This window comes from Aeromonas sp. Y318-3 (assembly GCF_027706185.1).
GTDB lineage: Bacteria > Pseudomonadota > Gammaproteobacteria > Enterobacterales > Aeromonadaceae > Aeromonas > Aeromonas veronii.
The window spans coordinates 139,842-197,512 of the sequence record NZ_JAPDCN010000002.1 but is presented as its reverse complement, the minus strand read 5'-3'; the positions used below and the strand labels follow the sequence as shown (position 1 = coordinate 197,512).

General features: G+C 59.5%; 49 protein-coding genes (2 of these 49 cut by a window edge). 27 read left to right on the top strand and 22 right to left on the bottom strand.

Translation table 11 applies throughout. The features are described from left to right. Nucleotides 1-465, top strand: partial view of a DMT family transporter gene (locus OKB77_RS03415; protein ID WP_201951613.1) — the 3' portion only. It extends 417 nt beyond the left edge of the window; the window shows 465 of its 882 coding nt (coding positions 418-882); its start codon lies beyond the left edge, outside the window; its stop codon occupies nucleotides 463-465. 86 nt (nucleotides 466-551) lie between these two features. On the opposite strand, the gene pgm is transcribed toward OKB77_RS03415, so the two are convergent. Both pgm and seqA read right to left on the bottom strand, forming a co-directional pair. Next, complete coding sequence (gene pgm / locus OKB77_RS03410; protein ID WP_042080241.1) at nucleotides 552-2,201, bottom strand: phosphoglucomutase (alpha-D-glucose-1,6-bisphosphate-dependent); 1,650 nt, start codon at nucleotides 2,199-2,201, stop codon at nucleotides 552-554. A 58-nt stretch (nucleotides 2,202-2,259) separates the two neighbouring features. Beyond that, complete coding sequence (gene seqA / locus OKB77_RS03405) at nucleotides 2,260-2,769, bottom strand: replication initiation negative regulator SeqA (RefSeq protein ID WP_201936787.1); 510 nt, start codon at nucleotides 2,767-2,769, stop codon at nucleotides 2,260-2,262. Nucleotides 2,770-3,043: 274 nt separating this feature from the next. Between seqA and OKB77_RS03400 the strand changes: the two genes are divergently transcribed. From OKB77_RS03400 to fldA, 4 genes are read left to right on the top strand one after another with little or no spacing between them, the layout of a single operon-like run. After that, nucleotides 3,044-3,826: an alpha/beta fold hydrolase gene (locus OKB77_RS03400; RefSeq protein WP_234922453.1), complete on the top strand. Its 783-nt coding sequence runs from the start codon at nucleotides 3,044-3,046 to the stop codon at nucleotides 3,824-3,826. Between the two features lie 55 nt (nucleotides 3,827-3,881). Beyond that, nucleotides 3,882-4,103 (top strand): DUF2788 domain-containing protein, encoded by a 222-nt coding sequence (locus OKB77_RS03395; protein ID WP_005334296.1) that lies wholly within the window; start codon nucleotides 3,882-3,884, stop codon nucleotides 4,101-4,103. Nucleotides 4,104-4,123: 20 nt separating this feature from the next. Then, entirely contained in the window at nucleotides 4,124-4,420 is a 297-nt protein-coding gene (gene ybfE / locus OKB77_RS03390; RefSeq protein ID WP_005334297.1) for a LexA regulated protein, read from the top strand. A gap of 39 nt (nucleotides 4,421-4,459) precedes the next feature. Next, the gene (fldA, locus tag OKB77_RS03385) at nucleotides 4,460-4,984 is read left to right on the top strand and encodes a flavodoxin FldA (protein ID WP_201951617.1); all 525 of its coding nucleotides are present in this window, start codon (nucleotides 4,460-4,462) and stop codon (nucleotides 4,982-4,984) included. A 90-nt stretch (nucleotides 4,985-5,074) separates the two neighbouring features. Here fldA and OKB77_RS03380 read toward each other — a convergent pair whose 3' ends face one another. Continuing rightward, complete coding sequence (locus OKB77_RS03380; RefSeq protein WP_162516375.1) at nucleotides 5,075-5,548, bottom strand: DUF4442 domain-containing protein; 474 nt, start codon at nucleotides 5,546-5,548, stop codon at nucleotides 5,075-5,077. A gap of 241 nt (nucleotides 5,549-5,789) precedes the next feature. On the opposite strand from OKB77_RS03380, the gene fur reads away from it, so the two are divergent. After that, nucleotides 5,790-6,218, top strand: coding sequence for a ferric iron uptake transcriptional regulator (gene fur / locus OKB77_RS03375; protein ID WP_005334301.1), 429 nt, complete (start codon nucleotides 5,790-5,792; stop codon nucleotides 6,216-6,218). Nucleotides 6,219-6,334: 116 nt separating this feature from the next. Here the strand turns inward: fur and glnS are convergent, their stop codons facing one another. From glnS to nagE, 3 genes are all read right to left on the bottom strand, one after another. After that, a complete protein-coding gene (gene glnS, locus OKB77_RS03370; protein WP_201951620.1) occupies nucleotides 6,335-7,996 on the bottom strand; it encodes a glutamine--tRNA ligase in 1,662 nt (553 codons plus the stop codon). A 355-nt stretch (nucleotides 7,997-8,351) separates the two neighbouring features. Further along, on the bottom strand, nucleotides 8,352-11,015 hold the full coding sequence (locus tag OKB77_RS03365) for a beta-N-acetylhexosaminidase (protein ID WP_201951624.1): 2,664 nt from the start codon (nucleotides 11,013-11,015) through the stop codon (nucleotides 8,352-8,354). A gap of 120 nt (nucleotides 11,016-11,135) precedes the next feature. Beyond that, nucleotides 11,136-12,614: an N-acetylglucosamine-specific PTS transporter subunit IIBC gene (gene nagE, locus OKB77_RS03360; RefSeq protein ID WP_021231106.1), complete on the bottom strand. Its 1,479-nt coding sequence runs from the start codon at nucleotides 12,612-12,614 to the stop codon at nucleotides 11,136-11,138. A 273-nt stretch (nucleotides 12,615-12,887) separates the two neighbouring features. On the opposite strand from nagE, the gene nagB reads away from it, so the two are divergent. The 3 genes from nagB to nagC are packed head-to-tail and all read left to right on the top strand — an operon-like array spanning nucleotide 12,888 to nucleotide 16,062. Further along, nucleotides 12,888-13,688: a glucosamine-6-phosphate deaminase gene (gene nagB / locus OKB77_RS03355; protein ID WP_005334308.1), complete on the top strand. Its 801-nt coding sequence runs from the start codon at nucleotides 12,888-12,890 to the stop codon at nucleotides 13,686-13,688. Between the two features lie 9 nt (nucleotides 13,689-13,697). Further along, nucleotides 13,698-14,843, top strand: a complete 1,146-nt coding sequence (nagA, locus tag OKB77_RS03350; protein WP_201951626.1) for an N-acetylglucosamine-6-phosphate deacetylase — start codon at nucleotides 13,698-13,700, stop codon at nucleotides 14,841-14,843. Between the two features lie 4 nt (nucleotides 14,844-14,847). Beyond that, the gene (nagC, locus tag OKB77_RS03345; RefSeq protein WP_005334312.1) at nucleotides 14,848-16,062 is read left to right on the top strand and encodes a DNA-binding transcriptional regulator NagC; all 1,215 of its coding nucleotides are present in this window, start codon (nucleotides 14,848-14,850) and stop codon (nucleotides 16,060-16,062) included. A 71-nt stretch (nucleotides 16,063-16,133) separates the two neighbouring features. Here nagC and OKB77_RS03340 read toward each other — a convergent pair whose 3' ends face one another. After that, nucleotides 16,134-17,750 (bottom strand): phosphoethanolamine transferase, encoded by a 1,617-nt coding sequence (locus OKB77_RS03340; protein WP_270816927.1) that lies wholly within the window; start codon nucleotides 17,748-17,750, stop codon nucleotides 16,134-16,136. A 230-nt stretch (nucleotides 17,751-17,980) separates the two neighbouring features. Here OKB77_RS03340 and OKB77_RS03335 point away from each other — a divergent pair, with 230 nt between their 5' ends. The 9 genes from OKB77_RS03335 (at nucleotide 17,981) to OKB77_RS03295 (ending at nucleotide 28,924) form a co-directional block, all read left to right on the top strand. Further along, complete coding sequence (locus OKB77_RS03335) at nucleotides 17,981-19,216, top strand: HD-GYP domain-containing protein (protein ID WP_201951632.1); 1,236 nt, start codon at nucleotides 17,981-17,983, stop codon at nucleotides 19,214-19,216. Nucleotides 19,217-19,568: 352 nt separating this feature from the next. Further along, nucleotides 19,569-21,239 carry a sensor histidine kinase gene (locus OKB77_RS03330; RefSeq protein ID WP_201951635.1) on the top strand — a complete coding sequence of 557 codons (1,671 nt, stop codon included), beginning with the start codon at nucleotides 19,569-19,571 and terminating at the stop codon, nucleotides 21,237-21,239. After that, nucleotides 21,236-21,940: a two-component system response regulator BtsR gene (gene btsR, locus OKB77_RS03325; protein ID WP_201951649.1), complete on the top strand. Its 705-nt coding sequence runs from the start codon at nucleotides 21,236-21,238 to the stop codon at nucleotides 21,938-21,940. Before OKB77_RS03330 ends, btsR begins: the two co-directional genes overlap by 4 nt. 140 nt (nucleotides 21,941-22,080) lie before the next feature. Beyond that, complete coding sequence (locus tag OKB77_RS03320) at nucleotides 22,081-23,502, top strand: carbon starvation CstA family protein (RefSeq protein WP_158109636.1); 1,422 nt, start codon at nucleotides 22,081-22,083, stop codon at nucleotides 23,500-23,502. 222 nt (nucleotides 23,503-23,724) lie between these two features. After that, nucleotides 23,725-24,063: a DUF3302 domain-containing protein gene (locus tag OKB77_RS03315; protein ID WP_005337862.1), complete on the top strand. Its 339-nt coding sequence runs from the start codon at nucleotides 23,725-23,727 to the stop codon at nucleotides 24,061-24,063. Nucleotides 24,064-24,066: 3 nt separating this feature from the next. After that, nucleotides 24,067-25,104 (top strand): HlyD family secretion protein, encoded by a 1,038-nt coding sequence (locus tag OKB77_RS03310; RefSeq protein ID WP_042055557.1) that lies wholly within the window; start codon nucleotides 24,067-24,069, stop codon nucleotides 25,102-25,104. Nucleotides 25,105-25,219: 115 nt separating this feature from the next. Further along, entirely contained in the window at nucleotides 25,220-26,980 is a 1,761-nt protein-coding gene (locus tag OKB77_RS03305; protein ID WP_100646328.1) for a DEAD/DEAH box helicase, read from the top strand. Between the two features lie 113 nt (nucleotides 26,981-27,093). Continuing rightward, the gene (dacB, locus tag OKB77_RS03300; protein WP_005350510.1) at nucleotides 27,094-28,533 is read left to right on the top strand and encodes a D-alanyl-D-alanine carboxypeptidase/D-alanyl-D-alanine endopeptidase; all 1,440 of its coding nucleotides are present in this window, start codon (nucleotides 27,094-27,096) and stop codon (nucleotides 28,531-28,533) included. A 94-nt stretch (nucleotides 28,534-28,627) separates the two neighbouring features. Beyond that, entirely contained in the window at nucleotides 28,628-28,924 is a 297-nt protein-coding gene (locus tag OKB77_RS03295; RefSeq protein WP_223849348.1) for a GrxA family glutaredoxin, read from the top strand. A 126-nt stretch (nucleotides 28,925-29,050) separates the two neighbouring features. Here the strand turns inward: OKB77_RS03295 and OKB77_RS03290 are convergent, their stop codons facing one another. Further along, the gene (locus OKB77_RS03290; protein WP_005337873.1) at nucleotides 29,051-29,896 is read right to left on the bottom strand and encodes an endonuclease/exonuclease/phosphatase family protein; all 846 of its coding nucleotides are present in this window, start codon (nucleotides 29,894-29,896) and stop codon (nucleotides 29,051-29,053) included. Nucleotides 29,897-30,003: 107 nt separating this feature from the next. Between OKB77_RS03290 and OKB77_RS03285 the strand changes: the two genes are divergently transcribed. Beyond that, a complete protein-coding gene (locus tag OKB77_RS03285; RefSeq protein WP_005344394.1) occupies nucleotides 30,004-30,228 on the top strand; it encodes a hypothetical protein in 225 nt (74 codons plus the stop codon). Here OKB77_RS03285 and yciA read toward each other — a convergent pair whose 3' ends face one another. The 6 genes from yciA to OKB77_RS03255 form a co-directional block, all read right to left on the bottom strand. Further along, nucleotides 30,229-30,633 carry an acyl-CoA thioester hydrolase YciA gene (gene yciA / locus OKB77_RS03280; RefSeq protein ID WP_033113469.1) on the bottom strand — a complete coding sequence of 135 codons (405 nt, stop codon included), beginning with the start codon at nucleotides 30,631-30,633 and terminating at the stop codon, nucleotides 30,229-30,231. Between the two features lie 59 nt (nucleotides 30,634-30,692). Continuing rightward, nucleotides 30,693-31,511 carry an NAD-dependent epimerase/dehydratase family protein gene (locus tag OKB77_RS03275; protein WP_201951652.1) on the bottom strand — a complete coding sequence of 273 codons (819 nt, stop codon included), beginning with the start codon at nucleotides 31,509-31,511 and terminating at the stop codon, nucleotides 30,693-30,695. Nucleotides 31,512-31,650: 139 nt separating this feature from the next. Next, a complete protein-coding gene (locus OKB77_RS03270) occupies nucleotides 31,651-32,577 on the bottom strand; it encodes a toll/interleukin-1 receptor domain-containing protein (protein ID WP_201951653.1) in 927 nt (308 codons plus the stop codon). Nucleotides 32,578-32,836: 259 nt separating this feature from the next. Next, a complete protein-coding gene (nifJ, locus tag OKB77_RS03265; RefSeq protein WP_201951656.1) occupies nucleotides 32,837-36,412 on the bottom strand; it encodes a pyruvate:ferredoxin (flavodoxin) oxidoreductase in 3,576 nt (1,191 codons plus the stop codon). Beyond that, entirely contained in the window at nucleotides 36,409-38,055 is a 1,647-nt protein-coding gene (locus tag OKB77_RS03260) for an NAD(P)-binding protein (protein ID WP_201951658.1), read from the bottom strand. The genes nifJ and OKB77_RS03260 overlap by 4 nt, the downstream gene beginning before the upstream one ends. Before the next feature lie 176 nt (nucleotides 38,056-38,231). Beyond that, nucleotides 38,232-38,984: a substrate-binding periplasmic protein gene (locus OKB77_RS03255; RefSeq protein WP_201951661.1), complete on the bottom strand. Its 753-nt coding sequence runs from the start codon at nucleotides 38,982-38,984 to the stop codon at nucleotides 38,232-38,234. 77 nt (nucleotides 38,985-39,061) lie between these two features. Here OKB77_RS03255 and OKB77_RS03250 point away from each other — a divergent pair, with 77 nt between their 5' ends. After that, nucleotides 39,062-40,912, top strand: coding sequence for an MOSC N-terminal beta barrel domain-containing protein (locus tag OKB77_RS03250; protein WP_270816926.1), 1,851 nt, complete (start codon nucleotides 39,062-39,064; stop codon nucleotides 40,910-40,912). Nucleotides 40,913-41,138: 226 nt separating this feature from the next. Beyond that, on the top strand, nucleotides 41,139-42,851 hold the full coding sequence (locus OKB77_RS03245; RefSeq protein ID WP_021231121.1) for a methyl-accepting chemotaxis protein: 1,713 nt from the start codon (nucleotides 41,139-41,141) through the stop codon (nucleotides 42,849-42,851). Between the two features lie 76 nt (nucleotides 42,852-42,927). On the opposite strand, the gene htpX is transcribed toward OKB77_RS03245, so the two are convergent. The 5 genes from htpX to bioB form a co-directional block, all read right to left on the bottom strand. Beyond that, nucleotides 42,928-43,800 (bottom strand): protease HtpX, encoded by an 873-nt coding sequence (gene htpX / locus OKB77_RS03240; RefSeq protein WP_005337890.1) that lies wholly within the window; start codon nucleotides 43,798-43,800, stop codon nucleotides 42,928-42,930. Nucleotides 43,801-43,913: 113 nt separating this feature from the next. After that, nucleotides 43,914-44,591 carry a dethiobiotin synthase gene (gene bioD, locus OKB77_RS03235; RefSeq protein ID WP_005337893.1) on the bottom strand — a complete coding sequence of 226 codons (678 nt, stop codon included), beginning with the start codon at nucleotides 44,589-44,591 and terminating at the stop codon, nucleotides 43,914-43,916. Nucleotides 44,592-44,651: 60 nt separating this feature from the next. After that, the gene (gene bioC / locus OKB77_RS03230; RefSeq protein WP_201951667.1) at nucleotides 44,652-45,467 is read right to left on the bottom strand and encodes a malonyl-ACP O-methyltransferase BioC; all 816 of its coding nucleotides are present in this window, start codon (nucleotides 45,465-45,467) and stop codon (nucleotides 44,652-44,654) included. Then, nucleotides 45,460-46,656: an 8-amino-7-oxononanoate synthase gene (gene bioF, locus OKB77_RS03225; protein ID WP_201951670.1), complete on the bottom strand. Its 1,197-nt coding sequence runs from the start codon at nucleotides 46,654-46,656 to the stop codon at nucleotides 45,460-45,462. Before bioF ends, bioC begins: the two co-directional genes overlap by 8 nt. Continuing rightward, nucleotides 46,653-47,741, bottom strand: coding sequence for a biotin synthase BioB (bioB, locus tag OKB77_RS03220; protein ID WP_005344369.1), 1,089 nt, complete (start codon nucleotides 47,739-47,741; stop codon nucleotides 46,653-46,655). Before bioB ends, bioF begins: the two co-directional genes overlap by 4 nt. A 193-nt stretch (nucleotides 47,742-47,934) precedes the next feature. Here bioB and bioA point away from each other — a divergent pair, with 193 nt between their 5' ends. Both bioA and OKB77_RS03210 read left to right on the top strand, forming a co-directional pair. After that, on the top strand, nucleotides 47,935-49,209 hold the full coding sequence (bioA, locus tag OKB77_RS03215) for an adenosylmethionine--8-amino-7-oxononanoate transaminase (protein ID WP_201951674.1): 1,275 nt from the start codon (nucleotides 47,935-47,937) through the stop codon (nucleotides 49,207-49,209). 177 nt (nucleotides 49,210-49,386) lie between these two features. Beyond that, nucleotides 49,387-50,199 (top strand): HAMP domain-containing protein, encoded by an 813-nt coding sequence (locus OKB77_RS03210; protein WP_005350472.1) that lies wholly within the window; start codon nucleotides 49,387-49,389, stop codon nucleotides 50,197-50,199. A 9-nt stretch (nucleotides 50,200-50,208) separates the two neighbouring features. On the opposite strand, the gene OKB77_RS03205 is transcribed toward OKB77_RS03210, so the two are convergent. Then, nucleotides 50,209-50,553: a hypothetical protein gene (locus OKB77_RS03205; protein WP_139441191.1), complete on the bottom strand. Its 345-nt coding sequence runs from the start codon at nucleotides 50,551-50,553 to the stop codon at nucleotides 50,209-50,211. A gap of 200 nt (nucleotides 50,554-50,753) precedes the next feature. On the opposite strand from OKB77_RS03205, the gene asnS reads away from it, so the two are divergent. From asnS to OKB77_RS03185, 4 genes are all read left to right on the top strand, one after another. Next, the gene (gene asnS, locus OKB77_RS03200) at nucleotides 50,754-52,154 is read left to right on the top strand and encodes an asparagine--tRNA ligase (protein WP_005337914.1); all 1,401 of its coding nucleotides are present in this window, start codon (nucleotides 50,754-50,756) and stop codon (nucleotides 52,152-52,154) included. 110 nt (nucleotides 52,155-52,264) lie between these two features. Beyond that, on the top strand, nucleotides 52,265-53,020 hold the full coding sequence (locus OKB77_RS03195; RefSeq protein WP_201951676.1) for a substrate-binding periplasmic protein: 756 nt from the start codon (nucleotides 52,265-52,267) through the stop codon (nucleotides 53,018-53,020). 374 nt (nucleotides 53,021-53,394) lie between these two features. Further along, nucleotides 53,395-54,738, top strand: a complete 1,344-nt coding sequence (locus OKB77_RS03190) for an anaerobic C4-dicarboxylate transporter (RefSeq protein ID WP_005337916.1) — start codon at nucleotides 53,395-53,397, stop codon at nucleotides 54,736-54,738. A 173-nt stretch (nucleotides 54,739-54,911) separates the two neighbouring features. Further along, the gene (locus OKB77_RS03185) at nucleotides 54,912-55,568 is read left to right on the top strand and encodes an adenine nucleotide alpha hydrolase (protein WP_201951679.1); all 657 of its coding nucleotides are present in this window, start codon (nucleotides 54,912-54,914) and stop codon (nucleotides 55,566-55,568) included. A 141-nt stretch (nucleotides 55,569-55,709) separates the two neighbouring features. Here OKB77_RS03185 and OKB77_RS03180 read toward each other — a convergent pair whose 3' ends face one another. Continuing rightward, on the bottom strand, nucleotides 55,710-56,849 hold the full coding sequence (locus tag OKB77_RS03180) for a M20 family metallopeptidase (protein ID WP_201951681.1): 1,140 nt from the start codon (nucleotides 56,847-56,849) through the stop codon (nucleotides 55,710-55,712). Nucleotides 56,850-56,983: 134 nt separating this feature from the next. Next, a protein-coding gene (gene dcuC, locus OKB77_RS03175) for a C4-dicarboxylate transporter DcuC (RefSeq protein WP_201951695.1) crosses the window boundary here: on the bottom strand, nucleotides 56,984-57,671 show its 3' end. It continues 689 nt past the right edge of the window; the window shows 688 of its 1,377 coding nt (coding positions 690-1,377); its start codon lies off the right edge, out of view; it ends in the stop codon at nucleotides 56,984-56,986.

Below are 57,671 nucleotides of genomic sequence, written 5' to 3'. Positions count from 1 at the left end.
GCATGCGCCATGCTGGCCACAGTGCTGATCGGCCAATCCAGCCGCTGGATGCGCCACTGGCCGGTAAACGATCTGCTGGCGCTGACCGCCTGGCAATTGCTGCTTGGGGGCTTGATGCTGATCCCGCTCGCCTGGTGGCCAGCTGGCCCAATGCCGTTACCGGATCCGGCCAGTGCGCCGGGATTGCTCTGGTTGATCCTGCTCAACACAGCGCTGGGCTACTGGGTCTGGTTGTGGGGATTAAAGCACCACGGCCCGGAGGTGATGGGCATGCTGGCCCTCACCAATCCCATGATGGCTGTGTCGCTTGGGGTATTGATGGTGGGTGAAACTCTGGATGTCAGCCAGTGGATCGGCATCGGGGTGATCCTGCTCTCCCTGTTCCTGATGAAGCTGCCAGCACGCCCCTTCTTCAAACGTTGGCAAGCCCGCCGGGCGAGTACAGGGATCTGTAACGAGGCGTAAACACCAGACCACCTCAACCCGCGCATAAACAAGAGGAGCCATTGCGGCTCCTCTTTTTAGTCAGCGGTCAGTGACTTGAAGGTGGCTTATACACCTGCCTTGGCCAGTGCCGCGGAGACGATCTGCTGGGCCTCTTGCTGGATGAGGTCGAGGTGCGCGTCGCCCTTGAAACTCTCCATGTAGATCTTGTAGATGGACTCGGTGCCGGAGGGGCGCGCCGCGAACCAGCCGTTCTCGGTCACCACCTTGAGACCGCCAATGGCGGCATCGTTGCCCGGCGCCTTGGTCAACTTGGCGATGATGGGCTCACCGGCCAGGGTTGAGGCTTCCACCAGTGCCGGATCCAGCTTGGAGAGCACCGCTTTCTGGGCACTGTTGGCCGGTGCGTCGATACGACGATAGCTGGAGCGGCCAAACTTGGCTTCCAGTGCGTCGTAGTGGGCCTGCGGATCCTTGCCGGTCACCGCCAGAATTTCCGCCGCCAGCAGCGCCAGAATGAAACCGTCCTTGTCGGTGGTCCAGACGGTGCCATCTTTGCGCAGGAAGGAGGCGCCCGCGCTCTCCTCGCCGCCAAAGCCGAACTCGCCGCTGTAGAGGCCATCCACGAACCACTTGAAGCCGACCGGCACCTCTTTCAGGGTGCGGCCAATCTCGCCGGCAACCCGGTCGATCATCGAGGAGGAGACCAGCGTCTTGCCGACGGCCGCATCCGCAGACCAGCCGGTACGATGGGTAAACAGATACTGGATCGCCACCGCCAGATAGTGGTTCGGGTTCATCAGGCCTGACTTGGTGACGATGCCGTGACGGTCGTAGTCAGGGTCATTGCCAAGGGCGATGTCGAACTTGTCCTTGAGCGCGATCAGGCTCGCCATGGCGAACGGGCTGGAGCAGTCCATCCGGATCTTGCCGTCTTTATCCAGGGTCATGAAGGAGAAGGTCGGGTCGACCTTGTAGTTCACCACCTCGATATTCAGGCCGTAGGTCTTGGCGATGACGTCCCAGTAGGCGACACCGGAGCCGCCCAGCGGATCGACACCGATCTTGATGCCCGCGTTCTTGATGGCATCCATGTCCAGCACGTTCTTCAGATCATCCACATAGGGGGTGACATAGTCGTGCTCGACCACGAACGGGCTCTTGAGCGCTTCGGCGAACGGCATCCGTTTCACGCCAGCCAGACCCGCTTCCAGAATCGCGTTGGCACGGTCCTCCACCCACTTGGTGATCTCCCCTTCGGCAGGGCCACCATGGGGCGGGTTGTATTTGAAGCCACCATCTTCCGGCGGATTGTGGGACGGAGTGATCACCACGCCGTCGGCGCGCGCGGCAGGCTTGCCCGCGTTATGGCGCAGGATGGCATGAGAGATGACCGGGGTCGGGGTAAAACCGAGGCCAGCCTGAATGCGGGTTTCAACACCGTTGGCGGCCAGCACTTCGACGGCGCTGGCAAAGGCGGATTCGGAGAGGGCGTGGGTATCCATACCGACAAACAGCGGGCCTGTGATGCCGGCCTGCTGGCGATACTCCACCAGTGCCTGGGTCACCGCCAGAATATGGGATTCGGTAAAGGCGTTGTGCAGGGCGCTGCCACGGTGGCCGGAGGTACCGAAGGCCACCCGCTGCTCGGGGCGGCTCATGTCCGGCTTGTTGAGGTAGTAGGCGCTGACCAGACGGGGGATGTTGGTCAGATCGCTTAAACGGGCCGGTTGACCGGCGTGGGAATGCTGAGCCATGGCGTTTTCCTTGCGTAATGGCGGCCTTGCCGGGCAAGGCCTGAGTCTTGAAGAATCGTTAAATGGCGCCACACACCTGCGCGATCACCTCTTCGCCATAGCCCATGCTGGCCATCAGCTGGGCCACCATATTCTGCTTGCGGCTGGTGTTGGTGTTGGTGATCACCCAGAACGGGGTATCCGGTACCGGCTTGGGCTTGGTAGTGCTGCCACTGGCACGCAGAGCCTCGGGATCCTGCGAGAAATAGACGCGCTTGCGCCCCTTGATTTCGGTGGCCTGGGTAAAGCCTTCCGGGTTATCCCGGTAGAGGGTACTCAGCACCAGCATGAAGCGGTTGATGGACTTCTCTTCCTTTTGCAGCTCACCAGAATCGAGCAGGGCTTGCAGCCCTTGTTGGGTGGCTACCGTACTGGGCTGCGCGACGGCAACGGGCTCGGCAACCGGCACACCTTGGTGAGCAGGCTGTTCCAGCAGACGGCGCAGGATATCGGAGGCACTCTCACCAATGTGCCGGGTCTGGCTGGCGATATAGAAGTAGAGATCGTCATCAAGCTCGATGGTTTTCATAGGGATGCGCTGGACTCGTCGAAATTCGGATGCGGCGATTATACATAGGCAAACCCGACAGCCCAAGCAAGGGGCTGGCAGATGTACATGAATCTCATCGAGAATACGGCATAATAGCGGGCCAAGTGTGTGATCAGCCGCACTGATAGCCGATCCGGACGGGATTTTTTAGAAAAAAAACCACATAAAATCCCAATCCATTGGACGAAATCCTTTTCTTTCCAGTGCGTTAAATAAAACAGCGATACGCACCCACGACCGACAAGGTGTCATTTTGCAACAAAACAGCATATTGAACTTCAAGGAGCAGGGTCAGGGCCCGGCGGTCATTCTGATCCACGGCCTGTTTGGCAGCCTCGACAACCTCGGCCTGCTGGCCCGAACCCTCTGCGAACAATACCGGGTCATCAGCGTTGATCTGCGCAACCACGGCGCCTCCTTTCATAGCAGTGAGATGAGCTATCCGGCGCAAGCTGGCGACATCCTGACCCTGATGGATCGGCTGAATATTGCCGAAGCCACCCTGATTGGCCACTCGATGGGTGGCAAGGTAGGGATGCAGCTCGCCAAGCTGGCGCCCGCGCGGGTGACCAAGCTGGTGGTGGCCGACATGGCCCCGGTCGCCTATCCCCACTCCCGCCACCAGAATGTCTTTGCTGGACTCAACGCCACACTGCGCACGCCGCCGCAAAACCGCAGTGAAGCGGAAGCCATGCTGGCGCAGCATATCGAGCTCGCCGGGGTGCGCCAGTTTCTGCTCAAATCCTTCGCCAGAGGCGAGCATGGCTGGGGTTGGCGCTTCAATGTGCCCGCCCTTGAGCAAAACTACGCCAACATCATGGGCTGGCCAGAGGATGAGCATCGCTTCGAGGGGCCTGTGCTCTTTATCAAAGGGGGGGATTCTGACTATATGCAGCCCCAATACAGCGAGACGGCACTGGCCCAATTCCCGGCGGCAAAGGTGCGTGTCATCGCGGGTACCGGCCACTGGTTGCATGCGGAAAAACCGGCTCTGTTCAACAAATTGGTTGTGGATTTCCTGTCGACAGGCGGTTAACAGTTTCAAATCCTTTGTGATATAGTGCGCCCGTCATAAGGAGTGTGCGCAATCCATGCTAAGTGAACATATCGACCTGATCGAAAGTTTGGGCCTCAAGTTATTCTTTGTGGCCATTTTCATATTGATTGGCCTGGCCATTCAGGACGTGCTCAAGCGCGGCAACGTGCCCCGTTTCGGTCGTTTTATCGTCTGGTTGGTACTGTTTCTGGGTTGTGCGGGTTTTGTCGCCAAGGGGCTGATCGAACTGGGCTGGGAAGGCTCAGGACTCGGCTAACTTATTTTCATCTGTGATGTATGGCCAAACAGCAAACTGATCGAACAACACTGGATCTGTTCGCAAATGAGAAGCGCCCCGGCAGGCCAAAGACCAATCCACTCCCCCGCGAGACCCAGCTCAAGATCAACAAGCGTAACCAGCTTAAGCGCGATCGGGAAAATGGGCTGAAGCGGGTAGAGTTAAAGGTGGAGGCCGAGTTGCTGGAGCGCCTGAACCAACTTGCGTTACAACAGAACATCAGCCGAGCCGAGCTGATCCAATCTATCCTGAAACAACAGATTGAGTCCGCCTTTGCGGTGGACATTGCAGTCTGAGCGTTGAGCATTAACACCAAATACGGGTAACTAAACACTATGGCAAGTGTAGGTCTGTTTTTTGGCAGCGATACCGGTAACACCGAAGCTGTCGCCAAGATGATCCAGAAAGAGCTGGGCAAAAACCTGATTGAAGTCCGTGACATCGCCAAGAGCAGCAAGGCCGACATCGAGAGCTTTGATCTGCTGATGTTCGGCATCCCGACTTGGTACTACGGCGAAGCCCAGGCCGACTGGGACGACTTCTTCCCCGATCTGGGCGAAATCGACTTCACCAACAAGCTGGTCGCCATCTTCGGTTGCGGTGATCAGGAAGACTATTCCGAGTACTTCCTCGACGCTATGGGCACCCTGCGTGACATCGTCGAAGCCAAAGGCGCCATCATCATCGGTCACTGGCCGACTGCAGGCTACGAGTTTGAAGCCTCAAAGGCACTGGTCGATGACAAGCACTTTGTCGGTCTGGGTATCGATGAAGATCGCCAGCCGGAGCTGACCGCCGAGCGCGTCAAGAGCTGGTGCAAGCAGCTGCACGAAGAGATGTGCCTGGGCGAGCTGGAGTAATCCGCCTCCCCTCATACCTCTGACAACAAGGGCCCCGACGGGGCCCTTGTTGTATCTGCTTGTTGCGATGCCTTCCTTTATTCTTCCCTGTTATTCACCTCTGTGCTCCGGTTTGGCTCGCACATAGAGGGTGCGCTTGACCTGCGCAACCAGTTCGCCGCTCTTGTCCTGTACCGTGACCTCGAATTCGGGGAAGTGCTTGTTGCCACCTTCAGTCGCCGCCACGATTTCGGCCAGCTTGCCCTCGCTCAGGTTGAACTCGGCCACCAGCTTGCCCTTGCCCGGCTTGATATAGTTGATGCTGCCCGCCTTGTCCCAGACGTAGTAGCGATTCTTGAAGTAGCCCATCAGCATCAGCGGATAGATGGGGTCCGTCATGGCAAACATGCTGCCGCCAAACTGGGTGCGGTTGGCGTTCTTGTTCCACCAGCGGGATTTCAGGGTAACCCGGCAGTAGCGAAAGTCATCGCTCAGGGTCTCTATCTTGATACCGGCGCCCCAGAAAGGGGGCCAGGCGTTGAGTGCGCGGCGCACCCAGGCCGCATTGTCAAAAAGCCAATCCATGGATCTCATCCGACCAGAATATGAAAGTTACATCTTATCAACATCTGCCATGCCAGCAAGTCGGACGACACGATTGATTATTTCAATCCAACCGGCCATTTATGGCTAAACCCCTTGAATTGCTGGGTTTATTTTTAGGGAGGCTACGACCTATAATGACAGGCCAAGCGAGTTCAAGGTTGCCATTCCTGCGGCAGTCCATCAGAATAACCCCACCTTCGAGAATGCGAATAAGTAGAATATGGCAGACAACAACCAAGCGTTAAAAAAGGCCGGGCTCAAGATCACCTTGCCCCGGGTCAAAATCCTGGAAATCCTGCAACAGCCGGATTGCCAGCACACCAGCGCCGAAGATCTCTATAAACGACTAATCGACCTGGGTGAAGAGATTGGTCTCGCTACCGTCTATCGCGTTCTCAACCAGTTTGATGATGCCGGTATCGTTACCCGTCACCACTTCGAAGGTGGCAAGTCGGTATTCGAGCTGGCCACTCAGGAGCACCACGACCACCTGGTTTGCCTCGACTGCGGCAAGGTGATCGAGTTCTCCGACGAGGTGATCGAACAACGTCAGCGCGAGATCGCCAAGAAATTCAATATCCGTCTCACCAATCACAGCCTCTACCTCTACGGTCACTGTGCTACCGGTGAGTGCAAGCACGACGAATAAGTCGCCCGCGACTTGCAGATAACGGACAATAAAAAAGCCAGCATCAGCTGGCTTTTTTATTGTCCGGCGCAGGCCGCTGGCAGCACACAGGGCAGGGTCTCCCCTGCCCCATCGGCTTAGCCTTCTACCTTGCCCCAGGAGTCGCGCAGGGCAACGGTGCGGTTGAACACCAGATGCTCCGGGCTGGAGAGCTTGTTGTCGGCGCAGAAGTAACCTTCACGCTCGAACTGGTAAGCCTGCTCCGGCTTGGCGTTCTTCAGGGAAGCCTCGACACGGGCCCCCTCGATGATCACCAGGGATTCCGGGTTCAGCGCGGCTTCGAAGTCATCCTCGGCACCCGGGTTCGGCACCTTGAACAGCCGGTCGTAGAGACGCACTTCGGCTGGCAGGGAGTGAGTGGCGCTGACCCAGTGGATCACCCCTTTCACCTTGCGGCCATCGGCCGGATCCTTGCCCAGGGTCTCGGGGTCGTAGGAGCAGTAGATGCAGGTGACTTTGCCATCGGCATCTTTCTCGATACGCTCGGCCTTGATCACATAGGCATTGCGCAGACGCACTTCCTTGCCCAGCACCAGACGCTTGAACTGCTTGTTCGCCTCTTCTTTGAAGTCCGCTTCATCAATGAAGATCTCGCGGGTGAAGTTCAGCTCGCGGGTACCCATCTCGGTATTGCTCGGGTGGGCCGGGGCCGTCAGCACTTCGTCGGCAGCCAGGTTCTCGATAACCACTTTCACCGGATGCAGCACGGCCATGGCGCGCGGAGCATGCTCGTTGAGGTCTTCGCGGATGCAGGCTTCCAGCATGCTCATCTCGACGATGTTGTCCTGCTTGGTGACGCCGATGCGCTTGCAGAACTCGCGGATGGAAGCCGGGGTGTAACCACGACGACGCAGACCGGAGACGGTCAGCATGCGCGGGTCGTCCCAACCATCAACGTGCTTCTCGGTCACCAGCAGGTTCAGCTTGCGCTTGGACATGACGGTGTATTCGAGGTTCAGACGAGAGAACTCGTACTGACGGGGGTGGCAGTCGATGGTGATGTTGTCCAGCACCCAGTCGTACAGACGACGGTTGTCCTGGAACTCCAGGGTGCAGATGGAGTGGGTGATCCCTTCCAGCGCGTCCGAGATGCAGTGAGTGAAGTCATACATCGGGTAGATGCACCACTTGTCACCGGTCTGGTGGTGGTGGGCAAACTTGATACGGTAGATAACCGGATCACGCATCACCATGAAGGGAGATGCCATGTCGATCTTGGCGCGCAGGCAGGCGGTGCCTTCGGCGAACTCGCCGTTCTTCATCTTGGCAAACAGCGCCAAGTTTTCTTCCACGCTGCGATCGCGGAACGGGCTGTTCTTGCCAGCTTCAGTCAGGGTGCCACGGTACTCACGCATCTGCTCAGGCGTCAGCTCGTCCACATAGGCCAGACCCTTTTCAATCAGCTCGATGGCGTAGCCGTGCAGCTTGTCGAAATAGTCGGAGGAGTAGCAGATCTCGCCGTTCCACTGGAAGCCGAGCCACTGTACGTCCTGCTTGATGGACTCTACGTACTCGATATCTTCCTTCACCGGGTTGGTGTCATCGAAACGCAGGTTGCACTGGCCCTGATAGTCGCGGGCGATGCCGAAGTTCAGGCAGATGGATTTGGCGTGGCCGATATGGAGATAACCGTTCGGCTCGGGCGGAAAACGGGTATGCACGCTGCTGTGCTTACCGCTGGCCAGATCTTCATCAATGATCTGACGAATAAAGTTAGTTGGGCTGTTCGCCTGACTCATGGCTCACCTCAAAAAAGCGTCACTGGCGGAAGTTGTGCCGGCTGGCACCCTCATCCCCCCGCCGTCAAGCCGGGTATGATCCCTTATTACGGGCGCTGTCTCAACCTGAATTTGGCACTTCCGGGCCATTTCCCGGCCATTGCACCGCTAAAAACGGCGTGGCTTGGCACATTGCCCCCCAAATACATAAAAAAGCCCCGCACTAGGCGGGGCTGAAAGTGATGAAAAACACAAAACAGACAATTACACACAACAAAGGCTCACACGCACAGTCAACCTTTCCCAAACCCGATGCGCCATCGCCCTTGGGAAAGGCGGGTCTTGCGACCCACCTCATGTTAACGGTTGACTGCTATCAGTTCAGTTCGGTGACGCGGCTGGTGCGCTTGCCATCGAAGCTGATGGTACGCAGGTAGACCTTGCCATTCACGCTCGGCTTGGCCGCGGCGTCATAGGCACTCCAGTTGGTACCGTCCAGGCTGTACTGGATGGGCAGACCCGGCAGATCCACGTTCGCTTCCAGCACACCGTTCACTACCTTGGCACCCGGTACGGAGAGGCGGTATTCAACACCGGCCTGATCCAGTTTCGGCAGCACGCGCTGACCCAGTACGTTGGCAAACTGGTTCCACTCTTTGTTGAGGGTGGCCTTGTTGACGAACTTGGTCTCGCCGGAGAACTCGCGACCCTTCACATAGTTCAGCTCGAAGCCACCTTTGTGCCAGGCACGCTCGGCCACGGAGAAGATACGCGGGTAGACCATGTACTCATACTGAGCATCGGTACGCACGGTTTCACTCCACTGCTGACCGGAGATCCCCTTGAACTTGACCGGATCCTGGTCACCTTTGGCCACGAAGGCGTTGCCATCGCGGTCAACCGAGGTCTCGGCGTTCTGCGGCAGGTTTTCCGGGGCGAAGGCAAACACCTTGCGAGTGTCGTTGAAACGAGTTGCCCAGTAGTAGCCACGCTCAGCCGGGTGTACTTCGTTCGGGAAGTCGAAGTAGAGGTAATCCGGGTTGGACAGCACCACTTGGTAACCCTTGTGGGCCCACTTCATCGCTTCGTTGAAGCCACCCCAGTAGAGGGTTTCCCAGAAGTTGACACGGGTGTTGTCGGTGGCGAAGTCCTTGGCACCGCTGGCATACTTCAGACCGTCTTCCCACGCCTGCAGGGTAGAGAAACCGCGGTCTTTGACCATCTGGCCCACTTCCTTGGCGAAGTAAACCGGCAGCTCGCCCACTTCCTTGATCTTGCCTTCGTCGATCATCTTCTGGCACATCGGGGACTTGCCAAACGGCTTGTCCTGCTTGCTGGAGTCGACGTTGCCTTTCCAGGCGACCAGCTCTTCTTTCTTGGTGACGGCCGGATCCTGATAGCCACCGCCCTGCATGATGTTCTTCGCCTCATCACCACCGTAGTGCCATGCGGTCAGCGGCTGACCGGCGGCCTGGTGCATCTGGGCAACTTCATCCATTACCTTGGCCACGAAGGTGGCAGCACCCGGCTGGCAAGGGTTGATGAAGGACATCTTGTCGTAGAACTGGACCGAGGTGACGTTGGAGGTGTCAGCCGGGTCAGTCAGACGGAACTGGTTGGCCTCCGCTTCTTTGCCTTCCGCCATCAGACGCTTATAGCGCGCTTCCATGGAGACCACGGCAGCACGGGCGTGGGCCGGCATGTTGATCTCGGGGATCACGGTCACACCGCGGGCCTTGGCATAACGCACCAGATCCACGTAGTCAGACTTGCTGTAGAAACCGGAACCCTGGTTGTCGCTGGTCGGGCCGGAACCCAGTTGCGGCATCAGGCACTTGGTTTCGGACTCGTCGTGGCAACGCTGGCTACCGACCTGAGTCAGCTCCGGCAGACCCGGGATCTCCAGACGCCAGCCTTCATCGTTGGTCAGGCCAAGGTGCAGCACGTTGAGCTTCATGGCAGACATCTGGTCAACCAGCTTCTTCATGGTATCCAGACTGCGGAAGTGACGGGCCACGTCGGTCTGCATGCCACGGTATTCAAAGCGCGGCGCATCCTCGACGGTCATCGGGCTCACCAGCTTGTCATCAACACCCAGCAGGGAGATCAGGGATTGTGCACCCCAGAATGCCCCGTCGATGTCGCGACCCTGGATCACTGTGCCCTTCTGACCGATGATCATGTCATAGCCTTCAGCCTGCTTGAGCTTACTGCCGAGCTTGATGGTCACCGGGTAGCCGGTGTCGGAGAGGGTAACACCCAGCTTGGTCAGTTGAGCCTTCAGGGCCTCGGCGCGATCGCTCGGCAGATCCAGGGCATTGAGCTTGATGGTGGAGAAGTCGATTTGCGGACCAGCTTTGACTACCTGCTTCATCGGGGTCGGCAGGATCTGGTTGTCAATCTTGCCAGCCGGCAGCAGGGTGCTGGTCTGGTTGGCCGCGAAACGGGTTTCGCTGTTCATCAGGATGTTCTTGTCATCCTTGGTGCGCTTCCAGCCATCGGCCGGCATCGGCTTCTCGTAGGTGCTGGCATCATTGATGTTGCTCATGCTGGCCAGTACTTTCGGCTCGGCACCTTCGCTGGCGACATACCAGTTCGGCATGATGTCAGATTCGAACAGTACCCAGTATTCCACCACCAGCGGCACTTCGACCGTGGCATCCTTGGCAAAGCCCTGGAACTTCTCGGTTGGCGTCAAACGATAGAGATCGCCGGTCAGGTGAGTGATGGTGAACTGATCGTTATCCACACGCTGGATACGACGGATGGAGGAGACGTAGATGCTCCAGTCTTTGGAGGTCACGTCCGCACCGGTATTGGTCAGGTGCAGCTTGGCAACGCCACAGCTCGCCCACTCGGAACCGAGCGCCTGGCAATCGAGGCCGGCACCGGCACCGTCGTTGGTGACCACTTCATACTTGACCACCAGGTTGTTGGCGAGGGAGTCGACCACAGCCTGCTTGGCGGCATCGGCTGCCTGGACCTGGCTGACAAAAACGGTAGACATGGCAATGGCTAACAGAGAATGTTTCAAGTTCATAACTGCTGCTCTCATTTGAAGTAAAGGTTGGATTTTCTTGGCTTTTTATATAGGGCCCCTGAGCGGGGCCCTTAGTTATGTCAACAATGGACTTAGACTTGAGGTGAGCGAGTCGCTCGATTAACGCAGGGCTTTCATCTCACCGGCGATGATTTCGGCCAATGGGCCCAGAATCACCTGCAGGTTCTGCTCACCGAGTTTGACCACACCGGCCGCACCCAGGGCTTTCAGCTTGCGCTCATCGACGATGCTGCGGTCTTTCAGAGTCAGACGCAGACGGGTGATGCAGGCATCGATGGAGACCAGGTTCTCTTGACCACCCAGCACTTCCAGGTATTGCTTGGCCAGCTCGGTACGGTTGGTAGATTGAGCGGCAGCCGGAGCAGTATCTTCGTCATCTTCACGACCCGGGGTTTTCAGGTTCAGCTTGGCAATCACTACGCGGAACACGGTGTAGTAGAGGCCGAAGAAGACCAGACCCTGAGGGATCAGCATGTACCAGTTGGTCGCCAGCGGGTTACGGCTGGAGAGCACCATATCCACCAGACCGGCACTGAAACCGAAACCGGCCATCCACTGCATGGAGGCAGCGATGAACACGGAGATACCGGTCAGTACGGCGTGGATGACATACAGTACCGGCGCCACGAACATGAAGGAGAACTCGAGCGGCTCGGTTACACCGGTGAAGAAGGAGGCAAAGGCAGCTGCGATCATGATGGAAGCAACTTTCTCTTTGTTCTCTTTCTTGGCGGAGTGGTAGATGGCCAGAGCGGCACCCGGCAGACCGAACATCATGATGGGGAAGAAGCCAGCCTGGTACATACCGACCACGCCTTTCACCTGCTCCAGGCTCTTGCCAGCGGCCAGAGCGGCATCGATGGTAGCCTGACCACCCAGGAAGTTCGGGATGTCGTTGATACCGGCCACGTTGAACCAGAACACGGAGTTCAGGGCGTGGTGCAGACCGATCGGGATCAGCAGACGGTTGAAGAAGGCGTAGATACCGGCACCGGTAGAGCCCAGGCTCACGATGGACTCACCGAAGGAGACCAGACCACCGTAGATTGCCGGCCATACGGCCATCAGGATGAAGGATACGACGATCATCACCACGGAGGTTACGATCGGTACCAGACGACGACCGGAGAAGAAGGAGAGTGCCTTGTGTAGCTCGACGCTGCTGAAGCGGTTGTACAGCTCAGCGGCGATAACACCACACAGGATACCCACGAACTGGTTGCTGATCTTGGCAAACGCGGCAGGAACCTGCTCCACCGGGATGCTCTTGATCTGGGCCACAGCGCCCGGGCTCAGCAGGGTGGTAACGACCAAGAAGCCGACCAGACCTGCCAGAGCTGCAGAACCGTCTTTATCCTTGGACATACCGTAAGCGACACCGACTGCGAACAGTACGGACATGTTATCGATAATGGCTGCGCCCGCTTTAATCAGGAAGGCAGCCAGCGCACTGTCACCACCCCAACCATTCGGGTCAATCCAGTAGCCAACCCCCATCAGGATCGCTGCGGCAGGCAATACCGCTACCGGCACCATCAGGGCACGGCCGATCTTTTGCAAATAACCGAGAATGTTCACGGTTCCTCTCCTTAGTTAATGTTTTTCTAGAAATTAAGTGCTTATCACGTTTGACGCATAAGCCATCAAGGCTTGATTGGCAGTCTAGGGCTTTTATTTCGCTGCGCAAATTAATAAACCGATAATCGTGATCGTTATCACCCAAACAAGATAAAGGTGGTGGATAGATGTGGCTTAGTTCGCAATCTTTATTTACGCTATAAAACAACTTAAATCCGTCTTAGCTAATTGCCACCGCCAAACCGGTCGCAACCCGACACAGAGGTATCCCATATGCGCCTGATCCCGTTGAAATCTGCCAGCCAAGTAGGCCTGTGGTCTGCTCGTTACATCGTTGACCGCATCAACGCGTTCAAGCCGACCAGCGATCGCCCTTTCGTACTGGGCCTGCCCACCGGTGGCACCCCGCTCAACACCTACAAGCGCCTGATCGAGTTGCACAAAGCCGGTGAAGTGAGCTTCCAGAACGTGGTCACCTTCAATATGGACGAGTACGTCGGCCTGCCGGAAGATCACCCTGAGAGCTACCACAGCTTCATGCACAACAACTTCTTCAGCCACATCGACATTCGTCCCGAGAACATCAACATCCTCAACGGCAATGCCGAGGATCTGGTGGCCGAGTGCAAGCGCTATGAAGACAAGATCAAGTCCTACGGCAAGATCCACCTGTTCATGGGTGGCGTGGGTAACGACGGCCACATCGCGTTCAACGAGCCGGCTTCTTCCCTCTCCTCCCGCACCCGGGTCAAGACCCTGACCGAAGACACCCGCATCGCCAACTCCCGCTTCTTCGGTGGCGACATGGAGCAGGTGCCCAAGCTGGCCCTGACCGTGGGTGTCGGCACCCTGATGGATGCGGAAGAGATCATGATCCTGGTCACCGGTCACGGCAAGGCACTGGCCCTGCAGGCCGCCGTGGAAGGCAGCGTCAACCACATGTGGACCATCTCCACCCTGCAACTGCATCCTAAGGGAATGATGGTGTGCGACGAGCCCTCCACTATGGAGCTCAAGGTCAAGACCGTTCGCTACTTCCAGCAACTGGAAGCCGCCAACATCGGCCGTCTGTAAGGAGTCGTCATGTACGCATTGACCAACTGCACCCTCTACACCGGCAGCTGCGTGCTGACAGGCTACGGGGTGCTTATCGAGGGCGACAAGATTGTCGCCATCTCTCACCTGGCCGAACTGCCTGCGGGCATCGAGCAGATTGACCTCAAAGGCGCCAACCTGACCGCCGGTTTTATCGATGTGCAGCTCAACGGCTGTGGCGGGGTGATGTTCAACACCGAGATCACGGTCGAGACCCTGGCAACCATGCAGGCGGCCAATCTCAAATCCGGTACCACCAGCTTCCTGCCGACCCTGATCACCAGTCCAGATGCGGACATGAAGCAGGCCGTTGCTGTGACCCGTGACTACATGGCGGCACACCCCAACGAGGTGCTGGGCGTCCATCTGGAAGGGCCTTACACCAACCTCAAGCGCAAGGGGATCCACCCTGCCGCGCAAATTCGTCAGCCAGCGGACGAGATGATCGACTTCTTCTGCGCCAACGCTGATGCCATCACCAAAATCACCCTGGCTCCGGAGCGCAACGAGCCGGCCCATATCCGCCGTCTGGTGGAAGCGGGCATTCTGGTCTCGGCCGGTCACACTGCCGCCAGTTACGATCAGGCCATGGCCGGGTTCGATAACGGTATTCGCTTTGCGACCCACCTTTACAACGCCATGACCCCGACCCTCAACGGTCGCGAGCCGGGCGTAGTGGGCGCCATCTACGATCGCAGAGATGTCTATGCGGGCATCATCGTCGATGGCCACCATGTGCACTGGGCCAACGTGCGTCTGGCTCACAAGGCGCTGGGGGAGCGACTGGTGCTGGTCACCGATGCCACCGCAGCAGCCGGAGCGCCGGAAGGCTTTGAGAAATTTGATTTTTGTGGCACCACCGTCTTTTTACGCGATGGTCAGTGTGTCGACGAGAATGGTACACTCGGCGGTTCCTCCCTCACCATGATTGAGGGGGTGGAAAATCTGGTCAAGCAGGTCGGATTACCGCTCGATGAAGCACTGAGAATGGCCAGCCTCTACCCCGCTCGCGCCATTGGATGGGACTCACGTCTCGGTAGTATCCAGGTCGGTAAAGTAGCCAACCTCACTGTCTTCGATCAGGACTTCACGGTCCGTGGGACCGTGGTTAACGGACACTACACACAACAGTGACATCATGACTGGCGGACAAATAGCAAACGTAGATCTTATCAAGCAGGTCAACAGTGCAGCCGTGTATCGGCTCATCGACCTGCAAGGCCCCATCTCCCGGGTCAAGATTGCCGAGTTGAGTCAGCTGGCCCCGGCCAGCGTGACCAAAATAACCCGGCAACTGATCGAGCATGGTCTGATCAAGGAGACCTCTCCGCAAGCCTCAACCGGCGGGCGACGTGCCATCTCCCTGACCACCATCAAACATCGCTTTCAGTTTGTCTCTGCCAAGCTGGGCCGCGGCTACCTACAACTGAGTCTCTATGACCTCGATGGCAAGGAGCTCGACCAGCACGTCATTCAGGTGACCGAGATCGACCAGCAACCCGTGGTCGACATGCTGCTGCGAGAGATTGGCGCCTTTATCGATGCCAACCGCGAACGTTGTCGCAACCTCATCAGCATCGCGCTGACCATGCCGGGTCTGGTCAACCCGGAATCCGGCATGGTCATCTACACCCCCAAGTATCAGATCCGCAATCTGGGGCTGGCGAAGCTGCTTGAGAACCACTTCAACCTCCCCTGCTACGTGGGCAACGACACCCGCTCGCTGGCGCTGGCCGAACACTTCTTCGGCGAGTCCCGCGACTGCATGGACTCCATTCTGGTGAGTGTTCACCAAGGGACGGGCTCCGGGATCATCACCAAGGGTCAGGTGTTCCTCGGTCAGAACCGCAACGTCGGCGAGATCGGCCATATTCAGGTCGAGCCGCTCGGCAAGCGCTGCCACTGTGGCAACTTCGGCTGCCTCGAGACCATCGCCTCCAACGAAGCGATCATCGACAAGGTGAAGGAGCTCATCAGCCGCGGCCACCAGAGCGCGCTGCAGGAGAAGCACATCACCATTCAGGAGGTGTGCAAGGCGGCGCTGGCAGGCGATGAACTGGCCCGCAGCGTGATCGAGAACGTGGGTGAGCATCTGGGACGAGCCGTGGCCATCACGGTCAACCTGTTCAACCCGCAGAAGGTGCTGATCGCCGGCGAAATCACCGCCGCCGAAGAGATCCTCTTCCCGGCTATCCGTCGCTGCGTCGAGCATCAATCCCTGCCGAGCTTCCACCGTGGCCTGCCCATCGTGAAAGCCCGCTTCCAAAACCAGCCGACCTATGGCGGCTTTGCGCTGGTCAAGCGCGCCCTGCTGGAGGGGGATCTGCTGCAGATCATCATGGAGCAGAAGTAAGACACTGATCTTGCGAGATAACAAAACGGCAGCCACTGGCTGCCGTTTTCTATTGTGTGCTTGCTGGCGGTTTAGCCCGCCCGACATGGCTTGAACAGATCCAGCTTGTTGTCGTAAACACTCGTCTGCACATCCATGATCCCCAGCATGGAGTGGAACAGGTTATCGTGGGAGAAGCGCTGGCTGCTTGCCTCCGCCGCCAGGCAACCCATATCCAGCTGGCGATCGGCCTGTAACTGAGGCGAGAACCAGGTCAGCAGCGGCACCCGGGTCTGATCATCCGGCGCAAACTTGTAAGGCGTGCCATGCAGATATAGTCCCATGGCCCCGAGGGATTCACCGTGATCGGAGAGATAGACCAGTCCCACATCGTACTGGCTCTCCAGCGACTTGAGCTTGTCTATCAGCAGCCCCACCACCTTGTCGGTGTAACGGATGGTGTTGTCATAGGTGTTGACCAGCTCTTCGTTGCTGCAGTTTTCAATGTCACTACGCGGGCAGTCCGGCATAAAGGCGCGCTCGCTGGCAGGGTAACGACGGAAATAGGTCGGGCCATGACTGCCCATCAGATGAAAGGCCACCAGCTTGTTGCCCTTCATGCCTGCAATCTGTTGATCCAGCCCCTCCAGCAGCACCTCGTCATAGCAAGACTCCCCCTGACAGAGCGCAGGATAGGACTTGGGAAGGATCTCGATGGTCGGCACATTGCGGCACACCCCTTTGCAGCCGCCATCGTTCTCTTTCCACAACACCGAGACCCCGGCATGTTGCAGCACATCGAGCAGGCCGTCACGAGAGCTGGCGAGCTGGTCATCGTAGCCACGGCGCGTGAGGTTGGAGAACATGCAGGGCACCGAAACCGCAGTGGCTGTACCGCAGGAGCGCACATCCCTGAACGACACCACTCCCTGCTCTTTTGCCGTAAAGCTGTTGGTTGCCTTGCCATACCCGTTAAGGGAGTAGTTCTGGCTGCGCGCCGTCTCCCCCACCACCAGGAACATCAAAGTCGGCTTGCTTCCCCGTGCCACCACCCTGGCATCGGTCCCCAACTGCTGGTAGGGGATCGGTGTGGCAAACAGCACATCCCGCCCATATTTGTAGAGGCCGTGCACATAGTTGGCGGGCACAATCTCTTTAGCCAGCGACTTGTTGTTGCGCCCGACCGAGGCGTAATCCTGATAGTAAAGTGACGCGACGCCCCCGATAAACAGCAGAGAGATAGCCAGTGCACCTGCCCGCCACGCCAACCCCTGATACCAGCGAGCCGGATAGCGGATCCGCAGTGACCAGAGCACCAGAACAGGCAGCAGCCCGGTCAGCAGAAACCAGAGTGCAACGGAGCCATTCAAATAGGCCCCCGCCTCACCACTGTTGGTCTCCACTATGTTCTGGATCATACCGGCATCGAAGATGACGCCGTATTTGAGCATGGCGTAGCTGACGATGGAGCCAGTCAGAATAAGCACGGTAAAAAAGAGCTTGAGCACAAACCGGAACGTGAAGGGAATAAACACGGCATTGAGCGCCGCGATCAGCACCAGCGGGATCGAGATGGCAAATCCGGCTTTGACATGGGTCAGGGCGCTGAGCACCGTATAGAAATGCAAAAAGATTGGCCAGTTCAGTACCAGGGCGAAAAAGAGCACCAGCAACAGATTGGTCTGCAGTACACCGAGAGTTACACGCATAAACAACTCCTACATACCGGCCTGCAGCGCAGCGGGCCGGCCAAGCCAACAAAAACGACGGGGCCAGCGTAGGAAGTAAAACTTAAGCGCGAATTAAGAGGAGAAGCACGGCGCTCGTGCGCCCCATCACAGCACGGGGTGCTCCGCAGCCCCGAAATGGATTTTTAGTTGTCTATCCATCGGATTTTGCTAGCTTGTTGAGTAGGCATTCATGAAATGCAGGTTAACCGATGGCACTGATCCAAGCCTCGATAGAGCAATTGAGAGTAGGCCACTATATCCATCTCCCCACGGGATGGACCAACCACCCGTTTATGTTCAATACCTTCAAGATCAAGGATCAGCAGCAACTCGACATTCTCCGTCATCTTGATCTCACCCTGCTGATGGTCGACCCCGACAAGAGCGATCTGCCCATCGAGCCGCTGCTGCGCGGCGATATCCCGGATGCCGGGCCTGACCTTGACGAGTTGGACGAGCTGATTGACTCGGGCCCGCCCCCCTTTGACGAGAAAGCCTTTCGCCGCTCCATGCGCGCCGCTGACAAAGCCTTTGGCCAATCCATGAGCGAGCTGCGTGATGCTCTCGGGGCGCTGAACCTCAAACCGGATGAAGGGCTGGCCAATACCGCCCAGATCGTCCGCAATGCCGCCTTCACCCTCAGTCAGCACGAAGGGCCTCTCGGGCTCCACCTTATTCGCAGCCCCCATACAGATATCCTGTTGCAGCACAGCCTCAACGTCGCCTTTATCGCCATGCTGATGGCCCGCGAACTCGGCATGAACCCCATCGAGATTGAGGAGACGGGACTTGCGGGACTTATCCACGACATCGGCGAACTGAAAATCCCGAGCCAGATCACCCAAAAACGGGGGGATCTCAACAAGGCCGAGCAGAACTTCCTCAATATGCATCCCCAGTACGGATTTGACATGCTGACCCAGCTCAACGCCTTTGAACCGAAAATCCGTCAGGTCGCCCATCTGCACCACGAGCGGCTCGACGGCAGCGGTTATCCGCTCGGGATCAAGGGCGGGGAGATCCCGCCGCTGGCGCGATTGATCGGGCTGGTCGACTTCTACGACGAGCTGCTCCATCCCCGCAACAGCGGCAACCCGGCCGCGCCGGGTCAGGCCATCAGCCAGCTCTACAAGTTATCCCAGAAAAAGTTCGACCAGAATCTGGTCAAGTTGTTGATCAAAGTGCTGGGAGTCTATCCGCCAGGATCACTGGTGAAACTCTCGGACGAGAGCATTGCTCTGGTTCTATCCACCGAGCCCACCATGCCCCTCAAGCCGAAGATCCTGCCCTATATCAAGGCCCAGCGGCCAGAAGCCGTCGCCATGATCGACCTGCGGGAAGACGAGCGTATTATTACCGGAGTATTGAAACAGGAAGAGCTCGATGAGGGACAACGGCAGTTCTTCAACCTGACCCGCCGCTTCTGCTACTACTTTGCATTCTGAGTTATCCCCAGAAGCTGGGGATAACTCATTGGACAAACCGGAATAATTGCTCAAACCCCCATCAGAAGGTTGCCAACTGACCATGTATAAAAAACGCCCAGCCAAGGGCCGGGCGGAGCATGCCACCTCCGTGTGGCGTATCCAGCGGATACATTCATGCTCCATCCATCAATATCAACCCGCTGCCGCTTACACAAATATCAATTTAACATGCTGATTTAATATGGTTTTATCCACTTGTTCTGGCAAACTAACGGCCCGTTACGCCCAGTTGGGCCAACAGAACAAGATCCTGATCACACTTATTCACGGGCTGGCTATTTTTTCAGCTGGCTTATGAGGAGCGTTTTTTATGCAGTTGGTCCTCTCCTTGCTGCAACAGATGAGCGTCAGCCTGGTGATCGCCTATCTCTTCTCGAAAAGCCCGCTGCTGCGCCCGCTTGCCAACTATTCAGTGAGACTACCTCACAAGATACTGATATACATCATCTTTTCTAGCTTTTGTATCCTCGGCACCTATGTAGGCCTCGATATCGACGATGCCATCGCCAACACCCGGGCGGTCGGCGCCGTCTTGGGGGGATTATTGGGGGGACCGCTGGTGGGCTTTCTGGTGGGGCTGACCGGCGGTCTGCACCGCTATACGCTGGGGGGATTTACCGATCTCGCCTGCGCCATCTCCACCACCTGCGAGGGGTTGCTCGGGGGCATAGTGCACTGGCGCCTGATGCGCTCGGGACGAACGGATGCCCTGTTTGAACCGCGCATCGCCTTTTTTACCACCCTCTACGCCGAGATCATGCAGATGGTCATCATCCTGCTGGTGGCGACCCCGTTCGACAAATCCCTGCTGCTGGTGCGCACCATCGCCACCCCGATGATTCTGGCCAACTCCTGCGGCGCGGCGCTCTTTATCAGCATGATCCGCGACCAGCAGCGGATGTATGAGAAGTTCTCCCGGGTCTTCTCCGCCAAGGCGCTCAATATCGCCAACCGCACCGTGGGGATCATGAGTCAGGGCTTTACCCCAGAGGCGAGCAACAAGATTGCCCGCATCATTCAGGAGGAGACCGGCGTGGGGGCTGTCGCCATCACGGACACCGAGCAGATCCTCGCCTTTATCGGCACCGGCGAAGATCACCATCTGCCGGGTACCCCCATCGCGTCAGCCATCACCATGCAGGCCATCGCCCAGAACAAGGTGCTGTTTGCCGATGGCAACAGCCAGCCCTATCGCTGCAGCCTCTCCTCCGCATGCCAACTGGGCTCGGTGCTGGTGATCCCGCTGCAGGGGGACAAAGGAGTGATCGGCACCATCAAGCTCTACGAGCCGAAGAAGCGGCTGTTTCTCAAGATCAACCACACCCTGGGGGAAGGGATTGCCAACCTGCTGTCACAGCAGTTGCTGGCCGGTCGGCTGGAGCAGCATCAGCGGCTGCTGGTGCAGTCCGAGTTGAAACTTATCCAGGCCCAGATCAACCCCCACTTTCTGTTCAACACCCTCAACACCATCAGTGCCATCACCCGGCGCGATCCGGACAAGGCACGGGATCTGCTGCTGCATCTATCGCTGTTCTTTCGCAAGAACCTCAAACGCCAGAGCGGCCTTGCGACGCTGCTGGAGGAGCAGGAGCACTGCCAATCCTATCTGGAGATCGAGCTGGCCCGCTTTGGCGATCGGCTGACGGTGATAAACGAGATCCCGCCCCATCTGGCCACACTGCGACTGCCCAGCTTCACCCTGCAACCGCTGATCGAGAATGCCATCAAGCACGGCGTCTCGACCCTGCTGGAGCAAGGGCGCATTCGCCTCTATACCGATGAGCATCCCACCAGCGTCACTATCCATGTGGAAGATAATGCAGGCACCTGGCAAGCGCACCCCGCTGGCGACGGTCTGGGCATGACCATTGTCGATCGGCGACTGAAAAGCGCCTTTGGCGAGCGCTATGGCGTGACTATTGCCTGCGAGCCTGAGCAGTGGACCCGGGTCTCGATCACCATCCCCAAGGAGCAACCATGATCCGCACCCTGATTGTCGATGACGAACACTACGCCCGCGAAGAGCTGAGGCAGCAGCTGGCCTGCGATCCTGCCATCGAGATCGTGGGGGAAGCGGCCAACGCCATCGAGGCGCTGCCGCTTATTCAGCGCCTCAAGCCCGATGTGGTGTTCCTCGATATCCAGATGCCCAAGCTGAGCGGCATGGAGCTGGTCGCCATGCTCGACCCCCTGCCCCGCATCGTCTTTGTCACCGCCTTTGACGAATATGCCATTCAGGCCTTTGAAGAGAACGCCTTCGACTACCTGCTCAAACCGGTGGAGCCCGCTCGGCTCGCCAAAACCCTCGCTCGCCTCAAGCAGGATATCTCCCCTCAGCCCATCGAGCGGCTGGCCCCCACCATAGAACATATTCCGGGCTATCTGCACAATCGGGTCAGGCTGCTCCCCATCGCGCAGGTGGAGTATGCCTTCTCCGATCTGGGTGGGGTCCATGTGGCCTGTCAGGACGAGCTGTTCCACACCCAGCTCACCCTCAAATCGCTGGAAGAAAAGAGCCCGCTGCTGCGCTGCCACCGCCAGTATCTGGTCTCCCCCAACGCCATCTTCGAGATCCGGCTGCTGGATAACCAGCTGGCAGAGATTGTCACCCCGAGCGGCGCCCGGGTGCCGGTCAGTCGTCGCTATCTCAAGGAGCTCAAAGATCAGCTGGGGCTGGACTGAGCCGCGGAGTGTGCGCCTGATCACAGCCGCCGACCGCTCGGCGCGTCAAAGCGCCGCTCGGGGAGTTTCACCTGCCAGTCAGGCGCAACCGTTTTAGACTCGCTCTGCACACTAAAAAATAACAATGCAGGAGCGTAGCAATGATCTGGTTCTTCCTCTGTGTCGGCTTACTTGTGGCCGGCTACTTCATATACGGCAAATTCATCGAACGGATATTCAGCCCGAAACCCGAGCTGAAAACCCCCGCCATCACCATGGCTGACGGGGTGGACTATGTCCCGATGTCGGACAAGAAAGTCTATCTGGTTCAACTGCTCAACATCGCAGGTGTCGGCCCTATCTTCGGCCCCATCCTGGGTGCCCTCTACGGCCCGGTCGCCATGCTCTGGATCGTCTTTGGCTGCATCTTCGCCGGTGCGGTACATGACTACTTCTCCGGCATGCTGTCGGTACGCGCCAAGGGGGCCTCGGTGCCAACCGTGGTCGGTGAGCATCTTGGCACCGCCGCCAAGCACTTCATGAACCTGTTTGCCGTGGTGCTGCTGATGCTGGTGGGCGTGGTATTTGTGCTGAGCCCGGCGGGCCTCTTGGCCAACCTCACCTCCACCGATCTGGTCTACTGGATCGTGGCAATCTTTGCCTACTACATCCTCGCGACCATAGTCCCCATCGACAAGATCATCGGCCGCTTCTACCCTATCTTCGGCGCCCTGCTGGTCTTCATGTCGGTCGGCCTCATCGTTGGCCTGATCGCCTCCGGCAAAGGCTTCTACAACACCGGGATGGACTTCTCCAACCTGCACCCGACCGAGCTGCCACTGTGGCCGCTGCTCTTCATCACCATCGCCTGTGGCGCGGTATCAGGCTTCCACGCCACCCAGTCACCACTGATGGCGCGCTGCATGCAGAACGAAAAATCTGGCCGTTTCATCTTCTACGGTGCAATGATCGGTGAAGGGATCATCGCCCTTATCTGGTGCACCCTGGGTCTCTCCTTCTACGACAGCACCGAAGCGCTCAACGCCACCATGGCCAACGGCGGCCCGGCAGCCGTGGTACACGAAGTCTCCACCAGCCTGCTCGGCACAGTCGGCGGCATTCTGGCCATCCTCGGCGTGGTGATCCTGCCCATCACCTCCGGTGACACCGCGTTTCGCAGTGCTCGCCTGATCGTGGCGGACTTCCTGAAGATGACCCAGAAGCCGCTGGCCAAGCGTCTGCTGATCGCCATCCCCATGTTTATCCTTGGCTTTATCATCTCCAAGGCTGAATTCGGGGTGATCTGGCGCTACTTCGGCTGGGCCAACCAGACCACCGCCGTCATCATGCTGTGGGCTGCGGCTGCCTACCTCATCAAAGAGGGCAAGCTGCACTGGATCTGCACCATTCCCGCCATGTTCATGACCGCTGTGGTGATCACCTATCTGGCCAACGCCCCCATCGGGTTCGGGCTGGAGATGGGGACCTCCACCATCATCGGCTTGGCTGCAACGGCGGCCATTACCGTGGCCTTCCTGATGAAGTTCCGCCAGCCCTTAGTCAGCAGTACCAGCGAAGGGTAAAAACAGCAAAAAATGCAGCGAAAGCAGCACAAAAAGGCGCCTGATGGCGCCTTTTTTAATGACAAAAAGACTAATAAAACAACTGTTGAATGGCTTCAGCTTCAATACAGCGAATAGCTTTAAGATTCCGGGCGAACTGACGATAAATGTGTGATTCTTAATTGCTTTAGTGCTTGTTGGAACCAATGATTAAGCTGTGCGTCATGCCAGCGGAGGTTATAAATGGCCCTTGATTATTTTGCACTTGGTCTGCTCGTCTTTGTCGGGCTGGTCATTTTTTATGGAGTCATCGTTATCCACGATATTCCTTACGAGATTGCCAAACACCGTAATCACCCTCATCAGGATGCCATTCACGTGGCAGGTTGGGTCAGCCTGTTTACCCTGCATGTGCTGTGGCCCTTCCTCTGGATCTGGGCAACCATCTATCGCCCCGATCGCGGCTGGGGCTTTAGCCAGCGGCTGCAAAAAGATGAAGAGGAGCTGGCGGCCCTCAAGCAGGAGTTGGCGGATCTGAAGAGCCGTATCAACACTATCGAACAGAGTGAGCAACAGGGATAAACCATGGACCTGCTACTGATCCTGACCTACACGGCGCTCTGTGTCGCCATATTCAAAATCTTCCGCATCCCGCTCAACAAGTGGACCGTCCCCACCGCAGCACTGGGCGGCGTGCTGCTCATCGGCACCCTCATCATGCTGATGAACTACAACCACCCCTACTCCGAGATGGCGCGCAACTACTACGTCTCTACCCCCATAGTGCCGCTGGTCAAGGGCCGGGTCGTTGAGGTGCCGGTGCAAGCCAATCAGCCGGTGAAAAAAGGCGACGTGCTGTTTCGCCTCGATGACGAGCCGTTCCGCCTGAAAGTGGAGAGCCTCACCGCACGGGTCGAATCCAACCGCGAGCACCTCAAGTCCATCGAGGCAAGACTGCGCTCCGCCAGGCTGGATCGGGATCGCGCCAGCGACCTGATGCGCCGTGGCGTGGGCAAGCAGCGCGACCTCGACGTCACTCAGGCCAACGTGGACGATATCGTGGCCCAGATTGACCAGCAGAAAGCCACCCTGAACGATCTGCAGGCCCAACTGATGGAGGCCAAGTACCAGCAGTCACAAACCGTGGTCTATGCCCCGAGCGATGGTCATGTGGTGCAATTGGCCCTGCGCCCCGGCATGATCGCCACCCCCTTCATGTATCGTCCGGTGATGACCTTCATCCACAAGGATGACACCGCCTACGTCGGCTGGTTCTGGCAGAACAGCATGCAGCGACTGGCGGTGGGCGATGAGGCCGAAGTGGTGATCGATGGCGTACCCGGCAAGATCTTCAAAGGCAAGGTAACCGCCGTGGTTCCGGCCATTGCCGCCGGTAACGTGCAGGCCAACGCCGGTCTGCTGGATCAAACCACTGCGGTGCGCCCGGGTCGTCTGCCGGTGGTTATCTCCATCACCGACCCCGAGTGGGCCAAGTATCAGGTAATAGCAGGCTCCAGCGGGCAGGCTGCCATCTATACCCACTACTTCCACCATGTATCTGTGATGCGCAAAGTACTGCTGCGCATGGCAAGCTGGATGAACTACATCTTCCCGTTCCATTGATCAGCACCCAAGCACCCTGCGGGCCGGCATCATGCCGGCCCGCTGTTTTTGTGACGGCAAGCACCCTATAATGGCGCCATCCTGCCCCACCCCACATCGACACACCCAAGCCTGCATGTTCGTTCTCAGACCCTATCAGACCGACGCCGTCAACGCCGTGATCAGCCACTTTCGCAAACACCCGGATCCCGCCGTGGTAGTGCTGCCCACCGGTGCCGGCAAGAGTCTGGTGATCGCCGAGCTGGCCCGCAAAGCGCGCGGCCGGGTGCTGGTGCTGGCCCACGTCAAGGAGCTGGTGGAGCAGAACCACGCCAAGTACGAGGCGTGGGGGCTCAAGGCCGACATCTTCGCTGCCGGCCTGGATCGCAAGGAGGCAAGCGCCCAGGTGGTGTTCGGCTCGGTGCAGTCGGTTGCCCGCAATCTGGCGGCCTTCGACGGGGCGTTTTCGCTGCTGATCATCGATGAGTGCCATCGGGTATCGCTCGATGATGACAGCCAGTACCATCAGGTGATCGACCACCTCAAGGTCGCCAACCCGGCCCTCAAGATCCTCGGCCTCACCGCCACCCCCTATCGGCTCGGGCTGGGCTGGATCTACCGGCGCCACTATCACGGCATGGTCAAGAGCCACGGCGAGCGGCTGTTTGGCGACTGCGTGTTCGAGCTGCCCTTGCGTTTTATGGTCAAAAACGGCTACCTGACGCCGCCGCGCATGGTGGATGCCCCCATAGTCCACTACGACTTCAGCAAGCTGGTGGCGAGGGAGAACGGCCTCTTCAGCGAGGCAGATCTCAACGGCGAGCTCAAGCGCCAGCAGCGGGTCACCCCCCATATCCTGAGTCAGGTGCTGGAGTATGCTGCCGACCGGCAGGGGGTGATGATCTTTGCCGCCACCGTCGAGCATGCCCGTGAAATTCACGGCCTGCTTGGCGCCAGAGGCCAGCAGGCAGCCCTTATTACCGGCGAAACGCCGGGGCCGGAGCGCGATGCCCTCATCAACGCCTTCAAGGCGCGCGAGCTCAAGTTTCTGGTCAACGTGGCGGTGCTCACCACCGGCTTCGACGCCCCCCACGTCGATCTTATCGTGATGCTGCGCCCCACCGAGTCGGTCTCGCTCTATCAGCAGATCGTCGGGCGGGGCCTGCGCCTCTCGCCGGGCAAGGAGGATTGTCTGGTGCTCGACTATGCGGGCAACAACTTCAACCTGTTTGCCCCCGAAGTGGGGGAGCCTCGCCCCCACGCCGGTACCGAACCGGTACAGGTGCCCTGCCCCGCCTGCGGTTTTGCCAACACCTTCTGGGGCAAGACCGACGAGGATGGCAAGGTGATCGAGCACTACGGTCGCCGCTGTCAGGGGCTGTTCGAAGATGATGAGGGCAACCGCGAGGAGTGCGACTACCGCTTTCGCGCCAAGATCTGCCCCGGCTGCGGTGCGGAGAACGACATCGCCGCCCGCCGCTGCCAGAGCTGCGATCAGCTGCTGGTGGACCCTGACGACAAGCTCAAAGAGGCGCTCAATCTCAAGGATTGCATGGTGATCCGCTGTGCGGGGCTAACCCTCACAGCCGGGCGCGGCAAACAGGGGGAGCGGCTGGAGGTGACCTACCACGATGAGGATGGGCTGACCCTCAGTGAATACTTCGGATTTCACTCCCCGGGCGCACGGCGCTTGTTTCAACAGCACTTTGTGCGTCATCATTGGCCCGCCCCGGGGCTGGAGCCCGAATTTGCCACCCTGGCGAGCGTGCTGGCGGCAGAAAACCAGTTCCGTCATCCGGATTTTGTCATCGCCCGCAAATCGGGTCGCTTCTGGCAGATAAAAGAGAAAATTTTTGATTATGAGGGTCGCTATCGTACCGCCAACTCGATGGCATGATGGCGACCGGCATACATGGCATGAATTGCATTACCCCCGTCGATCCCGAATCGGCTGGTTGAATTATCAGGGTCGGCACCACTGCCGGGCCCTTCATCACGTTAGAGGATGTTATGCAGCGGCTGTTGATTGGTTTTTGTGCTCTCTTTTCTTCTCTGGCGGCTCATGCCGCCCCGCTGACGCCCCCTCAGGGTGGCCAGTACGCCATCATGGTGCAGGGCAATAACGGCGTCGAGTTCGCCCGCCACGCCGATCAGATGATCGCCCCCGCCTCCACCATGAAGGTGCTCACCGCGCTGGCGGCCCGCCTCGAGCTGGGTGCCGATTTCCGCTTCGCCACTGACATTCAGGCCCAGCCCGGAGCCAAACAGGGTGACACCATCAACGGCGATATCTGGATTAACTTCGTCGGCGACCCCACCCTCTCCCGGATGGATCTGCTCGCCCTGTTCAAACAGCTCGGCGTCACCAGCATCAAGGGCAACGTCTACGTCAACACCGGCGCCTACAACGGCTACGAGCGCGGCAACGGCTGGTCGTGGGGGGATCAGACCCTCTGCTTCGCAGCGCCCGTCTCCTCGGTCATCATCGACAAGAACTGCGCCTACGGCACCATCACTGCCACCCAGATTGGCAAACCGGCGGTGGGCAATGTAGCTACCGGCGTCCCCATCGGCATCGGTGCCGACAACGTGGAAGTGATGAGCTATGGCGACATGGCGCGCCAGTTCTGCGCACTGGAAGTGGACATGGCCAAGGGCAACTTCTACGAGCTCAAGGGCTGCATCACCCCGAACAAGGAGCCGCAGGGACTGCGTTTCGCCATTCACGATGTGGAAGCCTGGGGCTGGGACAACATCCGCTGGGCGATGAACCGTGCCGGTATCAAGCATGATGGCCTGCTGCGGGTCACCCACAAGGCCCCTGAAGGGGCAGAGACCCTCGGCACCCACTACTCGGTCTCCCTGCCGGTGATGCTCGCCAAGATGCTGAAGAAATCGGACAACCTCTATGCCGATACCTTCCTCAAAACCGTGGGCCGTCACTACTACAACAAGCCGGGCAGCTATCGCAGCGGCACCATGGCGGTGCGCGCCATCCTGACCAAGAACGGCATCGATCTGGGCAACGCCACTCTGGCAGACGGCTCCGGTCTCTCCGCTCACAATCTCATCAGCGCCCGTCAGATGATGTCGGTGCTGAACTTCATCCAGAAAAATGATGCCGAACTTGGCCTGATCAAGCTGTTGCCAAGCTCTCAGGTGGATGGCACCCTGGCGTGGCGCCGCAGCGTCACCGCCCCCATGATGAAGAACAAGGTCCACGCCAAGACGGGAACCATCACCGGCACCTCCAATCTGGTGGGCTTTATCGACACGGCAGGCGGCCAGCGCAAGGCATTCGTGATGTTCCAGCGTGGCCTGTCCCAAGATCCGGCCACCCATGAGCGCTACCGTGCCAGCAAGGCGCCGTGGCCCTGGACTGTGTTCGAGAAGGGGGTGCTGGAGAGCATCTATCAGCAGCAGCCGATCCAGATCGCCGATGAGAGCTGAGCCAATAGGCCCACTCGAATCAGGGTATCGATAATTTCGGCTTCAAGTCGCCACGAGGCAGGGCTATGCTGTTGCCTGCCTCATATCAACGGCCATACATAAACGGCTTAAAAAACGGAGAGAAAATATGTTTGCAGTGATTTTTGGTCGCCCGGGTTGCCCCTACTGTGTCCGTGCCGTACAGATCGCCGAGCAGCTGACCGAACAGCGCGATGACTTCAAATTCCGCTACGTGGATATCCATGCAGAAGGCATCACCAAAGAAGATCTGGCCAAGAGCGCCGGCAAGCCGGTCAATACCGTGCCGCAGATCTTCCTGGATGAGCAGCACATCGGTGGCTGCACCGATTTCGAAGCCTACGCCAAAGCGAATCTGGGTCTCTACCAGTAATGCTTGCGGGTCATCCCGAGCGGGTTGACCGCCAGAGCGTATAAAAAAATCCGGCGCCATCACGCGCCGGATTTTTTATGGGCAACACGCACACATCATTCCCGATCAGGGAGTCACAGACTGGGGTCAGGGAGTCACAGACTGGGCGGCAAAGCGCGCAATGATGGGATTGTGATCGGAGCTGTCGGTGGCCGGTGAACTCACCTCGACCAGGTCCAGATTGCGGTAGTAGAGGTGATCCAGCGGACGACCGAAAGCAGTGCGGCGCAGGTCAGGCACCGGCACGGCCTCTTGCAGCCCCAGCTCGTCGACCAGTTTGTTCAGCCAGAACTGACGCTTGTCGCTCCAGGTGTTGAAATCACCGGCCAGGATCACCGGCCCCTGATGGCGGCGCACCAGCGCAGTCAGATCGTTGAGCTGCTCGCGGAAGGTGGCCATCCCCAGTTCGAAGTTGACCGCATGGATATTGATGACCATCACGCCATCAGGGTCGCCCTGCAGCGGATAGAGGCTCACCAGCCCGGATTTGGGGATGCGCAGCAAAGGCTCGGGGGAGCGCACGCCACAGACGAACGCCTGCGGGGTCTTGGCCACCGTCATCACCCCGAACGACACGCCGCCCTGGGTGAAGGCTTGCAGCTGTTGCCACTGGAAATCACCGGCGCGCAGCCAGTCGAGCATATCGGGACGGGTGGCCGACTCTTGCAGCAGCACCAGATCCTGCCCCTTGGCATAACTGTCCATCCCTTCGCGCCAGTTTTTGCGCTGGCCCTTGTAGAGATTCCACACCGTCACCCCGAATTCACGGGGCAGCGCCGTGGTCGCCAACGCTACCAGCGGCGGACGCTGGCAGTCGAGTCCCGGCACAATCCCTTGAGCTGTGACCAGATGGTTCTGATCCGGCACCTCAAAACAGCCTACCAACCCCAGGGTCAGCAGGGAGGTGCCAAGAATGCGATAACTATTTTTCATTGGCTAACAACCGCCCGCCTTTGCTTTTTGTTGCGACCATCACAAACGTCATCCACGCCGACTAAGCTGATAGTCCCTGTTCCACCCAACCAGAAGGACCTTGTCTCATGGCGAAAGAACTTCGGTATAACGTGACGTTTTATGATCAACAAGGAAATTGTCATCAAGTGGAGCTGTCCACCGTCTATCAGATAAGACGGGACCCTCAATGCGATCTCTGCCTGTTCGACACCCTGCAATATGTGGGCTCGGAAGAGATGCTGGAACGCATGATACGGCAAAAAACCGGGCTTGAGCAGGAAATATCCATCATCAATGCCCGGCTGATTTAATCAGGCACTCACCGGAACCGGGCGGGATTTGCCATGTTCGTCGATGGCGACATAGGTGAAGATCCCCTCGGTCACACAGTAACGCTGGGCATCGTTTTCCCGCAGTACCGGCTTGACCCACACCTCCAGCTTGAGCTTCATGGAGCTGCGGCCGATCTTCATGCAGCGGCCGTAGCAGCAGACCACATCGCCCACCTTGACCGGACTGTGAAAGGTCATGCCTTCGACGGATACGGTACAAATACGTCCTTTTGCCAGCTCCTTGGCCATAATGCCCCCACCTATATCCATCTGGGACATGATCCAGCCACCAAAGATGTCGCCATTGGGGTTGGTATCGGCTGGCATTGCCAGGGTTCTCAGCAACAACTCCCCATCGGGGTGACGTTTTGTATCTACCATCATTACCGCCTCTCTCTCATGGATGGCGGCATGATAGGGGGCGATCACCCCCTTGGCAAACCTCAATTACCCGAGGCAGCGAGCTCGGCAAACCAGTGGGCCGGATCGGGCCAGCGATAGTTGAATCCCATCTGCTGACAAATCAGCTGACCGTCGATGGGCTGAAATTCACCGGCAGGCTCGATAAAGACCGGCACGGGCAGCCCCTGCTGACGCGCCGCAAAGGGGTAGAACTGCTCGCGGCGCGGATGCACCGGCGCGCTCAGGTTGAAGACATCTCCGTCCTTGCCCCGCTCCAGCAGCAGCATGCAAGCCGCCACCACATCGTCCAGATGAACCAGATTGACCGACTGGGCGCCGCCATCCAGAGTCTTGCCCGCGAGGAAACGGCCGGGATGGCGATCCGGGCCATAAAGGCCGGAGGGGCGCACTATCATCACTGCCTCAAAACCGGCCGCCAGCACCGCCCGCTCCGCTGCCAGCATCCGCTCGCCACGGGCATGACGGGGTTGGGGTTCTTCCCCCTCCTGCTGCCCTGCGCCCCATACCGAGGTGGCGCTGACAAACAGCACCCGCCGGGTGCCGTGCGCTTTGGCCAACGCGCAGGCCTTTGCTACCGCTTGCGGGTAGTCATCGGTCTTGCTGGGCGGTACGCAGATAACCAGCGATTCGCAGGGGATGGGCCATGCATCCGACATATGGGCAGAAATCGTCAGCGGATAGGCAGCGATCCTCTCCCCCTGCAGACGGGCCGCCTTCTCGGCGCTGCTGACCGTCACCGCCACCTGCTTGCCTGCCGCCAGCAGGGCCCGCGCCAGCGGCAGCCCGAGCCAACCCGCCCCCAGAATGCCGATCGTCCCGGCGATATGTTGCTCTGTCATCGTCCCTTCTCCTGCTTGACGCTATTTGCCCCGCAGCTTACCTGCCTTGGTAGGAAAAGGAAGCCTTGCCTGCAAAACTCAATTCGTGATCAAAATGACACAATATATGAATCCCTTTCTGAAATTGTTCAGGAATCTACTAGAACGGAATATCTTCCCACTCCATTTCTGGCTCTTGCTTAGAGTGATTTAGTTTTTGGATGCCAAATTTAGAAAGCAAAGCATTAAATGCATTAATAAACCCTTGTGATTCCATCAACAAAGGATTATCAGACACATCTTGTTTTAAACTATCAAGCAACTCTACTGAAATGTTATCTAACGACTTAAGAATAGAAACTTTATCAAGGGCCTCTTCAGGTGAACTAGCGTTAGATACGGCGCCAGACATTGCCATTAAAATTTTATTTTTTGTTTTTGGAGATTTTATCAACGTCCTAAAAATTGCTTCCGCTACATCACCAATAGTTTTATTTTGAGCTTGAATGCCTTGGTACTTACCAATAAAACCATACGGATCTAATCCTTTGCGCAAAGGTATCACAAGAACATCACGGCCAACGGCGAAGCCAACTTCTTGATCACACCAACGACTTTCTTGAAAACCAGGCATTAGAATTGCGACTAAGGCATCCATTGTATGGAGGGCAGCTTCAATTTCCTCTTGCCATTGTTTCGTCGGTTCAATATCTTCATGTGCAACAAAACTAGAAATTGCGTATTTCCTTAAAGCCGATTGTAAATGAGATGTCTGCACTTTGAACGAAGCCAAATGGCTAAGGAATAATTTAAAATGCCCTGCTTTCCAAAAAGTTACTTCTTTTGTAGACATAGCATTTGCCATCGGTATTTCAAGTGATAGCTCCTCTGCAATTTTAAAAATAACTTCATCACTAACCTTTGAAAGCATATCTTTTGAATATGAACGCTTACTATTGGTTGGGTAGTTATTTTCTGTTGGAACTTTATGCCCAGAAAAATAAACATCAATATCTGAAAACGTCATTCTAGATTGTAATTCAACAGCAATGGCATCAATCAGCTCAATTTTTTCTAAACCATTCATAACTATATTACTCTCCCCTATATAAATAACACTGCATTACAAAATAATTTTTCATATAACAACATACTGTTGTAGTGGATTCAGCCACGTACATCCTGCCCAGCCTTGCCTAACATATCAACACATCATTTTTGATATTTAAGATGTAACTACAACCAAAACTGTTCACACACCAGATAATGATCACAGATATAACGTGCATTAAAAAATACAAAAAGCGGGCCAATGGCCCGCTTGGTTATATTTCACTCACCCATTCTCACACCGGCGGATGGAAATGGCTGGCTTCGCGGGTGGCCATCTCCTCGTAGGTGGCCCACTTCTGCCACGCCACTTTTTGCGCCACCTGCATCAGCCGCTCGGCCTCCTCCGGATGGCTCTGGGCCAGCACCCGATAACGGGTCTCCTCCTGCCGATATTCAGCAAGGGGAATGGAGGGGCGCAGGCTGTCGAGGCTGAAGGGGTTCTGCCCCGATCTGCGCAATACCGGGTTGTAGCGCATCAGCGGCCAGTGACCGGAAGCCACGGCGCGTTTCTGCTGGGTCAGGCCAAACTCCATATCGATGCCGTGGGCGATACAGTGGCTGTAGGCGATGATCAGCGACGGCCCCGGATAGGCCTCGGCCTCACGCAAGGCCTGCAGCGCCTGCTGCGGATTGGCACCAAAGGCGATGCGGGCAACATAGACGTTGCCGTAGGAGATGGCTTGTAACGCCACATCCTTCTTGGCCAGCGTCTTGCCTCCCGCCGCGAACTTGGCGACGGCGCCGAGCGGGGTCGATTTCGACATCTGGCCGCCGGTGTTGGAGTAGACCTCGGTATCCATCACCAGCACGTTCACATCACGGCCAGAGGCAAGCACATGATCGAGCCCCGCTGAGCCTATGTCATAGGCCCAGCCATCGCCGCCAATAATCCAGACCGAGCGGCGCACCAGCTGGTCGATCAAGGAGAGCAGCTCGCGGGCCTTGCCGGATTTCACCTCCTCCAGCCGCTCCCGCACTTGCGCCACCCGGGTACGCTGGGCACGGATCTCCGACTCCAGCCGTTGCGGGGCGTTGATAAGCGACTCGACCAATGCCTCACCCAACTCCCCCTTCATCGCTTCGAGGGCCGCCACCGCCTGACCGTGATGCTGATCGGCGGTGAGACGAAAACCAAAGCCGAACTCGGCGTTGTCCTCGAACAGGGAGTTGGACCAGGCCGGCCCCTTCCCTTCGCCGTTCTTGGCCCAAGGGGTGGTCGGCAGGTTGCCGCCATAGATGGAGGAGCAACCGGTGGCGTTGGCCACCAGCATGCGATCGCCAAACAGCTGGGTCAGCAGCTTGAGATAGGGGGTCTCGCCACAGCCGGCGCAAGCACCGGAGAACTCGAACAGGGGTTCGAGGAACTGGGCACCGCGCACCGTTGAGAAATCCACCCGCTCGCGGGCAGGCCAGGGCAGGCTCTCGAACCAGCGCAGCGCCTGTTTCTGGCCAGCCAGATGGGGCGCCTTGTCCATCATGGTGATGGCACGCTCGCCCTCGTGTTCCTCATCGGCCCCGACCCGCACCGGACAGGCCTGCACACACTGACCGCAGCCGGTGCAATCCTCCGGATAGAGCTGCAATGTGTAGCGGCTATCGGGGAAGCCCTTGGCGGTGACGGGCACCGACTGGGCCGCCTCGGGGGCGGTCGCCAGCCAGTCCTGATGGTAGAACTTGGCCCGCAGCGCCGCGTGGGGGCAGACAAAGACGCAGTTGCCGCACTGGATGCAGATATCCGAATGCCAGATCGGGATCTCGCGGGCGATATCGCGCTTCTCGAAGCGACTGGTGGCGGTGGGGTAAGTGCCATCCACCGGCAGCATGGAGACGGGGATCAGATCGCCGCGGCCCGCCAGCATCTCGCCGGTGACACGCTGGACAAACTCGCTGCCACCCGGTGCCAACGGCAGCGGATAGTCGCTGATCTGCTCCTCACCGGCCGGGATGGCCACCTGATGCAGATGAGCCAGGGTGTCGTCCACCGCCGCGAAGTTGCGCTCGACCACTTCGGGCCCCTTGCGGGCATAGCTCTTCTCGATGCTCTCCTTGATCAGCGCAATCGCTTCGTCCCGCGGCAAGATGCCAGCCAGCGCGAAGAAACAGGTCTGCATAATGGTGTTGATGCGATTGCCCATACCGTTGCGTTCGGCCACCCGATCGCCGTCGATGCAGTAGAGGCGGATATCGAGGGCGCGAATGCGGGCGCGCAGCCGCTCGGGCAGCTCGGCCCAGACCTGCTCAGGCTCATAGGGAGCATTGAGCAGCAGGGTCGCCCCTTCGGCGGCATGCTCCAGCAGATCGACCGACTCGACAAATCCCCACTGGTGGCAACCGATAAAGCTCGCCTGCTCGATAAGCCAGGGGGCGTCGATGGGCTCGGGGCCAAAGCGCAGGTGGGAGACGGTGCGCGAGCCCGACTTCTTGGAGTCGTAGACGAAGTAGCCCTGAGCGTGGAAGCCCTCCAGCTCGCCGATGATCTTGATGCTGTTCTTGTTGGCGCCGACTGTGCCGTCGGCACCAAGGCCGAAGAAGAGCGCGCGCACCCGGCTGGCGGGCTCCAGATCGCCGATGGGGTGCCAGGCCAGACTGAGGCCCGACACGTCATCGACAATCCCCACGGTAAAGCGTGGACGCGGCGCATCGGATGCCAGCTCCTCGAACACAGCCGCGCACATGGCAGGGGTGAACTCTTTGGAAGAGAGGCCGTAGCGACCGCCGCTCAGCCACGGCAGCCGCTTGATAAGGCCGCGCTGCAAACCGTCGATAAGGGCGCTCTGCACATCCAGCAGCAGCGGCTCGCCCCCTGCGCCCGGCTCCTTGGTGCGATCCAGCACAGCAATGCGGTGCACGCTCTGCGGCAGCGCATCGAGCAGCGCCTGTACCGGGAAGGGGCGATAGAGGCGAATGATCAGCACCCCGGTCTTGCGATCCTGCCGGTTGAGCCAATCCACGGTGGTGCGGGCGGTAGCCGCCCCCGAGCCCATCAGCACGATGACGTCGGTGGCATCAGGCGCGCCGTGATACTCCACCAGCCGATAGTGGCGACCTGTCAGCTCGCCCAGATTGTCCATGCATTGCTGCACCCGCGCCGGTACCGCCTCGTAGAAGGGGTTGACACTCTCGCGGGATTGGAAATAGGTATCCGGGTTCTGGGCGGTGCCACGCATCACCGGATGATCCGGGTTGAGCGCCCGGGCACGGTGAGCCCGCACCCAGTCGTTGTCGATAAGGGCGCGAATTTCATCCCGATGCAGGGCGGTGATCTTGTTCACCTCGTGGGAGGTGCGAAAGCCGTCGAAGAAGTGGATAAAGGGCACCCGGCACTGCAGGGTGACGCTGTGAGCGACCAAGGCCAGGTCCTGCGCCTCCTGCACCGAGCCGGAGGCGAGCATGGCAAAGCCGGTGCTGCGCGCCGCCATCACATCCTGATGATCGCCAAAAATCGACAGCCCCTGCGCCGCGAGCGATCGGGCCGCCACATGGAACACCGCCGAGGTCAGCTCACCGGCGATCTTGTACATGTTGGGCAGCATCAGCATCAGCCCCTGACTGGCGGTGAAGGTGGTGGCGAGCGCCCCCGCCTGCAGGGCGCCGTGTACCGTACCGGCTGCTCCTCCTTCGCTCTGCATCTCCACAACAGTGGGAATGTTGCCCCACAGGTTGGTCTGCCCCTCCGCCGCCCAGGCGTCGGCCAGTTCGGCCATGGTCGAGCTCGGGGTAATGGGGTAGATGGCACACACTTCGCTCAGCTGATACGCCACCCGGGCCGCGGCTTCGTTGCCATCGACCATGATCAGTTCATGTTTCATTGGGACTCCTCCGGTTGGCGCAGCAGGATGGCGTGACAAGGGCACTGGTCATGACAGGCACCGCAGCCGGTGCAGCGCTCGGCATCCACCTGATATCCCTTGCCCGGCCCCAGCTTGGCGATGGCCTGCTCGGGACAACTGCCGTAGCAGCCGTCGCACTCGAAGCAGTTGCCGCAGGAGTAGCAGCGCGCCGCCTCGTAGCGGGCAGCCACCTCATCCAGCCCGCCGATGATCTCGCCAAAGTCATCCCGCGCCCACGCCGGTTTGACCGGCTGACTGCTGGCCGGGGCGTGGGTCTGGAACCAGAGCTGCAACTGCTCCGGCCCCACCAGCGGGTAGGAGAGCGGTTTGTGGTAGTGGCGACCGCGCAGCCAGGCATCCATATGGCGCGCCGCCTTTTTGCCGTGGCCGGTGGCGATGGTGACGGTGCGCTCGGAGGGCACCATGTCGCCGCCCGCAAACAGACCCGGTACATCCGTCATCAGGTTACCCGCCACCTGCACCACTCCCTCCTTGTTGACCCGCACGCCGGGAATGCTCTCCAGCACCGAGAGATCGACCTCCTGACCGAGCGCCAGAATGAGGGAGTCCGCTTCGAGGGTTTCAAACTTGCCGGTGGGCACCGGCTTGCCCTCGGCATCCAGCGCCATCACCTCCACCTCGATATTGGTGCTATCGAGCTGGCGGATGCAGCGCAGCCAGTTGATCTTGATCCCCTCCTCCTCGGCCTCGTCGGCTTCGAAGGCGTGGGCAGGCATATGGTCCCGGTCGCGGCGGTAGATGATCATTGCCTCTTCCACACCGAGGCGGCGGGCAGTGCGGGCCGCATCCATGGCGGTATTGCCACCCCCATAAATCGCTACCCGCCGTCCCAGTTTGGGGGGCGGTAAGCCCTGCTCTTCGGCCAGACTGGCCTGCTCGAGGAAACTCACCGCATCAAGGATCTTGCCCGCTTCCCGGGCCGGAATATCAACCCGCATGGCCAAATGGGCTCCGATGGCCATAAAGACGGCGTCAAAACCCCCCTCGTCGCGCTCGCGCAGCACATCCTCCACCTTGTGGTTGAGGGTCAGGGTCACCCCGGCCGCCACGATACGGGCCACCTCCCGATCCAGCACGTCGCGGGGCAAGCGGTAAGCGGGAATGCCAAAACGCAGCATGCCGCCGGCAAGCGGCCCCGCTTCGCGGATCTCCACCTGATGGCCGAGCCGGTTGAGGTGCCAGGCGCAGGAGAGGCCGGAGGGGCCGGCACCGATCACCAGCACCTTCTTGCCGCTGGTGGGCGCGGGTGGCGCAGGCTGCCAACCACGGGCCAGCGCCTCGTCGCCGAGGAAGCGCTCGATGGCGTGGATGGAGACGGATTCATCCACCTGACCGCGGTTGCAGGCGTTCTCGCAGGGGTGGTAGCAGACCCGACCATGAATGGCGGGCAAGGGGTTCTCTTCGATCAGGGTCTGCCAAGCCGCCTCAAAACGGCCGGCCTGAGCCAAAGAGAGCCAGGCCTGGATATTTTCTCCGGCCGGGCAGGCGTGATTGCAGGGTGGCAGGGCCGGCCGCCAGACGGGTAGCCGGGTACGCACCGGGCCTGTTCCCGTTTTCAGGGAGAGATCCGGCAATGGGGTCATGTCCAGTTGTTTGCTCATACATTGCTTTCTTCTTTTTGTGTGACAGGCCCCACCCGATGGCGCTTGATACCGTTTTGCCTGGGCAGACGGTGGCCGGATGGGGAAGAAGCGAAAGCGTTAGAAACTGGGAACTGAGTCGATAATGGCCGCTTTTTTGTACTGATTAGCGAATCAGGATCAAAAAATGTTGCACTTTATGGTTCATAGAGACCAGAACGTGACTCAAGTAACATCTTCTCCAGCTGACCGCTGGCTTTCAGTTTGGCGAGCCCCCGATTGAAGGTTTTGATCAGCTCTTCAGCGTTGGCGCGCTTGCGGCTGATCAACAGATGACCTTCAACTTTCATCACGGGTTTTGAATGGGTTGCAAAGAGATCGACCGTGCTGGCCGGGTAGAACTGACGCAGGGAGTAGTAGCCGACATCGATGTTCTCCAGGGTCAGGTCGGCGCGGCCGGAGAGCAGCAGATCAAAGCTCTGGCGCAGCCGGGTGACGAACTGCACCTGCAGCGGAACCTGCGCGATGGCTGCAAAAAAATCTGCATTGTAGGTATAGCCACTGACCGCAGCCAGCTTGCGATCCGCCAGATCCTGATAGCCACGCCATTCCAGCGGAGCTGACTTGAGATAGAACCAGACGTAGGTCTCGCTCAGGATGGGATCGCTGTAGAGATGGGTTTTGCGCCGCTCGCTCGACTCATACCAGTGGACTGTGCCATCTACCACGCCCTCCTCCGACAAGCGAAAGGCCCGTTTCCAGGGCAGAAACTGGAACTTGACGCTCACCCCTTCACTCTTGAATGCCTCGCTCACCACATGAGGGATAAGCCCCTGATATTTCAGCGTCTCGGAGCAGTAAGGGGGATACTCTCCCGTGGTCAGGGTCAGCTCCTGCGCCCAGAGCCCGTGGCAAAAAAGGCTCCCCGCCAGCAACCAGCTTATTTTCATCCCGATGCCCTCTTGTTCTGTTTTCCCAACTATAGACCGCCCCCTTGAAAGGATTGCCGGATCGCCGGGGAACCGTTATGTTCCCCTTTTTCCAGGCGATCGCGCCGCGTCACAAGGATATGAAGATGCCCAGGCTAGACAGCATTCACCTCTACCCCATCAAATCGACTGCAGGTATGCCGCTGGCTCGCGCCCGGGTGACCGAAGAGGGACTGGCAGGGGATCGCCGCTACATGGTGGTCAAACCGGACGGCACCTTTATCACAGCCCGAACCCATCCCCAACTGCAACAGATCGTGGCCACCCCCATCGAAGGGGGCTTGCAACTGCGCTATCCGGGCTTTGAACCGCTCACTCTGCAAGAGGTCGGCTTCAGCCGCGCCCCGCAAGCTACCGAAGTCTGGAGCGACCGTTTCACCGCCCTGCACACCGACCCCAAAGCCGATGGGTGGCTGAGCCGGGTGGCAGGGGAGACGGTGCAGCTGCTCTGGCTGGGTGAAACCTCTGATCGCTTTCGTGAAAAGACCGGCACCCGGGTCAGCTTTGCCGACGGTTATCCGCTGCTGCTGATAAGCCAGGCTTCCCTTGAGGATCTCAATCTGCGCTCCGATGCGCTGCACCAGATGAGCCAATTCCGCACCAATCTGGTGGCAAGCAATACCCAGCCCTTCGAGGAGGACAGCTGGGTGCGCATCCGCATCGGCGAGGTGGAGTTTAAAGTGGTCAAGCCCTGCAGCCGCTGCATCATGACCACGGTGGAAGCGGGCACCGATCGCTTCAACGCCCTGAAAGAGCCGCTGGCTACCCTCACCCGCTACCGCCGTGGCGAGGATGGCGAGGTCTACTTCGGCCAGAATCTGGTGGCGCTGAACGAGGGCTGGATTGAGGCAGGCAGCGAGATAGAAGTGCTGGAGCGCACCCGTCCGGTGGTCTATCCCGCCGCCGCTCCGAAGAAGCGGGAGCTGGTCTGCGTGGCCCGCGAACCGCTGGCGCGGGATCTGGAGACCTTCTGGTTTGAAGCCGCCGATGGCGAGCCCCTGCCCGACTACCTGCCGGGCCAGCATCTGCCCATCAGTCTCGATATCAAAAATGAGCGGGTTCAGCGCCGCTATACCCTGAGCTCTACGCCGGATCACCCGGAGCGTTACAGCATCAGCGTCAAAAAGGTGGAGGGTGGCCGCATCTCCCACTGGCTGCACCAGCAGTTGCAGGTGGGTGATCGGCTGCTGGCCGCCAACCCCGCTGGCGAGTTTCACTTAGGGTCCGAGCGCAACCTCCTGTTGCTCTCCGCAGGCTCCGGCGTCACCCCCATGCTGGCGATAGCCCGCACCCTGGCGCTACGCGGGGAGATGGAAGAGGTTCACTTTATGCACCTGTGCCGCAGCGAAGCGGACATTCCCGCCGCCAGCGAACTGCACGCCATGGCGCAGCAGGGCATGACCCTCACCCTGATCCTGAGCCAGCCGGACAATCACTGGCAGGGGCTGCAAGGGCGACTCAATGATGAGCATCTGCAACTGATCAAAGGGCTGGCCGAAAAAGAGGTCTTTATCTGCGGCCCCCACGGCTTTATGGCCGATGCTGCCGCCAAAGTTGCGGCCCTCGGCGTTCCAGCCGCACGGATCAAACAGGAGAGTTTTGGCGGCGCCATTCTCTCGGTGGCCCGCCCCCATCAGGCGGTACAACTGCGTATCGGCGCCCAAGCCTTTACCGGCAACAATCAGGGCACAGTGCTGGATCAGGCCAACAAGCAAGGCGTAGAGCTGCCATGGAGCTGCCGCGCCGGCATCTGCGGCAGTTGCAAACAGACGCTGCTCTCGGGCGAGGTGGATCACCCCGACGCCCCCGCCATCACCGCCGCCGAGCGGGCGGAGGGCAAGATCCTTGCCTGCTGCGCCGTGCCGCTCACCGACCTTGAAATCCTATGATCGGGTGATCGAGCCGCATTAACTCACGCCCCCCCCCCCAGATGACCGGGGAATTGACCCCGGTCATCTTTATCCACACTTGTTCACCTGATCCGCCCTTAATTTGTCCCCACGGCCTTCATCAGTGAGTTTCCCTTCCTATACTCTCAGAGCAAAAAGCCTTGCCAGCCATTGACTTGGCGATGCTCCATACGACACTCAGCCATAGGGAAAGGACGCCCATACCATGGAACAGAACAAGCCCGCCTTTCAGCTCAACCTGCTGCTATCCGTCATCACCCTGATCCTGCTGTCACTGGTGTTTTTCGCCTACAGCTGGGCTGGGAAACAACTGGAAGAGAGTTATCGACAACAATATGTCTCCTACCTGCTGGCCGACGAACTGCGCCAATCCTCCGATGATCTGACCCGACTCGGTCGCACCTATGTCATCACCAAGGATCCAGCCTACGAACAGCAGTACATGCGGATCCTAGCCATTCGCAACGGCGAACAGCCGAGGCCGGATGGCTACAACCGTATCTACTGGGACTTTGTCGCCGCCAACGGCCAGAATCCCCGCCCCGACAGCAATGTTCGCCGTGGCCTGATCGACCTGATGAAGGATGCCGGTTTCACCGACGGCGAACTCGCCAAACTTAACGAGGCCAAAAACAACTCGGATGCCCTGGTCAACACCGAGGTCGCCGCCTTCAAGCTGGTGCAGCAGAGCGATGGCGATCCGGTTGCCAACCAGCAAAAAGCCATCGCCATGATGCATGACAAGGCCTATCACCAGAACAAGGGGCGCATCATGTCCCCCATCGATGACTTCTACGTGATGATGGAGCAGCGCAACCATGAGGCAGTCGAGAGCGCCATCGCCAATACCGATATGCTGCGGTATCTCTTTATCGCCCTCGGTCTGGTGTTGATGTTCTTCCTCTGGCGCACCTATCGCTCCCTGCTCGATCTGGTGGGCACCTCGGTCGAACAGCTCAAGACCGATCTCCATATGATGGCGGAAGGGGACTTCTCGCGCCCCATCAAGGTGCCGCCAGGATCGAAAGAGAGCCTGATCGGTCTGCTCGGCGGTATGCAGACCACCCTCAAGGGGATCATCGCCAAGGTCTCCCACTCCACCGAGGAGCTGTCCCACTCTGCTGACAGCATCGCCCAGATCGCCGAGCAGACAGCCCAGTTTGCCACCGATCAGCAAACCAGCACCCAGACCATGGCCGCCGCCATCGAGGAGCTGGTGGTGAGCATCAGTCACCTCTCCGACAACGCCACTCATGCCGACGAGCTGAGCAAGGTCTCAGCCAATACCCTGGAGGAGGGGTCAGGGGTCATTAAAGAGACGCTCGGCAGCATCGAGAATATCTCCACCACAGTGGGGGATGCGGCCAGCACCATCTCCGAGCTCAACGGCCATACCCAGCAGATTTCGGAGATCATCGGGGTGATCCGCGGCATCGCCGATCAGACCAACCTGCTGGCCCTCAACGCGGCCATCGAGGCGGCGCGGGCCGGTGAACAGGGTCGCGGCTTTGCGGTGGTCGCCGACGAGGTGCGCAATCTGGCCAGTCGCTCGGCGGCCTCAACCCAGCAGATCACCGGGATGATCAGCAAGATCCAGAGCGGGGCGGATGCCTCCATTCGCAGCATGGAGAACACGGTCAACAACGTCTCCCGTGGGGTCACGCTGGCCAACCAGACCGGCGAGGCGATCGCCAGCATCCAGAGCCACGCCTCCAACCTCACCGGCCTGATGGGGGAGATCAGCCACACCCTGCGCGAGCAGTCCACCGCCGCCAACGAGGTGGTCTCTACCGTCGGCAACATCACCTCTCTCTCCGAACAGTCAGGGGATGCCGCCCGCCACGTATCCCAAGAGGCGGCCAAGCTCAAGCAGCTGTCACGGGTACTGCGCCAGGAGATGGGGCATTTCAAGCTTTAAAGAACGCTGAAAAGCAAAACGGCTGCCCGAAGGCAGCCGTTTTTTATTCAGGGTATTCCCCGTCATTCAGTATCTATCAACCACGCAGGGCGGCGATACGCTGCTCGATGGGCGGGTGGCTCATGAACAGCTCGCTCATGGAGCGCTTGCCGTTGATGCCAAAGGCCATCATGGAGCCTTCCAACTGCGGCTCGGCACCTCGAGAGAGGCGCTCAAGGGCGGCAATCATCTTGTCGCGACCGGCCAGCTTGGCGGCACCGGCATCGGCACGGAACTCACGCTGGCGGCTGAACCACATGACGATGATGGAGGCCAGAATACCGAACAGCATCTCCAGCACGAACACTGTGATCATGTAGGCAAAACCGCCGGTGCTGCTGCTCTCTTCCTCGTTGTTGGAGCTGAAGAAGTTGCTGATCACGCCAGCCACGATCCGGGCGAAGAACATCACGAAGGTGTTCACTACACCCTGGATCAGGGTCAGGGTCACCATGTCGCCATTGGCCACGTGGCTAACCTCGTGGGCCAGTACCGCTTCCGCCTCGTCACGGCTCATGCTGTAGAGCAGGCCGGAGGAGACCGCCACCAGCGAATCATCGCGGCGGGCGCCGGTGGCAAAGGCGTTCATCTCGGGAGAGTCGTAGATCCCCACTTCCGGCATCTTGATACCCGCTTCGCGGGCCTGACGGGCCACAGTGCTCACCAGCCAGTGCTCGGTCTCGTTACGGGGTTGCTCGATGACCTGGACGCCATAGCTGCGCTTTGCCATCCACTTGGACATCAGCAAGGAGATAAAGGAACCCCCAAAACCGAACACGGCACAGAACACCAACAGCCCGGAAATGCTGGACTTGTTGATCCCCAGAACCGAGAACAGGATATTGAGTACCACCCCCAGCACCAGCATGACGGCCAGGTTGGTCACCAGGAATAGCATAATTCGCTTCATATAGACTCCTTGTGAAGATAAGGGACATGACCGGGGATCACTCGGGATCCCCACCTGATCATGTTAATGTCGACATTCTAGGGAGATTCGATGAATGTTCGCTGAATATGCCGTCAAAGTAGCGGCGAGATATCAAGACGCCCCTGCAAATCGGCTTCAAGCGGATTGTTTATAAAAGGAATTTCGCCGAGGAAGGGGGCAGGCAGCAAGCCCCTCAGGGTGTCCAGATTTTCCTGATAATGGCTCATGGAACCATGGAGCCGATTAATTACCCACCCCGCCACCGGCAGCTGATCATTGCGAATGGCGGCAAAGGTGAGCAGCGCATGGTTGAGGCAACCCAACTTGGCCCCCACTACCATGATCACCGCCATGTTCTCCTGCTTGACCCAGTCCGACAGCAGATGCTTGCGATCGAGCGGCAGATACCAGCCCCCCGCCCCTTCCACTACCGCCAGCTCGGCCCCGGCCTGTTCAATCTTGCGTAGCCCCTCGCTCAACCCCTGCATGGTGATAGGCTGGCGCGCCTCGCTGGCGGCGATGTGGGGCGCAATCGGCGGCTCATAGGCGAACGGATTGACCACCTCATAGGGCAGCGGCAGGCTCGCCGCCTCCTGCAACAGAACGGCATCCAGGTTGCGCAGCCCGTCCGGGGTGCGGGCACATCCGGCCGAGACCGGCTTGTAACCCGCGCACTTGATTCCCTGTGCGCTGAATTCGCGCAGCAGGGTGCGCGCCACCAGCGTCTTGCCCACATCGGTATCGGTGCCGGTGATAAAGAATGATTTCATACGGTTCTCTCCTTGGCAGGGAGTAGCACACTGCCCTGCACACACTGCGATTCCCGGCGCTCAGCGAGGCTTGCTGAGACGGCCGAGGCACACCCGATAACTGGCGACCAGCCTGCCATCGGGCTGGCGAAACGCCTCATACGCCTGCGCCAGCTGCTGCAATCTGGCGCGACCGCTCAGACCGGCCGGGGCGGCACTCCCCTGATTGTCATTGATCTGATTGGCCCCAATCCCCTTGAGATCGCGCAACAACTGCGGCAATTCAAGATAGGCGAGATCCCAGGTGATACAACGCAGATCGGGAGCTGATACCCCGGCGCTCGCCAGCGCCTGCTCCAATTGTGGCAGGCTGAGGAAGCGATTGACATGGGCGCGACCATCAAGCTGCTGCCAGGCGGCTCGCAACTGCCAGAGCGACTCATCGAGCAGGGTCGAGAAAAAGATCTGGCCGCCCGGTTTGACCACCCGCAGCAGCTCGCCGAAAGCCTGGGCCGGACGCTCGCACCACTGCAGCGCCAGACTGGAGAAAATCCAGTCGAACGCGTTATCGGCGAAAGGAAGCTGCTCCGCATCGCCGCAGAGCAGGCGAGCACCGCTGCCACGCAAGGCGGCCTGCGCCAGCATGCCGGGGGCGAGATCAAGCCCCACCAGCTGGTGACAACGGTTCGCCAGTTGGGGCAAGAAAAAGCCGGTGCCGCAGCCCAGATCCAGCCCGCTCACCGTCAGATCAGTGCCAACCAGCCTGTCTGGCATCCATTCCAACAGCGCCTGACCCACCTCCTGCTGAAAGCGGGCGTGGGCATCGTAATGACGAGCGGCGGCGCCGAAACGGCGAGCAAGCTGCGCCTTGTCGACCGTTTGAAAACGCTCAGTCATGGTGAGCCTCCCCAAGCGTTGTAACTGCAGGGCAGACCCCCAAGGCATCGAGCAAGCGATCCACATCCTGCTCGCGGTGAGCCGCGCTCAGGGTAATGCGCAGCCGGGCCGTACCGACTGGCACAGTGGGCGGGCGGATGGCGCTCACCCAGACGCCGCATTCGCGCAGCCGTTCAGCCAGTTGCAAAGCAGCAACGCTCTCCCCCACCAGCAGCGGCTGGATCGGGGTATCGCTCGCGCCAAGCTGCCAACCCTGATCCTTTGCCCCTTGCCGGAAGCGAGCGATCAGCTGGCCAAGATGGGCGCGGGACTCATCAGCCGCGCGCACCAGTTCGATGCTCTTGCTGACCGCGCAAGCCTGCGCGGCGGGCATATGGGTGCTGTAGACATAGTGGCGGGCGAAGTTGACCAGATACTCCACCAGTTCGCGACTGCCGCCGACAAAGGCACCGGCAACCCCGAGCGCCTTGCCAAAAGTGCCCATCTGGATGTGTACGCTGGCAGGAGGAACCCCCTGCGCCGCCAGAGTGCCGCGCCCCTCGGGCCCCTGCACGCCGAGGCCGTGGGCATCGTCGATCATCAGCCAGTTGCCGCTCCGGGCGGCGAGGATTGCGAGCTCACCCCAGGGGGCCTGATCCCCGTCCATGCTGAACACCCCCTCCGAGACGATGAGCCCGCGATTTGGCTCAAGCTGCCGTTCAAGGGCCGCCATATCGTTGTGGGCAAAACGCTTCATCTTGCAAGGGAGCTGGCTGCCCATCTCCTGCAAAGAGGCGTGGTTGAGTTTGTCCTGCCACAGCAGATGCTCCTTGCCGAGCAGCGCTTTGAGCACCGCCTGATTGGCGGAAAAACCGCAGTTGAACAGCAACACCGCCTCCACCCCGAGCCACTCGGCCAGGGTCTCCTCAAGCTCTTGGTGGGCACGGCTGTAACCGGTCACCAGCGGCGAGGCGCCGGAGCCCGCACCATAGCGCTCAATCCCCGCGTTGAAGGCGGCCTTGATGGCGGGATGATCAGCCAGCCCCAGATAGTCGTTGGCGGAAAAGTTGAGGTAGTCGCGCCCTGCAACCCTGAGCCACCCGCCACTCGCCCCGTCGGTCGCGATGCGGTTGCGCAGCAGGCCAGCCTGTTCGCGCCCGGCCAGCGCAGCGCCCAATGCAAAGGGGCCCGTTACTGCAGGGCCGTTCATGACCGCGCAGCCCCTGCACGGGGGCGGGTGGCGTCATAAAACATTTCGGCAGGTTCGCTCTGGCGGCTCACCTCGGCCAGCAGCTCCTCTTCTTGAACCTGATCCGGCTTCTGGGCCCGCTGGGCGGGACGAATACCGAGCCGCTTGAACAGCTGCATATCGCTGTTTTCGTCCGGGTTGGGAGTGGTCAGCAACTTGCAGCCATAGAAAATGGAGTTGGCCCCGGCCATAAAGCACATCGCCTGCATCTGCTCGTTCATCTTCTCCCGCCCGGCAGAGAGTCGCACATGGGAGGCTGGCATCATGATCCGTGCCACGGCGATGGTGCGGATAAATTCGAACGGATCGAGGTTCTCCTGATCCTCCAGCGGCGTTCCCTTCACCTTGACCAGCATGTTGATGGGCACGCTTTCGGGATGACGGGGCAAGTTGGCCAGCGCCATCAGCAGACCCGCCCGATCCTTGGCCTGCTCGCCCATGCCGACGATGCCGCCGGAGCAGACCTTCATGCCGGCGCTGCGCACGTGCTCCAGGGTATCGAGCCGATCCTGATAGGTGCGGGTGGAGATGATCTCGCCGTAAAACTCCGGCGAGGTGTCGAGGTTGTGGTTGTAGTAATCGAGCCCCGCAGCGCCAAGACGCGCAGCCTGATCCGCGGTAAGCATCCCCAAAGTCATGCAGGTCTCCATACCGAGCCCGCGCACCTCCTCAATCATCCGGATGATGTAGGGCATGTCTTTTTCTTTGGGGTTGCGCCAGGCGGCCCCCATGCAGAAACGGGACGAGCCATTGGCCTTGGCTTCGCGGGCCCGCTCCAGCACCTTCTCCACCTCCATCAGCCGCTCGGCCTCAAGACCGGTATGGTAACGGGCGCTCTGGGGGCAGTATTTGCAATCTTCCGGGCAGGCGCCGGTCTTGATGGAGAGCAAAGTACTCACCTGCACTTCATTCGGGTCAAAGTGGGCGCGGTGGACAGTCTGGGCCTGAAACAGCAGATCGTTGAACGGCAGGGCAAACAGGGCCTGAACCTCGGCGAGGGTCCAGTCGTGACGAAGGGCGTGACCGCCCGCGGTGAGAGCATTCATACATGGCTTCCGGTTGTTATTAGTGGGATCCTGCGCCCGCCATCTTGGGATGGACGGCCACAAAACCCGCCGCCGGGCCCGCGCGCTCAGGGTGATGCGCAGTGCCAAGTGGCTGAAATTGTTGGCTAGTGTAGAGAGCACGCGTAGACTGTCAACACCGACCAGATCAAACCAATTGACAACAGAACAACAAATGACCAACCAAGAATTCGACCTGCACCACATCTGGCACCCCTATACCTCACTCACTCACCCCCTGCCCTGCTATGAAGTGGCCAGCGCCAAAGGGGTGAAGCTCACCCTCAGCGATGGCCGCAAACTGGTGGATGGCATGAGCTCCTGGTGGGCTTGCGTGCACGGCTATCAGGTGCCGGAACTGGACGCTGCCGCCACCGCCCAGCTCGGCAAGATGTCCCACGTGATGTTTGGCGGGCTGACCCACCCCCCGGCGGTCGAGCTCTGCCGCAAGCTGGTGGAGATCACTCCGAAGGAGCTTGATCGGGTCTTTCTGGCCGATTCCGGCTCGGTAGCGGTGGAAGTGGCGCTCAAGATGGCGCAGCAGTACTGGCACGCCAGGGGGACGCCCAGAGCCAAATTTGTCGCCCTGCGCAGCGGCTATCACGGCGACACCTTTGGCGCCATGAGCGTCTGCGATCCCGATGGCGGCATGCACGAGCTCTACAAGGGATTCCTGCCGGAACACTATTTTGTCGATGCGCCGAACTGTCGCTTCCACGCCGAGTGGGACGAGCAGTGCGTGGTGGAGCTGGCCACACTCATGGCCGATCATCACGAGGAGATAGCCGCCATCGTGCTTGAGCCCATAGTGCAAGGCGCTGGCGGCATGCGCTTCTACCACCCCCGCTACCTGCAGTGGGTGCGTGCCCTGTGCGACGAGTTCGGCGTGCTGCTCATAGCTGACGAGATTGCCACCGGCTTTGGCCGCACCGGCCAGCTGTTTGCCTGTGACTGGGCGGGGATCAGCCCCGACATCATGTGTCTGGGCAAGGCGCTCACCGGCGGCTACCTCACCCTCTCGGCGACCCTAACCACCGAGCATGTCGCCCGTACCATCTGTGACGGCAAGGCGGGGGTCTTTATGCACGGCCCCACCTTTATGGGTAATCCCCTCGCCTGCGCGGTGGCCAACGCCTCCATCGAGTTGCTGCTGGCCTCACCGTGGCAGGAGCGGGTGCGCGCCATCGAGCATCAGCTGCGTACCGAACTGGTAGAGCTGACCCTGCACCCGGCGGTCGCTGATGTGCGGGTGCTCGGCGCCATCGGGGTGGTGGAGATGAAAGAGCGGGTGGATGTGGCGCGCATCCAGCGCAAGTTTGTCGAACTGGGCGCCTGGATCCGCCCCTTTGGCAAGCTGGTCTACCTGATGCCCCCCTTCGTTATAACCCCCGAACAGCTGCGGGTATTGACCGGCGCCATCCGTCAGGCCATCACCGAAGGCGAGTTTTAATGCAATGCAACGGGCGGCCATCGCTGCCGCCCGTTTGACTACCGGCATTTGATATATAAAGAGGGCAACTTTATCCACTTCAGTGCAGTTTCACTTGCCGTAATGTGAGCAAAACACCAGACCTGAGGCCCCAAGAGGGGTAAACTGCTGCGGTTTTACCATCAAGAAAGACTGCTCATGCGCCTCTCCATTGCTGCCAAAATCAACTTTTTCCTGCTCTTCATCTTCTCCATGGTACTGGTCTTCTCCGCAGCCTATCAGGCAGTGCGCGAGCGCGATCTCATCCTGACCCTCATCAAGGAGCAGAGCCGCGAGCAGACCGAAGCCTATTTCGATGGCCTCAACATGCTGATGCTGACTGGCAAGATGGATGCCCGCGATACCCTGCGCGGCAAGTTTCTCGACCACGCCCATGTGGAGGATGCCCGCATCGTGCGTGGCGATGCGGTGAGCAAACAGTTCGGGCCGGGACGGGAGACAGAGCAGGTAAAAGATGAGTTTGATGAGCTGGCTCTGGCGGGCAAAGGGAGTCTGGAGGTGGTGCACAACGGCATGCACAGCCGTCTGGTGGTCACCCGACCGCTGCTGGCCAAGAAGGATTTTCGCGGGACCGACTGCACCAGCTGTCATCTGGTGCCGGAGAACACTGTGTTAGGGGCCGTGCGCTTTGACTACTCCCTCGATTCGCTGTTTACCCGGGTCGAGCAGAATATTCTCACCTCGGCGCTCATTCTCACCGGCATCTTCGGGATGGGACTGCTGCTGACCCTCTGGGTCATCCGCACCTGGATCGTGCGCCCCCTCAACCAGTTGACCCGCTCCATGGAAGAGGCCACCGACTTGCACGACTTCGGCCACCGGCTGGAGGGGGATGACGGCGACGAGATTGGCCGGGTGGCGGTGGCCTACAACCAGATGCTCGACAGTGTGGAGCGCCAGCTCGGCAAACGCACCAAGGCCAGCAGGCAGGAGCCGGATCAGCCCCGCTAAGACGAACGCTTAACCGACGTAGTAGAAAAGCAGACTGGCGATCAGCACCAATAGCAGGATGGCCAGATTGACATGCCGGGAATCATCCTGACGGCGGCTGCGCTTGCGCTCCAGCAGCAACACCGCCAGCGTCAGGGCACAGCAGCTCCAGAGCCCGTAGACCAGCCAGGGGGTAAGGGCCGGGTCCCAATAATCGCGCACCTCGATCCCGCCATAGACCAGAAAACCGTAGGCGATTTCGGGACGGGCATAGTGGTAAAGGGAGAGCAGCACGATAAAGCCGCCCCAGCAGAGCATCACCAGCCCCTGCAACAACCGTGTCAGCCAATCTGGCCCATGCCGCCGATCTTTCACCCACCTCTCCTGCGCCCGTGACACTCTTGTTGAGTGAACCATGCCGAAAACCCCACCAGAGTCCGACATTTTTGCTTGTTTATCAAACCCGCGCGGGTAAGATTGACGGCTTAGTCTGCCATGGTGGGCCATCTGTGCCCGGGCCAGACTCCCTAGTGTTGCAAATAGCGCTGCAAGAACAAGCTGGAGACAATATTTCGATGACGCACGCATCCGTAGTAGATGTGCTGGCCGGTAAGTATCCGGTCGGCACCACCCAAACTGTCAAAGGGTGGATCCGGACTCGCCGTGATTCCAAGGCGGGGATCTCATTTTTGGCCATTTCCGATGGCTCCTGTTTCCATCCGGTACAGGCAGTTGTCCCCAATACCCTGGCCAATTACGAGAATGAAGTGCTGCGTCTGACCACTGCCTGCTCCGTGGAAGTGACCGGCGTGGTTGCCGCCTCTCAGGGCAGCGGCCAGGCTTTCGAACTGCAGGCGACCGAGGTGAAGGTAGTCGGTTGGGTCGAAGATCCGGACACCTACCCGATGGCCGCCAAGCGCCACAGCATCGAATACCTGCGTGAACAGGCCCACCTGCGCCCGCGTACCAACATCGTTGGCGCCGTGACCCGCGTTCGTCACTGCCTGGCGCAAGCCATCCACCGCTTCTTCCACGAAGAGGGCTTCCTCTGGGTTGCGACCCCGCTCATCACCGCTTCTGACACCGAAGGTGCCGGCGAGATGTTCCGCGTCTCCACTCTGGACATGGAAAACCTGCCGCGCACCGACGCCGGCAAGGTGGACTACAACGAAGATTTCTTCGGCAAAGAGGCTTTCCTGACCGTATCCGGCCAGCTGAACGCCGAAACCTATGCCTGCGCCCTCTCCAAGGTCTACACCTTCGGCCCGACCTTCCGCGCTGAAAACTCCAACACCAGCCGCCATCTGGCCGAGTTCTGGATGGTTGAGCCGGAAGTGGCCTTCAACGATCTGGAAGATAACGCCGCACTGGCCGAAGCCATGCTTAAGTATGTCTTCAACGCCGTACTGACCGAGCGTCGTGACGATCTGGAGTTCTTCGCCCAGCACGTAGACAAGGATGCCATCGGCCGTCTGGAGCGTTTCGTCTCCTCCGACTTCGCCCAGATCGACTACACCGACGCCATCGAAGTGCTGCAAAACTGCGGCAAGAAGTTCGAGTTTCCGGTCTCCTGGGGTATCGACCTCTCCTCCGAGCATGAGCGCTATCTGGCCGAGGAGCACTTCAAGTCTCCGGTGGTGGTGAAGAACTACCCGAAAGATATCAAAGCCTTCTACATGCGCCTCAACGACGACGGCAAGACCGTTGCCGCGATGGACGTACTGGCACCCGGCATCGGCGAGATCATCGGTGGTTCCCAGCGTGAAGAGCGTCTGGACGTGCTAGATGCCCGTCTGGCCGAGATGGGCCTGAACAAGGAAGATTACTGGTGGTATCGCGACCTGCGTCGCTTCGGTACCGTGCCGCACTCCGGCTTCGGTCTGGGCTTCGAGCGTCTGGTAGTCTACGTGACCGGTATGGGCAACGTCCGCGACGTGATCCCGTTCCCGCGTACTCCACGTACCGCCGAGTTCTGATCAGCGGCATATTGCCACTGCATTGCAAAAGCCGACCTGCGGGTCGGCTTTTTTATTGTCACCGTTATGGGTGATACTCAGGATCAACCGGCACAAGGAACTCGTCGCCTATGGGATATCGCCTGCTGCTCTCGCTATTGCTGTCCTGCATGCCTGTTCAACTGTGGGCCGAGCCCATTCGTCTGACCACCCTGGAGTGGCCCCCCTACACCAGCCAGAGCCTGCCCGATGGCGGCCTTACCGGTCATATCGTCAAACGCGCCTTTGCCGAAGCGGGACTGGAAGTGACGTTCGACTTCTATCCCTGGCAGCGGGCGGTGCGGCTGGCGGCCGACCCGACCCAGCCTTATAGCGGCTATTTTCCCGAGTACCTCTCCGACACCCTGCCCACTCTGTGGCGCAGCTCCGCCAGCGTAGGCGACAGCGTGCTCGGTATGGCGCAGCGCTCAGGCCCCCCCATCCCCTGGCAGCAGCTCACGGATCTCGCCCCCTACCGGATCGGCGTGGTGGAGGGGTACGTCAACACGCGTGAATTCGATGCACTGATGGCCAGCAAGCGCCTCAACACTGCCGCCGTCGATGCTGACCTGCTCAACCTGCGCAAATTGCAGCGCGACCGGCTCGATCTGGCGGTGATCGACCGGGATGTCTTCCACTGGCTCATCAACCATGATCGCAAGCTGATCAGCGCCAGATTACAGTTTCACCCGAAGATCCTCGAACACAAGAGCCTGCACATCATGTTTCGCCCCGATCAGCAGGCGTTGCAGCAACGGGTGGCACAGGCCATTGCCAGATTGGATATTGCCAAGCTGAGCGAAGATTATCAGCGCCGCTATCTGCAGCAAGCACCTGCGGCCAAGTGAGCCAACCCGCCGAAGTCAGCCCTTGCTGGCAAAAATAGCCTGAGCGCTGGCTTTTTCACCCTCTTCTGCCGCAATCGAGCCCTTTTTATGCCCCTCCCCTGCAGTTCTGTTGCCGCACTGTGCGGCCACCATGACCCCCCGCTGGCTTGGCCCCGAGTGATACCAGCTGGTGACAAAAATGATGTTTTTGTTAGTACGTGGTTTTTAAGTGGTTTAATCAAAAATTCATCGAGTTATTGAAGTAACTCAATTTTTTCACTTTTTCAGGGGAGCAGAATAGCAACTAACCCTTTTGGGCTAAATAAAACAGACAATGACAATTCATGGTTCAGGCTACCCGCGGCAATATGGGTTGAATCACACGAGGTAACGGAATGATCTTGATGGAATTTTTGGTGGTACTCGGCTGCTTGCTGCTGGGTACCCGCTTTGGGGGCATGGGACTCGGTCTCATCAGTGGTATCGGTCTCTTCCTGCTGACCTTCGTCTTCGGCCTGGTGCCGGGCGAACCGCCTGTTCAGGTAATGCTGACCATTCTGGCGGTGATCGGCTGTGCCGCCACCCTGCAGACTGCCGGTGGCCTCAACCTGATGATGCAAGTGGCCGAGCGCCTGCTGCGCCGTCACCCGCAATACATCACTATCTTGGCGCCGCTCACCACCTGGACCCTCACCTTCCTGTGCGGTACCGGCCACGTGGTCTACACCATGTTCCCCATCATCGCCGACATCGCGCTGCAGAAGAACATCCGTCCCGAGCGTCCGATGGCCGTGGCCTCCGTTGCCTCCCAGATGGCCATCTGCGCCTCCCCGGTCTCCGTTGCCGTGGTCTCCATGGTCTCCATTCTGGCGGCCGGTCACGGTATCGGTCAGGCTTACGGCCTGCTCGACATCCTGATGATCGCCATCCCCTCCTCCCTGACCGGTGTCATCGTGGCAGCCCTGTGGAGCCTGCGTCGCGGCAAGGATCTGGACAAGGACGAAGAGTTCCAGGCCAAGATCAAAGACCCGGAGCAGCGTGCCTTCATCTACGGCGGTGGTGAAACCCTGCTCAATACCAAGTTCCCGAAAGAGGCCTACTGGTCTACCTGGATCTTCTTCGCCGCCATCGCTGCCGTGGTATTGCTCGGTGCCAACGAAGGTCTGCGTCCGGTGTTCACCATCAAGGACAAAACTGGCCCGCTCTCCATGAACCTGGTGATCCAGATGATGATGCTGATCGCCGGTGCCATCATCCTGATGCGCTGCAAGGTCAAGCCGGGCGAGATCGCCAACGGCGCCGTCTTCAAGGCAGGCATGGTCGCCATCTTCTCCGTATTCGGGGTGGCATGGATGAGTGAGACCTTCTTCCAGGCTCACATGCCCCTGCTCAAAGAGACCCTGGCCCATGTGGTACAGGCCCAGCCCTGGACCTACGCCCTGGTGCTGTTCCTCATCTCCAAGCTGGTAAACAGCCAAGCCGCCGCCCTCACCGCCATCGCCCCCATGGGTCTGGCGCTGGGTGTGGAGCCTAAGCTGCTGATCGCCTTCCTGCCGGCGAGCTACGGCTACTTCGTGCTGCCAACCTACCCGAGCGATCTGGCCTGTATCGGTTTCGACCGCTCCGGCACCACCCGCATCGGCAAGTTCATCATCAACCACAGCTTCATCATTCCGGGGCTGATCGGAGTGGTGACCTCCTGCTCGCTGGGCTTTATCCTCACCAGCATCCTGCTCTAATCGCAGCGGCGTTTACCACGCTATTGCAATACAGGCCCCCGCTTCGGGGGCCTGCTTTTTTCCCGCTCTGTGACCCCAACCATTTCCCCGCCGCCATTTCCGGACACAATACCTTTACCTCTGCCCACGCCGCTGGGTAGCATGCCCCCTCGTTCACCACCGGAATCTCATCCATGTCTCGCGTCATCCTGCTCTGGAGCGGTGGCAAAGATGCCATGCTGGCCCTCTGTCATGCCCGTCAAGCGGGCCATCAGGTGGTGGCACTGGCCACCTTTGCGCCGCCAGAGCCCCGATTTCTCGCTCACCCCTTGCCGCTGGTGCGCCGTCAGGCGGAAGCCCTCGGGCTGCCCCATCTGCTGGTCACCATAGAAGCGCCGTTCGATCTCGGTTATGAGCGGGAACTGGCACGGCTCAAGGAGGAGTGGCAACTCGATGGCGTAGTCACCGGCGATATCGACAGCGTGGGCGGCGCACCAAACTGGATCCGCGAACGCTGCCAGCCGCTGGATCTCACCGTCCATACCCCGCTCTGGCAACAATCTCGTCAAGCCTTGCTGGCGGATATGCTGGCCCGCGGCATCGTCGCCCACCTCTCCTGCGTCGATACCCGGGTACTGGCCCCCGAGTGGACTGGGCGCACCCTCGATGCCGCCACCCTCAGCGATCTGCAGCAACTGGCCGAGCGCGAGGGCTTCGATGCCTGCGGCGAGCAGGGGGAATACCACACCATGGTGACCGACGGCCCGGGCTTTGCCGCCCCGCTGCACCTCGATGGCTGGCAGGTGGCGCGGCAGGATCATCTGGCCTATCTGGCCGAGCCACAGGGATAACGGCCTCAGGCCATCTGGCACGCTCGTTCAGGGACACGCGAAAAATCGAGATAAAAAAACGGAAGGCAACAGCCTCCCGTTTGGGTTTGATCGGGCCAGTTTTGAGCGGGCCATGACGACCCGAACAAGAAATAAACCGGCTTATTTCGCCAGCTTGCCCAGCACCCGCTGCAGCAGGCGGATGCGTGGCTCGATGCTCTCCAGCAGCAGGAACTCCGCCTCCGAGTGGAAACCGCCCCCCATGGGGCCGAAACCATCGAGGGACGACACACCCGCGGCGGCGGTGAAGTTGGCATCCGAGCCGCCACCGGCCTCCAGCCAGTTGAAGGGGATCCCCTCCTCCTTGGCTGCCGCCTCCACCAGCGCCATCAACGCCTCGGTGTCACCGCTCGGGCGCATCGCCGGCTTGAAGGTCTGGCGATCCACCTCGACCCGACAACCCGCGAGGAAGGGGTTGTTAGCCATAAAGGTGAGCCGGTCGTGTACCGCAGCGGCCTCTTCGTTGCTCCAGAAGCGCAAATCCACGATCGCCTCGGCAAAGTCCGGCACCACGTTGACGCCGGTGCCGCCCTGTACCACGCCGACGTTCATGGTGGTGCCCGTGGTCATGTTGACCTGCTCGTTGATGGCCAGCACCCAATGCGCCAGCTCGGTGATAGCAGAGACACCTTCGGTGAGGGCCGAACCGGCATGGGACGCCTTGCCGTGGAAGGTGATGCGATATTTGGCATTGCCCTTGCGGGCGCTGATGAGATCCCCGTTGGGACGAGCCGCCTCGGCCACCAGCACGCAGCCGCTCTGTTTGGCCTTCTCCACCAGCCAATCTTTCGACCAAGGGGAGCCAATCTCTTCGTCGCAGTTGCAGCAGACCAGCACCTTGAGCTTGGCAAGCAATGCCGGATCCATCTCTTTGAGGGCATACCAGATAGAGAGCAGGCCGCTCTTCATGTCCGACACACCGGGGCCAAAGGCTTGATTGCCTTCGATTTTCAGCGGGCGCTTGGCCGCCGTCCCCTCGGGGAAGACGGTATCCATGTGGCCGCACAGCATCACGTCGTAGTGATCGGCACCCGGCGCATTGGTTGCCTCGAGGCAGGGGCCGCACTCGGCAGCGAACTGGTGGCGGGTCACCTGCCAGCCGATGGCCTCATATTTCTCGGTCATGATGTCGGCCACCTTCGCTACCCCGGCCGGGGTGCGAGTACCGCAATCGAGGTTGATGAGCGGGGCCAGATCGGCCAGATAGCTATCGAGGGAAAACGGGCTCTTTACAACTGTCATTATCTTCTCCATGCAACAATCAGCATTGATGGCCGATCGTCTATTGCAACAATGCGACACAGTGAGAAAAAGGCGGGCAGCCATGCCACCCGCCCGACCGGTAAATTCCAAACACCACTACATAACCCGCATCACTACATAAACAGCAGATAGTTGAGGGTCAACGCCGTCACCAGCGCCCCCGCCATCGGCACGCTGGTGCGCTTGACCACGGTAAAGGGCGATACCTTGGCAATCCCCGCACAGGCGATCAGTACCGCAGCGATGGGGGAGACGGTGCGGCCGATACTGGAAGCGAGCTGCATCGGCAGCAGCATGGTCACCGCCGGTACGCCAAACTTGGCCGCCACCGCCGGTGCCAGGGTCGAGAAGCTGAGGAACGCCGCGTTGCCGGAGCCCATGATGACCGCCGCTACCATGATCAGCGCCACCATCACCAGGGTCATCAGACCGCTGCCGATACCGGCATTGCTGGCAGAGTGCAGCAGGGTATCGATGGCGCCGATGGCCTTGAGGGATTCGGCAAACAGCTCGGCACAGACGATGAGCGCCACCACGGGGCCGAACACCTTGCCCATGCCATCGAGGAAGCTCGACAGCCCGGCAAACGCGGTACGCACCGAGCGGCTACGCAGCAGCTCGCACAGCATGCCGATAAAGACCGACAGCAGCATGGCCACCTCCACGCTCATCTTGATGTCGCTCACCAGCAGCTTGGAGAAGGTCATCATCAGCACGAAGGGGATGATCGGCAGCAGGGCATACCAGGTGGGCGCCTGCACGCTCTCGGTGCCCTGCTCGTCCAGCTCGGCGTGATCGCCG

Bases quoted from the DNA above. Each gene is read 5' to 3' on its own strand.
- pgm (WP_042080241.1), bottom strand. From the start codon at position 2,201: ATGGCTCAGCATTCCCACGCCGGTCAACCGGCCCGTTTAAGCGATCTG.
- seqA (WP_201936787.1), bottom strand. From the start codon at position 2,769: ATGAAAACCATCGAGCTTGATGACGATCTCTACTTCTATATCGCCAGC.
- OKB77_RS03395 (WP_005334296.1), top strand. From the start codon at position 3,882: ATGCTAAGTGAACATATCGACCTGATCGAAAGTTTGGGCCTCAAGTTA.
- ybfE (WP_005334297.1), top strand. From the start codon at position 4,124: ATGGCCAAACAGCAAACTGATCGAACAACACTGGATCTGTTCGCAAAT.
- fldA (WP_201951617.1), top strand. From the start codon at position 4,460: ATGGCAAGTGTAGGTCTGTTTTTTGGCAGCGATACCGGTAACACCGAA.
- OKB77_RS03380 (WP_162516375.1), bottom strand. From the start codon at position 5,548: ATGGATTGGCTTTTTGACAATGCGGCCTGGGTGCGCCGCGCACTCAAC.
- fur (WP_005334301.1), top strand. From the start codon at position 5,790: ATGGCAGACAACAACCAAGCGTTAAAAAAGGCCGGGCTCAAGATCACC.
- glnS (WP_201951620.1), bottom strand. From the start codon at position 7,996: ATGAGTCAGGCGAACAGCCCAACTAACTTTATTCGTCAGATCATTGAT.
- OKB77_RS03365 (WP_201951624.1), bottom strand. From the start codon at position 11,015: ATGAACTTGAAACATTCTCTGTTAGCCATTGCCATGTCTACCGTTTTT.
- nagB (WP_005334308.1), top strand. From the start codon at position 12,888: ATGCGCCTGATCCCGTTGAAATCTGCCAGCCAAGTAGGCCTGTGGTCT.
- nagA (WP_201951626.1), top strand. From the start codon at position 13,698: ATGTACGCATTGACCAACTGCACCCTCTACACCGGCAGCTGCGTGCTG.
- nagC (WP_005334312.1), top strand. From the start codon at position 14,848: ATGACTGGCGGACAAATAGCAAACGTAGATCTTATCAAGCAGGTCAAC.
- OKB77_RS03340 (WP_270816927.1), bottom strand. From the start codon at position 17,750: ATGCGTGTAACTCTCGGTGTACTGCAGACCAATCTGTTGCTGGTGCTC.
- OKB77_RS03335 (WP_201951632.1), top strand. From the start codon at position 17,981: ATGGCACTGATCCAAGCCTCGATAGAGCAATTGAGAGTAGGCCACTAT.
- OKB77_RS03330 (WP_201951635.1), top strand. From the start codon at position 19,569: ATGCAGTTGGTCCTCTCCTTGCTGCAACAGATGAGCGTCAGCCTGGTG.
- btsR (WP_201951649.1), top strand. From the start codon at position 21,236: ATGATCCGCACCCTGATTGTCGATGACGAACACTACGCCCGCGAAGAG.
- OKB77_RS03320 (WP_158109636.1), top strand. From the start codon at position 22,081: ATGATCTGGTTCTTCCTCTGTGTCGGCTTACTTGTGGCCGGCTACTTC.
- OKB77_RS03315 (WP_005337862.1), top strand. From the start codon at position 23,725: ATGGCCCTTGATTATTTTGCACTTGGTCTGCTCGTCTTTGTCGGGCTG.
- OKB77_RS03310 (WP_042055557.1), top strand. From the start codon at position 24,067: ATGGACCTGCTACTGATCCTGACCTACACGGCGCTCTGTGTCGCCATA.
- OKB77_RS03305 (WP_100646328.1), top strand. From the start codon at position 25,220: ATGTTCGTTCTCAGACCCTATCAGACCGACGCCGTCAACGCCGTGATC.
- dacB (WP_005350510.1), top strand. From the start codon at position 27,094: ATGCAGCGGCTGTTGATTGGTTTTTGTGCTCTCTTTTCTTCTCTGGCG.
- OKB77_RS03290 (WP_005337873.1), bottom strand. From the start codon at position 29,896: ATGAAAAATAGTTATCGCATTCTTGGCACCTCCCTGCTGACCCTGGGG.
- OKB77_RS03285 (WP_005344394.1), top strand. From the start codon at position 30,004: ATGGCGAAAGAACTTCGGTATAACGTGACGTTTTATGATCAACAAGGA.
- yciA (WP_033113469.1), bottom strand. From the start codon at position 30,633: ATGATGGTAGATACAAAACGTCACCCCGATGGGGAGTTGTTGCTGAGA.
- OKB77_RS03275 (WP_201951652.1), bottom strand. From the start codon at position 31,511: ATGACAGAGCAACATATCGCCGGGACGATCGGCATTCTGGGGGCGGGT.
- OKB77_RS03270 (WP_201951653.1), bottom strand. From the start codon at position 32,577: ATGAATGGTTTAGAAAAAATTGAGCTGATTGATGCCATTGCTGTTGAA.
- nifJ (WP_201951656.1), bottom strand. From the start codon at position 36,412: ATGAAACATGAACTGATCATGGTCGATGGCAACGAAGCCGCGGCCCGG.
- OKB77_RS03260 (WP_201951658.1), bottom strand. From the start codon at position 38,055: ATGAGCAAACAACTGGACATGACCCCATTGCCGGATCTCTCCCTGAAA.
- OKB77_RS03255 (WP_201951661.1), bottom strand. From the start codon at position 38,984: ATGAAAATAAGCTGGTTGCTGGCGGGGAGCCTTTTTTGCCACGGGCTC.
- OKB77_RS03250 (WP_270816926.1), top strand. From the start codon at position 39,062: ATGTTCCCCTTTTTCCAGGCGATCGCGCCGCGTCACAAGGATATGAAG.
- OKB77_RS03245 (WP_021231121.1), top strand. From the start codon at position 41,139: ATGGAACAGAACAAGCCCGCCTTTCAGCTCAACCTGCTGCTATCCGTC.
- htpX (WP_005337890.1), bottom strand. From the start codon at position 43,800: ATGAAGCGAATTATGCTATTCCTGGTGACCAACCTGGCCGTCATGCTG.
- bioD (WP_005337893.1), bottom strand. From the start codon at position 44,591: ATGAAATCATTCTTTATCACCGGCACCGATACCGATGTGGGCAAGACG.
- bioC (WP_201951667.1), bottom strand. From the start codon at position 45,467: ATGACTGAGCGTTTTCAAACGGTCGACAAGGCGCAGCTTGCTCGCCGT.
- bioF (WP_201951670.1), bottom strand. From the start codon at position 46,656: ATGAACGGCCCTGCAGTAACGGGCCCCTTTGCATTGGGCGCTGCGCTG.
- bioB (WP_005344369.1), bottom strand. From the start codon at position 47,741: ATGAATGCTCTCACCGCGGGCGGTCACGCCCTTCGTCACGACTGGACC.
- bioA (WP_201951674.1), top strand. From the start codon at position 47,935: ATGACCAACCAAGAATTCGACCTGCACCACATCTGGCACCCCTATACC.
- OKB77_RS03210 (WP_005350472.1), top strand. From the start codon at position 49,387: ATGCGCCTCTCCATTGCTGCCAAAATCAACTTTTTCCTGCTCTTCATC.
- asnS (WP_005337914.1), top strand. From the start codon at position 50,754: ATGACGCACGCATCCGTAGTAGATGTGCTGGCCGGTAAGTATCCGGTC.
- OKB77_RS03195 (WP_201951676.1), top strand. From the start codon at position 52,265: ATGGGATATCGCCTGCTGCTCTCGCTATTGCTGTCCTGCATGCCTGTT.
- OKB77_RS03190 (WP_005337916.1), top strand. From the start codon at position 53,395: ATGATCTTGATGGAATTTTTGGTGGTACTCGGCTGCTTGCTGCTGGGT.
- OKB77_RS03185 (WP_201951679.1), top strand. From the start codon at position 54,912: ATGTCTCGCGTCATCCTGCTCTGGAGCGGTGGCAAAGATGCCATGCTG.
- OKB77_RS03180 (WP_201951681.1), bottom strand. From the start codon at position 56,849: ATGACAGTTGTAAAGAGCCCGTTTTCCCTCGATAGCTATCTGGCCGAT.